Genomic DNA, 56,373 nt, shown 5'->3' on the forward strand with positions numbered 1-56,373 from the left:
ACCCCGGCAGGAGCCGTCGACGCCCGCGTCACCGCCTCCAACCGCGCACGATCACCATCACGAAGCCGCAGAGCCCGGGCCACATACATGACACCGATTCTCCCCGAACCCAGACGTAAACTAATCAACGACACGCGACACTAACGTGGGCACCGTAGGTATCGACTGAACGGGGTAAATAGACATGAATGCGGACGCGATCGTTCGCTGGGGTGTGGCCGGCACAGGGTCGATCGCCGACCGGGCACTGAGAGACCTCACCCTCGTGCCTAACGCAGTACTCTCTGCCGTCGGCTCAAGATCCCTCGAGCGAGCAGAAAGGTTCGCCGCGACGCACACCGCGTTGGCCGGCCGCCGGAAAGGCGCCATCGCGCACGGCTCTTATCGAGACTTGATCAATGATTCCACCGTGGATGTGGTCTATGTGACCACGCCGCACCCTCAGCACCGGGCCCTTGCCTTGGCGGCGCTGGCCGCGGGCAAGGCGGTCCTGGTTGAGAAATCTTTCACAGTTACTCCGGCGGCAACCCGTGAGGTTGTCGCGGCAGCACGCATGGCCGGCTGCTTCGCTATGGAGGCGATGTGGACGCGATTCTGCCCGGCCGTTGTGCGGCTACGCCAGTTAGTAGCGGACGGAGCGATCGGTGAAGTCTGCACCGTGACCGCGGATCTCGGGCCGCGTCACCCTGTGGATCCCAGAAGCCAGTCGTACGACCCCGCGCTCGGCGATGGATTGTTGTTCCATCTCGGCGTCTATCCGATGTCGTTCGCCCAAATGCTCCTGGGTATCCCAGAGCGCGTTGTCGCACATGGTGTCCTGCACGACAGCGGGATCGATGTGGAGGAATCGGTGCTGCTGCGCTACGCAGACGGCCGCTCGGCGCTGTTGTTCGCCTCTCTGCGCAGCCCGGCACCAGGTGAGGCCCGAGTGTTAGGTACAAGAGGCTGGATCCAAGTGCCTCCCCGCTTCCATTATCCAACCCGGATGGTGCTCCATCGGGACGGGCGCGACGCAGAGGTCATCAACGCTCCGCTCAGTGGAGCCGGTTATGCCCACGAGTTGATGGAGGTCAGCCAGTGCGTTGCCAGTGGCAACACCGAGAGCGACATCATGCCGCTGGCTGACACGATTGCCGTTCAAGACATCATGGCCATGGTTGCCGAGCAGCTTGGTATGCAGGTGATCGAAGGGCCCGCTGAACTGGAGTGAACCCTGATGTCTATGAACAGTTGGTCTGCGGCCGCTGTGCTGCGCTGGAAGATGGTGCGCATATGGCCGCGCTCTGTGGAACGATTAACGCGATTGGGCTGCCCGTTCATCTGCGCTCGCCAACGGCGGGCTCGACCAACCGGTCGACCGCCCGGTGCATGAGGACTCGGATCACCGCGAGGCAGTTCCAGAAGTCCGAACGCGTCGGTGACTGGCGGGTGGCCGATGAAGGCGCACGTGGGTGTTCGGACCGAGACATTCTTCGGACGAGTGGCGTTCGTACAAGCGATTCGCCAGTAGGGCAGGCCGACGATCACACAAACCGATGTCGAACCGTGGCAACCCACTCATCTTCATGCAGGTTTCGGTGGGGATCTCATCAGGCGCCAGTACGGGTTCCAAAGACGTTCCCTGTGCGACGGTTTGGGGAGTGATCGGCCAGGTCGTTGCGTAGTCTGGCTCGGCCGCGGTGGATCCGGCTCTGGACGGTGCCGACCTTGATGTTCAGGATTGTGGCAATCTGCAGATAGGGCAGACCTTCGACATCGCGGAGAACGACCGGGTCACGCAGGCGTGGCGGGAGCCCGTTGAGCGCTGTCAGCAAGTCGTCGCCGAGCCTGCGATTATCGAAGGTGTCAGCGGGGGACCGGTCGGAGCAGGCCACCGTGTCGTGAGCATCGTCGGGCAACGCTTCGAGTCTGACGCGGTGCGCGGAGTTGAACCTGTCGCGAAAGAGGTTGGTGGTGATACGGCACAGCCAGCCCTCGAAGTTGCCGGGCGTGTACGTGTACAGATAGCGGAAGGCCCTGAGGAACACGTCTTGAGCCAGATCCTCGGCGTCGTGAGGATTTCCCGTCAACCGATAGGCGAGACGTCGCACCCTTGTAGAATGTGCTCGGTAGATGTCTTCCATTCGGGTCGGCAGGACTTCGTCGTGCATCATTGCGCCTCATCACCGTGGGCGCGAGGCACGCTGACCTGTTCGATCGGCATCTGCCCGCCCCCGGGCTCGTAGATATTGGCTACTGATTCATCGTCGGTGTGCAATCTGCCCCTGCGACGGGACGGGGGCTGCCTTCGTTTGCTGCTGGGAGCGTCATAGGAGTCCTTTGTGGAGCCAGGTGAGGAGCCTGTGAAACGTTGCTCGGCCGCGCAGCGGGATTTGCTGCCGTCGTGCCGTCGTTGACACTCGGAGCGGCCGGACATCAGTGATCATGCTGGTGTTTACGCGCGATCAGACGGTGGATCGTCTTGCCGGAACTACTGTTGAGCAGCTCTTCCTCTAGCAGCAGGTCCGCTCCGTTCAGGGCGGCAAAGACGATCTCGGGGTCGACCACGGCGTACAGGCGGCCGGCATCGTCACGCTGGTCTGAACCTTCAGTCACTCGCCAGGTGAGGTAGAGCGTACCGCCGGGCTGCAGGATTTCCACCAGGCGTCGCACCGAGTTCGCGACGGCCGACGGCTCGAGATGCATGATCACGGTCTCGCAGAGCACATTGTTGAAGGTGCCGTCGGCAACACCTTTCAATTCGGGCAGCGCTGCACACCTGAAGGTGACGTCCGGATGCCTGCGTTTCGCCTCAGCGAGCAATCCCTGGGACGGCTCGAGACCAATCGTGGGGAAGCCGTCCGCGTTCAGCCAGGCAGCGTCCCGACCGCTACCGCAGCCGACGTCAGCGGTCAGACCAGGCGTGAAGTAGCGTCGGACCAGAGACTGCAAATCGGTACCAGCAGGCTGACTGTCCCAATCGTCAGCAAAAGCCTCAGCGGCACTGTCATAGGCCTGCAAGGTCTTGGCATCCATTGTTTCTCCTTCCGGGAACTCCTCGGACTGACTCCGCCGGACTGTCTTCATGGCCAGCTTCTTGGATGAAGATTCTCACCGCATCCCCCGTGCGGCAGCAGACCTTGTCGGCGCCGTGTCAGCCTAGGTTTGATCGGAAGACCGCCGCATCCGTCGAACGACCGGTGTCTCCGGAGTGGTCGATCAGCGATCGACCCCACCGGAGATTGGGTCGATGCTGGCGAGTACGACGACGAAATCGGCGACCTGGCCACCGATAGTCATGGCGGGCACGGCTTGGCAGTTGCTGAAGGACGGGTCGCGGAAGTGCACCCGGTACGGCTTGGTGCCGCCGTCGGAGACGACGTGCGCGCCGAGCTCGCCGCGCGGCGACTCGATCGCCACGTAGGCCTGGCCGGCCGGGACCCGGAAGCCCTCGGTGACCAGCTTGAAGTGATGGATCAGCGCTTCCATCGACTCGCCCATGATGTGCTTGATGTGGTCGAGGGAGTTGCCCATCCCGTCGGCGCCGACGGCCAGCTGGCTCGGCCAGCCGATCTTCTTGTCGGCCACCATCACCGGATCGCCGTCCATCTTGGCCAGCTGGTCGGCGCACTGCTCGACGATCTTCAGCGACTCGTGCATCTCGTTGAGCCGGACCCGATGCCGGCCGTAGGCGTCGGCGGTGTCCCAGGTCTGGACCTCGAAGTCGTACTTCTCGTAGCCGCAGTACGGTTGGGTCTTGCGCAGGTCGAGGCCGTAGCCGGTGGCCCTCAGGATCGGGCCGGAGACACCGAGGGCCATGCACCCGACGAGGTCCAGGTAGCCGACAATTGGCAGGCCGGTCGCGAATCCGCGAAGCGAGGAGCCTCGAGTCAATCTGGTCAGTCCTGCGCTTCCGGCGCCGAATGCGAGGCCGGTCAAGCAAGGCCGGGTGGTTTGTCGGGGGGTTCTGTGAAGGACAGTTGGGCGAGTTCGACCCGGGAGCGGATCGAGAGCTTTCGGAAGACCTTTTGCAGGTGGTACGCGACTGTGCGGGGGCTCAGGAAGAGTTGTGCGCCGATCTCCCGGTTGCTTGCTCCTTCGCGAGCTAATCGGATCACCTGGAGTTCCTGCGGCGTGAGGTCCGCGAGTGGCGCTGGTTGCGTGGTGCGGCTGGTGTCTCCGGCTGCGCGGAGTTCGTTGCCGGCCCGCTCGCTCCACGGTGACGCGCCGAGCTGATCGAACGTGTCGGCGGCCGCACGCAACGGGACCCGGGCCTCGGTACGGCGTCGTTGCCGTCGCAGCCATTCGCCGTACAGGAGCTGCGTCCGGGCCCGGTCGAACGGCCTGGGCTGGCCCGCGCGGCTCGCTTCGTCGTGCAGGTCCAGCGCTGCCCGGTACAAGTCGCCCGCAGTCTTCTCGTCGTTCGCAACAAGCGCACGGCAGCGCAAGTCGACCGCACGTGCGGCCGGCCTGCCGCTGTCGGTCGCCCAGGCGGACAGCTTGGCGAGACGGTCGCGCACCTCGTCAGGACGACCGGTCCGGGCGGCCGCCTCGATCAGGTCGGGCGTCTGCAGGACTGACACCAGCGGGTGCTCCGACGTGCCGGCATCGCGGAAGGTTGGTTGCTCCAGCGCTGAATCGGGATGTCCGATGCCGAGATCGAGCAGACACAGGGCCCAGCGGCCGATCGCCACTACCGGCGTCACTCGATGTACTTCGGCATGGCCCAGCGCGCTCGTCGCCAGGCGGCGGCAGCTCTCCTCCTTGCCTGCCACGGCTTCGAGCCAGGCGAGCACAGCCTCGAAATGACAGGCTCGGTTTTGCTGTCCGAGCACTGTCGACAACTCCAGGCCCTCGGTCGCGTTCGCCAGGGCATACCGGTAGCGACCGGTCAGCATCTCCACCGTGGCCAGGATCTGCAGCGACAGCACCAGCAGACCAACTTGGCCACCTGTTCGGCAGGCCCGTACGGCGGTCTCGGCGGCGGCGAGTGCTGCGTCGTCGTCGGCCAGCGACAGGTCGGCCGCAGCCTGAAGCACCAGCTCCACCGGTGAACGGTTCTGGTCGGCAGCGCCCTCGTCGTACGCAGCCGGAAGGCCGAGTGGCTGCCCGTCGGTCAATACCTCGAGCCGATCCGACAGGTCGAGCACCACGCGCACCGCGGACCGATGCGGACTGTCCGGCGGAAGAACCAGGGCACGCAGTGCATGGATGGCCTGACGTGACCAGTCGCGGTCGTTGGCGAACCAGGCGTTCTTCACCGCGTCGAACAGCATCAGAGCGGCGAGCTCAGAGTCCGCGGTGGCGACCTTGTCGATCTCGGCCAGCAGCAGCTGGTGCGTGCTCACTGGTGAGCCGCGGTCGAACGCCATGCTCGCGCGGAGCCGGCGGTTGTGGGCCTGCACGACGAGGTCGGTGCTCATCCGGTCCGACTGCTCGACCAGCCGTTCGGCGCGGGCTGGATGGCCGGCCAGGTTCGCGGCCTGGGCCGCCGCGGACAGGCGGCGGGCCCGTTCGCTCGGCGCTGCGGTTAACCAGGCCGCCTTCTCGAAAGCGGTGGCTGCCGTGGCCGGACCTCCACGCTGCAGGGCTCGCTCACCGCAATGGTCCAGCGCTGCCGCGATACGGTCGTCCGGGCCGGTGGCGGAGGCCGCCAGGTGCCAGGCGCGCCGGTCGGCGTCGAGTTCCGGATCCAGCACCTGCGCCAGGCAGCGGTGGGCCTCGATCCGCTCGCTCAGGCTGGCTGAGCGATAGGCCGCCGCCCGCAGGAGTGGGTGGCGAAACACAATCCGCCGACCGCTGACGGAGTCCTCGGTCCGCACCAGTCCGGCTGCCTCTGCCGGGTGCAGGCAGGCCACGTCGAGCCCGCGAGCGCCGGCCGCTCGCAGCACCACCGCAAGGTCCGAGCTCTCCTCCGCCGCACTCAGGAGCAGGATGGCTCTGGTCGCCGCAGGTAGATTCTCGAGTTGGACCTGGTAGATCTTCTGCAGCCGCTCCGGCAGTGGCAGCGGGCCGGGGAGTGGCTCGACTCCGGCTCGTTGCGCGGCGGACAGGGCGGCCGGCAGCTCGATCAGCGCCAGTGGATTCGCCGATGTCTCGTCGATCACTCTCCGGACCACATCGCCGGTCAGATCGGGGTGGCTTTCGGTCAACAGCGCGGCCGCCGCGGCGGTGTCGAGACCCGTCAACCTGACCTCTGGCGCAGCCGGAAACTGGATCGGCTGCTCGTCCCGTGCGGCGAAGATTAGCCCGATCCTCTCGGCCACCAGCCGGCCGGCGACGAACCACAAGGTGTCGGCGGACGGTTTGTCCAGCCAATGAGCGTCGTCGACGAGGCAGAGTAGCGGGCGCTCGTCCGCGGCTTCGGACAACAGGGTCAGCGTGCCGAGACCTACCAGCATCCGATCCACCTGTTCCGACGGCATCAACCCGAAGGCGCTGCGCAGCGCCGCTGCCTGTGGGCCCGGCAGGTCGTCCATGCGATCGAGCAGCGGGCGGAGTAGCTGGTGCAGCGCGGCGAAAGGCAGCTCAGCCTCGCCCTGTACGCCGTACCCGCGAAGCACCTGTACGGCGTCGCCGGCGCAGGATGCGGCGTGGTCGAGCAGAACGGACTTGCCGGCGCCGGCCTCACCGCGAATCACCAGAAGGCCGGGGTTTCCGTCCGTGAGGTTCCCGACCAAATGCTCGATCCGTTGTCGCTCCGGCTGCCTGCCGTACAGCATGTTCACAACCTACTGCGCCTGGTCGGGATCGCACACAACCGGTCACCTGACGGATGAGACACTGCCGTCAGCGGTCCTACCGTCTGGTCATGGAATCCAGCTGCGGGCGGCGGCACGTCCTCGTGACCGGGGCGTCGACGGGTATCGGGCGTGCCACGGCCCTTCGACTGGCAGGCGACGGCTTCCATGTGTTCGCGACGGTGCGCCGGATCGCGGATGGCAAGGCCCTGGTTCTCGCGGCCGGACGAGGCTGTCTCGATGCCTTGACGATGGACGTGCTCGATCGCGACCTGATCCAGGATGCCGCGCGCACCGTCCGGCGTCATACCGGCGGCCGCGGACTCGATGCCCTGGTCAACAATGCCGGCGTCGGCATGTTCCAGCCCCTGGAACTCGTCGACCTCGAGACCTTCCGCCGGCAGCTCGACGTGAACGTGACCGGTCAGCTCGCCGTCAGCCAGGCGTTCCTGCCGATGCTGCGGGTCGCGAGCGGCCGGATCGTGATGATCGGCTCGATCGGGGACCGGATCACCGTGCCGTTCGCCGGCCCGACCGCGGCAGCGAAGCGAGCGCTGCTGTCGCTGACCGAGGCGCTGCGACTGGAGCTTGCACCGTGGGGAATCAAGGTGATCCTGATCGAGCCCGCCAGCATCCATACCGAGGCTGTCGGCAAACTCGAGAAGGAGTCGACCAAGGCTTTGGACGACTTCGGGCCGGAGGGCCATGCGCTGTACGGCGAGACCTTCAGGCACGTAATCGAGCGCGGCCTCGCCCAAGAGCGGAAGGGCAGCCCACCCGACGTCGTCGCGGCCGCGGTGGCTCGCGCGATCAGGGCTCCGCGGCCGCGTGCCCGCTACCTGGTCGGCAAGGACTCGCGCCGGCTCGCCCTGATCGCCAAGCTCCCGCCGGTTGCGCTCGACCTACTCCGCCGCCGGTTGTTCGGCCTGCCCGAGCCGGGATCGATGACAGCGCAGAACGGAGTGTTGCCCAGCGATGGAACGCGATCGTACGGCGTCCGGCCGAGATGAGAATGCCTGCGAAGGGATGAGCGATGATTGACCGAGGCAACTATCCGATCGACCCCTGGTGGCTGCGCGAGACCGGTCTGCCGTTGGACACGCTCGCCCATTCGGAGTCCCTGTTCGCCTTGTCCAACGGTCACATCGGGCTGCGCGGCAATCTCGACGAGGGTGAGCCGTTCGGGATACCCGGCACCTACTTGAACTCCTTCTACGAACGCAGGCCGCTGCCGTACGCCGAGAGCGGATACGGCTATCCGGAGTCGGGGCAGACTCTCGTCGATGTCACCAACGGCAAGCTCATCCGGCTGCTGGTCGACGACTGGCCCCTCGACATCCGCTATGGCGAGTTGCACGGACACGAGCGGTCGCTGGATTTCCGCTCCGGCATTCTGGAGCGCGACGCCGAGTGGACCTCTCCGGGTGGCAAACGCATCCACATCAGGTCCCGCAGACTGGTTTCCCTGACCCAGCGGGCTGTCGCCGCGATCGAGTACGTCGTCGAGCCGGTGGACCAGCCCGCACGCTTCGTCGTGCAGTCGGAGTTGGTCGCGAACGAGCCCCAGCCTCCGCTGTCGGCAGATCCCCGCGTCGCGACCGCGCTCGATCGGCCGTTGCAAGCGGTGTCGCGCGACAGTGACGACGAAGGCGTCACGCTGATCCATCGCACCAGGTCGAGCGGGCAGTTGATGGCTGCCGGAATGACCCATCGCATCGAAACCCCCGGACGCGCGGACATCGACGTCGACGTACGGGAAGACTGGGCCCGGACCACGGTCATCTGCGAGCTCCGGCCAGGGGAGTCGCTGCGCCTGGTAAAGCTGCTGGCCTACGGTTGGTCGAGTCTGCGGTCCGAGACCGCCGTCGCGGATCAGGTGGGTGCCGCTCTCGCCGCCGCGCGAGCCTCGGGATGGGACGGGCTGGTCGACCAGCAGCGTGCCTACCTGGACGACTTCTGGGATGCGGCCGACGTCGAAGTCCATGGGCACGCGGAGCTCCAGCAGGCTGTCCGGTTCGCGCTCTTCCACGTTCTGCAGTCGGGCGCCCGGGCCGAGCGGCGGGCGATCCCGTCCAAGGGCCTGACCGGCAACGGGTACGACGGCCACACCTTCTGGGACACCGAGGGCTTCGTGCTGCCCGTACTCACCTTGACGATGCCCGGTGCGGCGGCCGACGCCTTGCGCTGGCGGCACTCGACGCTGGATCTGGCCAAGGAGCGGGCCGAGGTCCTCGGTTTGCGTGGGGCCGCCTTTCCGTGGCGGACGATCCGTGGCCAGGAATGCTCCGGGTACTGGCCCGCCGGTACCGCCGCGTTCCACATCAATGCCGACATCGCGGAGGCCGTGAACCGCTACTACCTCGCGACCGGAGACGACCAGTTCATCGAGGAGGTGGGACTGGAGTTGCTGGTCGAAACGGCTCGCCTGTGGAGATCGCTGGGACACCATGACCGCGACGGCCGATGGCACCTGCCCGGGATGACCGGGCCGGACGAGTACAGCGCAGTTGCCGATGACAACGTCTTCACGAACCTGATGGCCGCCCGGAACCTGCGGGTCGCGGCGGAGACGGCCGCGCGTCATCCCGCCAAGGCCCGCGCACTGGGCGTGGATCCGGAGGAGGAGGCCGCCTGGCGGGATGCCGCCGGCGCGGTGCACATCCCGTACGACGACGAGCTCGGTGTGCACCCACAGTCCGAAGGATTCACGGCGTACGCCGAGTGGGACTTCGAAGGCAGCCGGGACAAGTATCCGCTCCTGCTGCATGCGCCGTACTTCGACCTGTACCGCAAACAGGTCCTCAAACAAGCCGATCTGCTGCTCGGGATGTACTGGTGTACTGCGGAGTTCAGCCCGGAGCAGAAGGCCCGGAACTTCGACTACTACGAACGGCTGACGGTGCGCGATTCCTCGTTGTCGGCGAGCATCCAGGCGGTGGTCGCGGCCGAAGTGGGCCAGCTGGACCTGGCCTACGACTACGCCTATGAAGCGGCCCTGATCGACCTCCTCGACTTACAGGACAACACCGGCAGCGGGTTGCATATCGCGTCCCTGGGTGGTGCCTGGACGGCGTTGGTCGCCGGGTTCGGCGGTCTGCGGGAACGGGAAGGTGTCCTGTGTTTCGACCCCGCGCTTCCAGACGGCTTGGCAGGACTCACTTTCTCCGTTCGCTGGCGCGGAGTCCGGCTGCGGGTCGAAGTGGATCAGTCTGAAGTCACCTACGCCGTGCACGACGGTCCGGATGCCAGCGTGATCCTGATGCATGCCGGTGAGCAGGTGACGGTGACCGCGGGCTCACCAGTCGTCCGGCCAGTGAAAGAACGCCCGCCGTTGTTGCCCCGGCCGGCTCAGCCGCCTGGCCGGGAGCCGTTGTCCGCGCTGGGAGACCGGTCACGTGACGGATTCGAGCCATCCTCGTCCCGACGTAGCTTCGGCATGGACGCAGACCCTCGGTGGAAGGTGTAACGGATGAAGTTCGGAGTCGAAGCTCCTACGTGTACCGCGGGGATGATGTACCCGACGCCGTTCGTGACCGCACAGGACGTGATCCGGGTGGCGGTCGAGGCCGAGCAGATGGGCTACTACGACGTCGGCGGGAACGACCACCTGAGCACGATGCAGTTCATCAGGGACGCCTGGCCGGAGCCGCCCAACTTCTTCGAACCCCTGGTCACCCTGTCCAACATCGCTGCCCGTACGTCGGTGATCCGGCTCACCACCGGCATCCTGGTACTGCCGATGCGCGACCCGGTGCTCCTGGCCAAGCAGGTCGCGACACTGGACCAGTTGAGCGACGGCCGGGTGACCCTCGGCGTCGCGGTCGGCGGCTACCGCGACGAGTTCGAAGGCGTGGCGCCGGATCTCGCCGACGCGTCCCGAGCGCGGCTGGCGGCCGAAGGTATCGAATCGCTCCGGGTGCTGTGGGAGGAGCGGTACTCCAGTTATCGGGGGAAGTACCGACGCTTCGACAACGTCGAGTCGTATCCGAAGCCGGTTCAGTCGCCGCTGCCGATCTACTCCGGCGGCAACGTGGAGGGGTCGTTCCGGCGGGCCGGGGAGTTGTGTGACGGTTGGTTGCCGGCCAAGATCGGTCCGGATCGGATCCGGTCCGGACGGGCGAAGGTCGACGCGTACGCCCGGGCGGCCGGTCGTGACCCGTCGACGATCGCGACCGCTCTGCAGTCGGTGGTCTGTCTGGGCGACACCAAGGAGCAGGTCCGCGAGCGGTTCGAGCGGTCGGCGTTCGACCTGTTCCGCAAGTCCCTGCAGACGACGATGACGAAGGGTGTCGACCTGGACGCCTACTTCGACGCGAACCTGATCGGTACGCCGGACGAGGTGTGCGCGAAGGTCCAGGCGTACCAGGAAGCCGGGCTCGATCATTTCTGCGCCAGTCTGTTCGTCGGCAACACCGTCGACGAGTTGATCGAGCAGATGCGGCTCTTCGCCCGCCACGTGATGCCGGCCTTCCCGTCGGCCGAGGGCACGGCGGCATGACCGGCGTCCAGGTCGGTATGGCGGCCGCTCTGGAACAGTTCTCGCCGCGGGACTCCGTCCGGTCGGCGGCCTTGGCCGAGCGGCACGGATTCTCCGGGCAGATGGCCGCGGATCACTTCCAGCCGTGGGTCCCGCAGCAGGGCCAGGCGTCGTTCGTCTGGAGTGTGCTTGCCTCGCTCGCCGAGAACACCACCGGCGATCTCGGACCGGGTGTCACCTGCCCGTCGTTCCGGCTGCACCCGGCCTTGGTGGCGCAGGCGGCGGCGACGCTCGAGGCGACCTATCCCGGTCGCACCTGGCTCGGGATCGGGTCGGGAGAGGCGCTGAACGAGCACGTGATCGGCGGCTACTGGCCGGAGGCGCCGGAGCGGGTACGGCGGATGTTCGAGGCGCTGGAGATCATCCGCAAACTCTTCAGCGGCAAGGATGTCACGCACGCCGGGGAGTTCTTCAAGCTGCACACGACCCGGTTGTGGACGCTTCCTGACGTACCACCACCGGTGTATGTGGCGGCGGCCGGTCCGTACACCTCGCGCAAGTGTGGTGAGCTGGCTGACGGTTTGATCACTCCCGCGGCTTCGCTCGAGAAGCTGGCCGGAATCCTCGAGCAGTTCGGTGTCGGCGCCCGGAAGGCGGGCAAGGACCCGGACACGATGCCGAAGCTGCTGCAGGTCCATCTGTCCTGGGCCGAGTCCGACGAGGAGGCGTGGTCGAACGCAATCGCCCATTGGCCGAACGGTGGCATGAGGTTTCCGAAGGCCGACGTTCGATCGCCGTACGATTTCGCGCAGATGGCGCAGCTGGTCCGGGCCGAGGACTTCCACGGCCGGATGGTGGTGTCGTCCGATCCGGATCTCCACCGCGCATCGCTACAGCGGTATGTCGACGCCGGGTTCAACCGGATCTACGTGCACAACGTGGGTCGCAACCAGGAGCAGTGGCTCGAGGTCTTCGGCCGTGAGGTGCTCCCCAAGCTGGAGGTGTGAGATGTTCCTGGTGTTGCTGCAGTATCAGGACATCCAGGCCGTCGATCGCTTGCTGACCGAGCACTACGAGAACCCAGCCGGCCTCTTCGCGCGGGGGCTGGTGCGGATCGCCGGCCGGCTGGAGCCGCGGACCGGCGGACTGATGATCGTCGACGGCGACCGCAAAGCCGTCGAGGACGCGGTTGCCTCCGATCCGTTCCTCAAGAGTGGTGCAGCGACGGCAACCATCACCGAGTTCCACGCCACCTGGCCACCCTCGGAATGATCTGCGGGGACGGAAAGGAGTGACGAGGCGTGGGCCGCATCCATGAGCTGACGAGGATCGTGCCGGCTGCCGCCGGTAAACCGGCCCGAGCCGAGGCCGCCGCCAGTCAGCAGGCGTCGCGTGACATCGCACTGGACCCGTCGTCGTGGTCGGCGGAGTTGGCGAAGGCGACGATTCGCCGCTACAACGAGCTGGCTCCGGTGTGGGACGGTGAACGTGGCGGCTACCGGCTGATCCCGCTCACGGATGCGTTGCGGCGAGGCGGTCCCGTGCCTCACGGTCTGTGCCTCGAAGTCGGCTGCGGTACCGGTCTGCTCACCGGCCTGCTCGACCGAGTGTGGCCCGAGGTCGTCAGTCTGGACCTGACGTGGGAGATGGTGCGTCGCTCCCCGGCGGCGAGGCGAGTCGTGGGCGACGCGTCCCGGTTGCCGGTGCGAGACGGTTGCGCGCGGGCCGTCGTACTGGCCGATGTTCCGCTGTTCGCGGACGAGGTGGTGCGCGCCCTCGCGCCGGATGGCGTGGTCGTTTGGTCGAACGCGCTGGGCGTGGACGCTCCGCACCACGTACCGATCCCGACGGTGCTCGGTGTGCTGGAAGAGGCCTCGCACGGCGTTTGGACTGCTGTCACCTCGGAAGCAGGCTGGGGCCTCTGGGCAGTGCTGCGCCCCAACCTCACTCATTGATTGTTGTCAGGGGCAATTACGCGACGAGTCGTCGCAAGGGCCGCTGCGGAGACGACACAGGTCACGGCGGAACCGAGAACGACTGGCTGATACCCGATGGTGGTGACGAGGGCGGCCGCAATCAGGGGCGCTGTGGCGCGGCCGATGGTCGTGGGAGTGGCGAGGATGCCTGCGATGGTGGCGTATCCCTGGTCACCGTAGCGGTCGAGCAGGATGGCCGGCGTGGCGACCGAGGCGACTCCGAAGCCCAGGCCGAACAGGATCAGGCTGATCGCGGCGCCGATGATGGTCCGGCCGATGAAAGGCAGTACGCCGATGGCGCCGCCCTGCAGAGTCATGACGGCGGCCGTGATGGCAGTGATGGGGAGCCTTCGCTTGGCCACGGTAGTGACGATCCGGCCGGTGACCGACAGTACGCCGAGGAGTCCGGTGAGGCTCGCGGCCGCGGTCGGCGAATGGCCCAACTGGATCAGGTAGGTGACCAGGTGAACGGCGATGACTGCCAGGGCAGCGTTGTGCAGGACGAACGCGACGGCGATCAACCAGAATCCCGCATCGCGGAGGACACGGGCCGGTGACCGGCTGTCTTGACGTCGGATGGCCGGCGCTGCCGGACTCGTCCCGCGGAGGACGATTCCGTGCAAAGGCACGGTGAGCGCGACCACCGTCGCCAGGATGATCAACCCAATGCGCCATCCGAGCGAATGGATGAGCTGACCGGCGAGCGGGACGAAGATCGAGTTCGCGAACCCGGCCACCAGGGTGACGCTCAGCAGCGCGTTGCTGCGCCGCGCCGGGGGAGTGATCGCGATGATGACGGCAAAGGCCGGCTGGTACAGCACCATTGCCGACGCGACGCCGATGAGCACGAAGACGGCGTACAACTGTGCGGCCGAATGGACCTGCGACCAGGCGATCACCGCCACGGTCCCGAGGACCGATCCGCTCGTCATGACTCCGCGGCCGCCGTGCAGGTCGAGCCAGCGCCCGACAGGTATCGCCATCGCCGCACTGACCAGGACGGATGTGCTGAGTGCGCCGGTCGCGGTCGTAGTACTGAGGTGCAGATCGCGGCACATCGGCGCGAGCAGCGCGCTGAACGCGTAGTACAGAACGCCGTATCCGATGGTCGTGGTCACAGCCAGGGCCGTGATCACGGCCCCGGCGCGGGGTCGTTCACCGAGTCGCACGAAACACCACGCTAGGCGGCCGCGACCCGCGTCTCATCCGTCGATCGACCGGTCCTGCGCAAGCAGTTGAGGCGGGATCCGGAGGTGGTCGGTCAGCGATCGACGCCGCCGGAGATTGGGTCGATGCTGGCGAGTACGACGACGAAATCGGCGACCTGGCCACCGATAGTCATGGCGGGCACGGCTTGGCAGTTGCTGAAGGACGGGTCGCGGAAGTGCACCCGGTACGGCTTGGTGCCGCCGTCGGAGACGACGTGCGCGCCGAGCTCGCCGCGCGGCGACTCGATCGCCACGTAGGCCTGGCCGGCCGGGACCCGGAAGCCCTCGGTGACCAGCTTGAAGTGATGGATCAGCGCTTCCATCGACTCGCCCATGATGTGCTTGATGTGGTCGAGGGAGTTGCCCATCCCGTCGGCGCCGACGGCCAGCTGGCTCGGCCAGCCGATCTTCTTGTCGGCCACCATCACCGGATCGCCGTCCATCTTGGCCAGCTGGTCGGCGCACTGCTCGACGATCTTCAGCGACTCGTGCATCTCGTTGAGCCGGACCCGATGCCGGCCGTAGGCGTCGGCGGTGTCCCAGGTCTGGACCTCGAAGTCGTACTTCTCGTAGCCGCAGTACGGTTGGGTCTTGCGCAGGTCGAGGCCGTAGCCGGTGGCCCTCAGGATCGGGCCGGAGACACCGAGGGCCATGCACCCGACGAGGTCCAGGTAGCCGACGTTCTGCAGCCGGGCCTTGAAGATCGGGTTGGCGTTGCACAGCTCGGCGTACTCCTTGAGGTGCTTGTTCATCCAGGTGATGTACTCGCGGATCTTGTCCAGCGCACCCGGCGGCAGGTCCTGGGCGACACCGCCCGGCCGGATGAACGCGTGGTTCATCCGCAGGCCGGTGATCAGCTCGAACAGGTCCAGCGTCATCTCCCGCTCGCGCATGCTGATCGTCATCACGGTGATCGCACCGAGATCCATCGCACCGGAGCCGATGGCGACCAGGTGGCTCGAGATCCGGTTGAGCTCCATCAGGAGCACCCGCATCACGTTGGCCTTCTCCGGGATCTGGTCCTCGATCCCGAGCAGCCGCTCGACCGCGAGGCTGTAGGCCGCCTCGTTGTAGAACGGCGACAGGTAGTCCATCCGGGTGCAGAACGTGACGCCCTGCACCCAGGAGCGGAACTCCATGTTCTTCTCGATCCCCGTGTGCAGGAACCCGATCGTCTGCCGGACGTCCGTGATGGTTTCGCCGTCCAACGTCAACGTGAAGCGCATCGGCCCGTGCGTGGACGGATGCTGCGGGCCCATGTTCACGACGAGCTGGTCGGTGTCGAGGTCGGCCAGGACATTCGCCCAGTCGGCTGAATCGGTGATGAAGGTGTCCACATGTTTCGCCACAGCTCAGAAGCTAGGTGGCAGGACAGCTCGGCGAATCCGTCAGTCGACCAGGTCGTCGCCAGACAGCAGATGATTCTCCTCATCGGACAGGTGGTCCTCGAGCAGCGCGGACAGCTCGGTGAGGGACTGGCGCAGGTCGCCGGTCGCCTGGCCGTCCCGCTGCAGGGCGGCGGCCGCTTGGCGGATCCGGCCGAGCTGAAAGGCAATCAGCCCGTGGTGGCCGCTCAATCGCTCGACCACCGGACGGAACTCCTGGCCGGCCGCCAAAACCTGGTACAGCTGGCTCCGCTTGAACGCCTGCTGTGCGAGCAGGGTGTCGCAGTACGCGGCACAGAAGGCGCGCAGGTCGTCGGTCTGGCGGCGGTTGGTCGGTGGAGAGTCGGCTAGCACGCGCAGCCTGGCCAGCTCGTCCCGCAGAGACTCGTTGACGGATCGCAGCGTTGCTGCCGACATGCCGGAAGAGATTGCGATCACCTCGCTTGGGGCGACGGATGGTTCGAGGCTATGGCCGGGGTCCGGGTGCGGGCATCCGTCGAGTGACCGTACTGGCTATGGGTTCTGGGCGAGCAGCAGCGTGAGCTGGGCGCGGTTGGCCACGCCGAGCTTCGGGTAGGCCTTGTAGAGGTGGTAAGCCACCGTCCGGGGACTGAGGAACAGCCGGGCGCCGATAGCCGGGTTGCTCAGTCCCTGCGCGGCAAGCCGTGCCACCTGCAACTCCTGCGGAGTCAGTCGCCGCAGTGGGTCGATCCGCGGCGCAGGAACCGACTCCGCCTCCCCGGCTGCCCGAAGCTCGGTACGAGCGCGACCGGCCCATGGCCTGGCGTCGAGCAGGTCGAACAGTTCCAATGCGGCCCGTAGGTGTCCCCGGGCATCCGAGCGCCGGCGCTGCCGACGTAACCACTCGCCGAACAACAAGCGGGTTCGCGCATGTTCGAACGGATGCGCACCGCCCTGATGGAGTGCCACAGCCTCCGAGAACGAGCGCTCGACCTCGTGGTCGGAACCGACCAACGCGCGGCAACGCATCATCACCGCCAGCGGCCACGGCTCTCCGGTCGCGACCGCCCAGGCGGCGAACTCGTCGCAGGCGATCTGAGCGCACCCGCGTTCGCCCAGCGCGACCGCGACCTCGACCAGGATCGGGAGATTGGGCAACGTCATCAGGTTGCTGGACTGGATCTGCCCCTCCAAGCGGCCGTACGCCGACTCGTACCGGCCGAGGCCGAGCTCGAGCAGGCCGAGCAGGCTCGGGCTCCACAGGTCGACCGGGTCGGGGCTCTCCCGCTTGATGGTCTCGACGTACTCGTTGCAGGGGTGCGCCTGGCCTTCGACCGCGGCGACGTACGCGAGGATCGCGGTCAGCGGTCCGATGCTGTGCCGCTGGCCGGTGTCCCTGGCGATGCGCAGACCTTCGGTGGCGTTGGCGACCGCGTCGCGGTGGTGTCCGGTGAGCAGTTGCGATTTGGCCAGGAAGAGCAACGCATCGGGCAGTACGCCGATGGCGCCCCGGGTGCGGCAGTCGTGCTCCAGAGCCAGTGCCACCTGATGTCCGGTCTCGATGTCGCCGGTCAGCAGGTAGAGCCCGACCCTGGCGCGTTCGCGGAGCCCGAGGCCCTGTGGTTGCTCGTGCACCATCGCCAGCAGATCGTGCAGCAGCGGAACACCGGACTCAGGTCGTCCCTCCGCGATGTCGGCGACGCCGCGGAGGGCCTTCGCGACCGGGAGCACCTTGGCGCGCTCGGTCAGATTCATCGATTCGATCAGCCGGGTGGCCGCTTCCATTGCGCTGAGGTCGCAGGCCAGCCAGGCGGCCGACATGGCGCTGAAGAGCAACCGGGCCGCAGCGTCGGGAGCATCGGCCCCGACGTCCTGAGCGGCCGCCAGGAGGAGGTCGCACGCCAACCGGTGCCGGCCGCGCATCTGGGCGAGACTGGCTTGGACGTGGGCCAGTTTGGCCAGCTGGACCGGATCACTGACGAGTGCGGCCGCCCGGTCGGCGAGTAGCGTTGCGCGGTCCGCGAGCCCGCCGTCGGCAGCGGCGGTAGCGGCGGCGGTGAGCCGTCGTCCGCGCGCGGACCGTTCGGGACTGAGCTGAGCGGCTCGCTCATACGCCGCGGCGACGGCGATGCGGCCGCCACGCTGCGCTGCCCGCTTGGCCGCCTCTTCCAGCTCCTGGGCGACGCACTCGTCCGGCTCGGTCGCCGCGGCGGCCAGGTGCCAAGCCCGCCGGTCCGCAGCCTCCGGCCCGGCCAGCGCCAGGGCCAGACTGCGATGTACGGCGACCCGCCGCGCCGTCGTCGCCGACCGGTAGACCGCGGCCCGGCAGAGCGGATGCCGGAACCGTACAGCCTGGCCCTGGATCGAGAGCAGCCCGGCCTGCTCGGCCGGCTCGATGTCCTGCAAGGTCGCTCCGAACCCCTCGGCCGCAGCCAGAACGACGGCGAGCTCGCCGGTGTCCTCGGCCGCCGCGACGAGGACGAAGTACTGCGTCTTGGCCGGAAGCGCGGAGAATCGGTCGGCGAACGACTGCTGGACCCGGCTGATGCTCGTACCGGCGCCGACCGGCAGGCCATGGGCCGGTAGCTCCCCGGCGCGCTGGTCCGGTGACAGGAGTTGCGGTAGCTCGATCAGCGCCAGCGGGTGACCGGCGGCTTCGTCAACGACCCACTCCTTGGCCCGAGGTGCCAGGTCGGCCGCGGTGTCCGAGACCAGCGCGAGGGACTCCTCACGATCCAGACCGGCCAGCCTGACCTCGGGCAGGTCGGCCGCGATGTCGTCGGCGAGGTCGTCCCGGCCGGCCAGCAGGATGGCGATGCCTTCGGCCTCGACCCGGCGAGCGGCAAACAGCAATGCCTCGATGGACGCACGATCGACCCAGTGAGCGTCATCGACCAGGCACAGCACCGGCACGTCGTCAGCGAGTTCGGCAAGCAGGGAGAGGACGGCTTGGCCAACCAGGAACCGGTCATCAGTCGGTGCCGACCGCTGCCCCAGCGCCGCGCGGAGCGCCTCGGCCTGCACCAACGGCACCGAGTCGAGACGATCGAGGTCCCGGTGGAGCACCAGGTGGAGGTAGGCGAACGGAAGTTCCGCTTCGGATTCGATGCCGGTACCGCGCAGGACTCTCATGCCCGTGGCGGACCGGGCTGCATACTCGAGCAAGCTGGTCTTGCCGATGCCGGCGTCACCGCGAACGATCAGTACGCCGCTGCGCCCGCGGTGCGCCCTGCGCAGCAGCTGGTCGATTTCAGCTCGCTCGCTGGTTCGCCCGTAAAGCATCGACAGCAACCTAGGTCAGCTCGAATCGGCCACACATCCGTCGAATGACTGGTCGGCAAGCTCGATACCGCAGCAGTGGCGGCGAACCGCGTCAACTGGCTAGTCGACAGATGCGGGTGGTCGGGCGCGCTGCCTACCGTCTCCAGCGATACGGACAACTGCGCTATGCACTGGAGAGATCATGAGAGTTCTCGTGCTCGGTGGTACCCGGTTCATCGGTCGCGCGATCGTGGACGCTCTGCTGCCGCGGCACGAGGTGACGGTTCTGAATCGGGGACACCAGCCGCTGTGGGACGAGCGGATCGTGCAGCTCCTTGCCGATCGGGGTGAGCTGGGTGAGCTGGCGTCGGCGCTGACTGAACCGTTCGACTGCGTGGTCGACGTGTCCGGCACCGAGCCGGCGTACGTCCGGAACGTGTTGTACGTGCTCGACAAGACGCCGTACGTGTTCGTCAGCTCGGCGGCCGTCTACGAGCGGGCGAAGATGCGACCGCCCTTCGGGGAAGATGATCCGGGCGGCGGCGACCCCATTTGGGGTGGGTACGGCGAGGCGAAGGCGGCGTGCGAGCAGACGCTGCGGCACACCCTCGGGGACGAGGTGACGATCCTGCGCCCGCCGTACGTGTACGGGCCTCGCAACAACGAGCAGCGCGAGCAGTTCCTCTGGGCCCGGATCCTGGACCGGCAGCCGGTCTTCGTGCCCGGTGATGGCAGTACGACGATCCAGTTCTGCCATGTCGACGCCCTGAGTCGCGCTGTCGTGGCTGTGTGCGATGGCGAATTGATGGCGGGGACCTACAACGTGGGCGAATCGCGCACCTACACCTTCAGCGACTATCTGCGGCTCCTCGGCACGGTCGCCGGGGTCGAGCCGGTGCTGTGCGAGGTGACCAACAAGTCGGTTCCGGCGCGGAGCTATTTCCCGTTCCGTCCGGCCGACCTGACGTTGCAGGTCGGCAAGCTGGCCGCGACGGGCGTCGTCCCCGACATCCCGCTGGCCGACGGCCTCGCCGAGACCTTCGCCTGGTTCGACGAGAACGGCGGCTTCGAGTACACCCCCACTCCCCAGGAGCACTTGTGGCGCCATCGTCGGACCGGCATATGAGTCCGCTGCGTAAAGAGCGCACAGAACTGTCCAGCCGGCGATGGCGACGGGCTGCGACCCGGACGCTGTCTACATGGCTGGCGGAGGGCTACGCGCGGCCGCGACGCCGTTTGGACGGGTGGCTGCCGATGCGGGTGGGCCAGCCACTGGACGTGGTTGTCGTCGTGCCGGATGCCGTCCACGTCTGGCTGCTGCCTCGCAGGCCGAGTGTGCTCGACGACTACTGCGTCCGCGGGATCGCCGACCAGGTCAGCGTGGTCGTCCCGGAGGGTCGGCTGGCCGAGGCGAGAGCCGGCCTGCCTGAGACGTTCGGCGTTGCCACCGTCGGCACGGTGGCAGGAGATCCTGTCCTGCTCGAGATCCGCAGGCCAAGTCCCCTGCCGGTGACGAACGTCGCCGCCCTCGGCGAGTTACTCACGCGCGACGAGCTGGCGGATGTGCTCGCCGGTCAGGGGAGGAGGGTCTCGCCGTTCTCGGTGCGGTCCGCACTGCTTGCGGAGATGCTGGAGCTCCTGTCACCCGAGGAGGCCCGACGCTGCATCCTGCACGCGCTGGTCTCGGGGTGAGGGGTCCTAGCGCGAGCTCGCGCGCTTGCGCTGTCGCGAGGTCTTGCGGTCGCTGTCGCCCCACAGCTGGGCGCCGCTCGCCTCCAGGTCGGAGAGCATCGCCAAGCCCTCCTTGGCCCAGGCGATCTCGAACTTCGCCTTGGCGACCTCGCCGCGGAAGGCGAAGCGACGGAACGCCTGGATCGCCTCGTGCTCGCGCTTCGGCCGGCCGGAGAACCGCTTCCGCATCAGGGGCACCTGCCGGGACTCGACGTTGCGCACCATCTGCTCCCAGTCGCGTAACGCCCTGGTGAAGTGGCTCAAGTGCTCCTGCAGTTGGAGTCGCGCGGCGTCGTACGACGCGAACTCGAAGTGCGCCGCCCGCAGGCGGTACGGGTCCCGCTCCGGCGGGTGGACGACCGGCTCCAGCGACCATCGGCGCAGCTCGGCAAGGCCGGCCTCGTTCACGGCGTAGAGCCGCTTCTCGGCGCGCTCGCCCCGCGGGACCACCTCGACGTCAAGCAGTCCGTCACCCTCCATCCGGCGCAGCTCAGGGTAGATCTGGCTGTGCGGCGCGCTCCAGACATAGGCGACGCTGCCGTCGAAGTACTTCACTAGGTCGTAGCCGGTCATCGGCTCCGCCGTGAGAACGGCCAGCAGTGCGTGCCGCAACGACAATCGACACACCTCCTCGATGCGGTTGCCAGCATATACGTATCTCGATAGGTATGTGTCATTTGGGACCAGTCAGTTGACGGATACGAGCCGCCACCGCAGCCGGTCGGGACGGAGATCGATCCTGACTGCCGGGCTTGGTCGATCGACGGATGCGGTCTGGGGCGGTGGCTGACCAGAATCCAGGGCATGACCCATTGCCGGCTGACCACACCCGATGATCGGCCGTCGTCAGGCGATCGGCAGCCGGTGGATGGGACCGTCCTGCGCGCCGAGCCGGCGACCGGAGCCGCCCTGGGAGCCGGCGATGATCTCGGCCACGATGCTGATCGCCGTCTCCTGCGGAGTCCGGGCGCCCAGGTCGAGGCCGATCGGGCTGGAGAGGCGGGCCAGTTCGGCCTCGGTCACTCCTGCTTCCCGCAGTCGCTGCGTGCGGTCCGAGTGGGTCCGCCGCGATCCCATCGCGCCGAGGTAGCCGACCTCGGGCAGCCGCAGCGCCACCTCCAGCAACGGTACGTCGAACTTCGGATCGTGGGTCAGGACGGCGATCGCCGTACGCCCGTCGATGCGGCCGGCCACAGCCTCGCCGGTCAGGTAGCGATGCGGCCAGTCCACCACCACGTCATCTGCGAACGGGAAGCGCCGCGCGGTCGCGAACAAGGCTCGGGCGTCGCAGACCGTCACCCGGTAACCGAGGAAGCTACCGACCTGGGTCAGCGCCGCGGCGAAGTCGATCGCCCCGAAGACGATCAGGCGTGGCGGAGGTGCGGCCGTCGACACGAAGACCCGCAGGCCGTGCCCGGTTCGCTGACCTTGCGGTCCGTACGACAGCACACAGGTGCGTCCGGCCGCGAGCACACCCCGCACGTCTGCGGTCAGTACGGCGTCCAGCTGGGCCGACCCGAGACTGCCTGCCGCACTCTCCGGTCGCACCACCAGCCGTCGCCCGACCAGCTCGGGATCGGCGCACTCGATCACGGTCGCCACCGCGACCGGCCGGCCGGATTCGATGTCCTCGGCAATGGATCCGAGTTCGGGGAAGGTCTTGCGGCTCACCGCCTCGACGAAGATCTCCAGCGTGCCGCCGCAGGTCAGCCCGACCGCGAAGGCGTCATCGTCGCTGACGCCGTACCGCTCGATCGTGGGCCGACCCGAACTGGCGACCTCGCAGGCCGCCTCGTAGACCGCGCCTTCCACGCAGCCGCCGGACACGCTGCCGACCACCTCGCCATCGGGACCGACCAGCAGGCTGGCACCCGGTGGTCGCGGGGCCGAACGGTAGGCGGCCACCACTGTGGCCATGCCCACGGTCCGATCCTCCCGCCACCATTGCGCGAGGTCCTGGACGACTTCCTGCATGCTCACGGCCCGGTGCTCAGCGTCGACGGTCGGCTTGCCGCGAGAACAGCCGACGGACAAGGCCGAGCAGGGCGGCACCCAGCGTTCGCATCGTCGACCGGCCTGCCAGGGCGAGAACGTTGATCGCCTCGGGCTCCTGGGCGGCCTGTCGCTGCGGCGGCGCGGGCTTGGCAGCGGCGACCGGCTGCTCCTCCATCTGTGTGGCGAGGGCGCTGGCGAACTGGCCGATGATGCGGTTCCCGACATCCGTCATCACGCTACGCCCCAGTTGCGCCGGGCGGCCGGTGATGTCCAGGTCGGTGGTCAGGTCGACCCTGGTGTGGTCGTCTTCTGCTGCCAGCCGCATGGTGACGACGGCATCGGCGGTGCCGTTACCGCGGGAGTCCTTGCCCCGGCCCGCGATCACCGCGGTCCTCGTCGCCTCGTCTCGGGAGCGGAACTCGGCTCGTCCCTTGTACGTCAGGTTCACCGGACCGACCTTGACCTTCACCCTGCCGGTGAAGGTGTCTCCATCGACCGAGTCCAGTGCGGCCCCTGGCATGCAGGGGGCGACGCGTTCGACGTCGAGAAGGACTGCCCAGGCCTCGTCGACCGGCACCGGCACGGTGAAGGTGTTCTCGATCTGCATCGTCGATCTCCCCTCAGAGACTCCGCCGCTCGAGCGATTCGAGGTAGCGGTAGACCAGCAGCACGTTCAGCGTGTGCAGGGATTGCATCAGAGCGGGGAACCGCTCCGCTCCGGGGATCTCCGGCGCCAGGGTCAGCGGGTTGCGCAGTTCGTGCGGGTTGGCCAGCATCTCGTCGAGGTCCATGCCCTGCTGACGCTTGGCGTCCACGACGGCAGCCATTTCCTCCAGGTAGGAGAGCATCCAGCTGATCGACGGTTCGGCGTCGCTGAGCGGGCCGTGGCCGGGGACGAACCGCTCCAGTTCGAGTGTGGCCTTCATCGCGCGGATCGACCGGGTGTAGCCGATCGGGTCACCGTTCAGCAGCATCGGCGGCATCCCGGCGTGCCGGAGAAAGTTGCCGGCCCAGGCAACCTTGGCGTCCGGGACGTGCACGACGGTGTCGCCGGAACCGTTGCCGATACCGAAGTGCCACAGGTGTACGACGCGGCCGCCGAGGTCGATCTCGCAGAAGCGGTCGAAGACGATGTCCGGCTCGCGCCAGCTGACGACCTCCTCCATCCCGGGGTCGCCGTACATGCTCTCCGACCGGTATCGCTTCTCCGCTTCGAGATCGGTCATCGAGGCCTTGTTCAGCCGAGAGGAGACGATCGCGATGTCGTCGGGGAACGCGACGTTGCCGAAGGTGTGGTCGCCGTGGAACGTGGTGTTGGCCAGGTAGTGCACGGGTACGTCGGTGACCTTCCGGACGACCTCCTGCAGGTACCGGCCGACACCCGGGGTGATGCCGGCGTCGACCACCAGTGCGGCCTTCGTCCCGATGATCAGCCCGTTGTTGTCCTTGGGCAGCCGGTTCGCCATCAGGCCGTAGACACCTTTGCCGAGCTCGGTCGGGATCAGCTCCAGGCCGACCGGGCTGAGGTTCGGCGCCAGGAATCCCGGCTGCCGCTCGCTGATCTCCTGAATGACGGGAACGGGCCAGCAGTACACCACGGTCTCCTCTCGGCGGCGCAGCCCGAGGGGGTCGGCTCGGGGAGCGCGTCTCAATATGTATCGAGATACCTAAATAGATACCTTTCTGCAGAAGTGCCCGTCAAGACCTTGCCTGCCGCGACGTGGTCGACGCATGATGCGGATATGTATCAATGTAGGTATCGACTGTCATGAATGACGCGACGGACGAGCGCTGGGTACACGCGATCGCGCTGGGCGGCACGATTGCGATGACCGAGGTGGCCGGCGGCGGGGTCGCCCCGACCCTCGGCGCGGCGGAGTTGACCGGCGCGCTGCCGGTCGGGCTGACCGGTGTCCGGCTTGACGCGAGCACCTTTCGCGAGATGCCGGGAGCACACCTGGAGCTGGCCGATCTGGTCCTGCTGCGTGACCGGATCGATGAGCTGTTCGCCGCCGGTGTCGACGGTGTGGTGATCACCCAGGGGACCGACACGATCGAGGAGACGGCGTTCGCGCTCGAGCTGTTGAGCGACGCCGAGCAGCCGATCGTGGTCACCGGGGCGATGCGCCACCCTGGCCGGCCGGGCGCTGACGGGCCGGCGAACCTGCTGGCCGCCATCCAGGTCGCGGGCGCGGAGGAGAGCCGGGCAGTGGGTGTGCTGGTGCTGATGGACGAGGTGGTGCACGCGGCGCGGTTCGTGCGGAAGGCGCACACGTTCCGGCCGTCGGCCTTCGTCTCGACGGGAGTCGGGCCGATCGGCTGGGTGACCGAAGAGCGGGTCAGAGTGCCGGTCCGGCCGGCGAGCCGGCTGCACCTCGACGTCGCCGCAACCGACCCGGTGCCGCCGGTCGCCCTGCTGACTGCCGTCGTCGGTGATGACGGCCGGTTCGCCACTGCCGTTGCCGAGCTCGGGTACGCAGGAGCGGTGATGGCCGGGTTCGGCGCCGGGCATGTCTCCTTGCGCCAGGCGGAGTACCTGGGGGACCTGGCCAAGGAGATGCCCGTCGTACTGGCGTCTCGCACCGGGGCAGGCGAGACCGCACGGGCTACCTACGGATTCCCCGGGTCGGAGCGTGACCTGCTCGGTCGCGGACTGATCGGGGCGGGCTCGCTGGATCCGTTCAAGGCGCGAGTCCTGCTGTCCTACGCGCTCGCGCTGGGCTGGCCGGTGGACCGCATCGCCGCCGCCTTCGAGCGACTGTCCCGGTGAGCAACCCGAGCAAACAGATGCTAATGGCAACGAAATGGAGGATGGCCGGATGGAAACCGAGGTCGGCAACAAGCGCTGGCACGAGCCGGGCGAGCAGGTTGAGGTCGCCGTCTGGCTGAACGGCGAGCAGGTCGTCCTGGCGACTGAACCACGGAAGACGCTGGCGGACACTATCCGCGCCGCCGGATACACCGGCACCCACCTGGGCTGCGAGCACGGGGTCTGCGGCTCCTGCACGGTGCTGGTGGACGGCAGGCCGGTGCGGTCCTGCCTGATGCTGGCGGTCCAGGCAGAGGGTCGCCGGGTGGAGACGGTGGAAGGTCTCGCGCTCGGCGAGCAACTCCACCCGATCCAGCGCGCGTTCCATGAAGGCGGGGCGCTGCAGTGCGGGTTCTGCACGCCCGGATTCCTGATGCTCGCCACCGGCGTACTCCGCGAGGACCCGCATGCCGGCGCGGACAAAGTCTGCGAGCGGCTGACGGCCAACGTCTGCAGGTGCACTGGCGGCGTGCCGATCACGCAAGCCGTGCTGGCGGCGCAGCGCGAGATGTATGGAGCGGGCGAATGAAGCCGCCACCGTTCGCCTACGCCCGCCCCGCCGAGCTCGACGAGGCGCTCGAGCTGCTCGATGACGCCGGCGAGGACGCCAAGCTGATCGCGGGTGGGCAGAGCCTGATGCCGCTCCTCGCCTACCGCCTCGCCCGGCCGAGCCACCTGGTGGACATCGGCCGGATCGAGGGGTTGGACACCGTGGAGCAGGTGAACGGCGGCCTCGCCGTCGGCGCTCTGGTGAGGCACGCGCAGCTCGAGCGGCGGGTCGATCTGCCGGCGCCGTGGCACGCGCTGACCGAGGCGGCCGGGCTGATCGGTCATTACCCGATCCGGGTTCAGGGCACCTTCGGCGGCAGCATGGCTCATGCCGACCCGGCCGCGGAGTTGCCGGTGGTGGCGACCGCGCTGGGTGCGGACTTCGTCGTCCGGTCCAGATCGGGCAACCGGACGATCCCGGTCGAGGAGTTCTTCGCCGGACCGTTCATGACCGTGGTGGAGCCCGACGAGGTGCTCGTCCGGGTCGACTTCCGGCCGGCGCCGGCCGGGCGGCGCAGCGTGTTCGAGGAGTTCAGCATTCGCCACGGCGACTTCGCCACCGCCGCTGTGGCCGTCGCCCTGGTGCTGGACGAAGACGGTTGTGCGCGCGACGTCCGGATCGCCCTGGGTGCGGTCGGTCCGTTGCCGGCCCGTGCCGCCGAGGCGGAGGCCGCGCTGGAGGGCTCGCCGCTGCGCGACTCGGATCTCGCCGCCGCCGGGCGGCTCGCGGCCGAGACCTGTGAGCCGTACGGCGAGGCACGCAACAGTGCGGACTTCAGGCACGAGCTGGTCGACGTCCTGGTCCGCCGGGCGCTGCGACGGGTGAAGGAGACGGCATGACCCTCGACGGCAAGCCCCGGATGATCGGGCAGTCGGTGGAGCGGCGCGGCAACCACGCCCTGCTCACCGGCGCGGCGACGTACGCCGCGGATCTGCACTGCGAGGGCGAGGTGTACGCGCGAGTGGTGCGCAGCCAGACTGCGCACGGAACGATTGTCGGCATCGACACCAGTGAGGCGCTCGAGGCGCCCGGCGTGCTGGCGGTGATCACAGCCGACGACCTGCCGGACGTGAAGATCCCGATCCGGCTGCCGCTGTTCGAGTCGCCGGAGGCGAATCAGTTGCTGCAGCCGCCGCTCGCCCGGGGCACCGTCCGGTACGTCGGTGAGCCGGTAGCTGTGGTGGTCGCGGAGGATCCGTATCTCGCCGAAGACGCAGCCGAGCTGGTGGACGTCGACATCGACGACCTCGACCCGGTGGTGACGGTGGAGGATGCGCTGGCCGAGGGCGCGCCGTTGCTGGATCCCGAGTACGGGCGGAACACGGTCAGCACGATCTCACTGCGGTACGGCGATGTCGCGGAGGCGTTCGACCAGGCCGACGTGGTTGTCCGCGAGCGAATCCGCGTGCATCGGTCGACCGCCATCCCGCTCGAAACCCGCGGACTCGTCGCCGAACCACACGCGGAGTCAGGCGGGCTGACGCTGTGGGGTGCGGCGAAGGTGAAGCACTTCACCCGGCAGGCACTCGGGCAGATGCTGGGCATCGACGTGAGCAGGCTGCGGATGGTGGAAGTCAACGTCGGCGGCGGATTCGGCGTCCGGGGTGAGCCCTATCCGGAGGACTTCCTGGTCGCGTTCCTGGCGCTGCGGCTGGGCCGGCCGGTGAAGTGGGTGGAGGACCGCGCGGAGCACTTCGTCGCGACGAACCATGCTCGCGAGCAGGAGCACGAGTTGGAGATCGCGGCCACCTCGGACGGTCATCTGCTGGCCTTCCGGGACCGCGGCCACTGCGACCACGGGGCGTACGTCCGGTCGCAGGGGATCCTGCCCGAGCTGCTGCCGCCGCTGCACCTGCCCGGCCCCTATCAGTGGGAGGCCTTCGAGCTGGAGTCGACCGGCGTACTGACCAACCGCACGCCGGTCGGTACCTACCGCGGGCCGGGCATGACCGAGGCGACCTACGCGCGCGAGCGGTTGCTCGACCGGCTCGCGGCCGAAGTCGATCTCGACCCGGCCGAGCTGCGCCGCCGGAACATGATCCCCGCCGAGTCGCTTCCCTTCCACTTCCAGCTGAGTGAGGATTCCACCCCGGTCGCGCCGATCAAGTACGAGAGCGGTGACTTCCCGGGCGGCCTGGAGCTGCTGCTGGAGCAGGCCGGCTACGAGGAGCTGCGGGACGAGCAGGTCCGGCGGCATGCGGACGGTGAAGCAGTCGGTATCGGCCTGGCGACGTACGTCGAAGTCGGCAGCATCGGGCCGTTCGAGGACGCGGTGATCACCACGTCGGCGGACACGGCCACCGTTCACGTCGGCGTCAGCTCGCTCGGACAGGGAGTCGAGACGGTCCTGGCCCAGATCGCGGCCGATGTGCTCGCCGTCCCGATCGATGCCGTGGCCGTCGACTTCCACGACACAGACGCGGTGCCGATGGGATTCGGTGCCTTCGCGAGCCGCTCGACCGTGCTGGCCGGCAACGCGACCGCGCTGGCCGCGCAGAAGCTGCTCGAGCAGGCAGGGGAGGAGCTCGGTGCCGCGGTTGACGCATTGCGGATCCAGGGCGGCACGGTCACGGCGGCGAACGGCCGTTCGATCCCGCTGGGCAAGCTGGGGCCGGCCAAGGCGCGGTTCGACAAGCCGGTACCCAGCTACTCGTTCGGTGCGGCGCTGTCGATGGTCTCGGTGGATCGCGAGACCGGCCGAGTGAAGGTCCTCAAACACGTCGTCCTGCACGACGTCGGGCGGGCCGTGAATCCGGCGCTCCTCCGCGGCCAGCTGGCCGGTGCCGCGTCCCAAGGCATCGGTGGTGCGCTGTTCGAGGAGCTGATGTTCGACGAGCAGGGGCAGCCGCTGTCCACCTCGTTCGCGGACTACCTGCTGCCTACCGCGGGGGAGCTGCCCGAGATCGAGGTGATCGTCGTCGAAGAACCCGTGGACAGCAACCCGCTCGGGGTCAAGGGAGGTGGTGAGTCCGGCATGGTCGGAACACCGGCCGCGATTGCCAACGCGGTCGCGGATGCTCTTGGCGTCGGTACGAGTGCCCTGCCGGACACACCGCTGACGCCTGACCGGATCCGGGCGTTTCTCCGCGAAGTCGAGGCGAAACCTTCGGCGTGAAGAGCGATGCTGCGGGCTCGGCCGTCGGCGTGGTGCTGATCGGATCGTCGGTTGGTGCTGTCCTGGCGCACGGCGCCGGCGGCCACGGCCCGCTGCAGCTGCTGCCGCCGCTGGTGCTGCTGCTGATCGGGGTGCTGGTATCGCCGGCCTCGCTGATCGCAGAGCTGCTGGGGCCTCGGTACAGCGTCGCCGTTTGCTTGTTGGTGGCAACGGCCGGACAGCTCACGGGAACCACCTGGCCGGCTGCCGAGGCGGTCTGCGCGTTCGTGGTCGGAATCGCGGTGGCGCTGGTCCAGCCGCTGGCGTTGCTGGCCGTTCGTCAGTGGTGCGGGCGACGATGCATCCTCGCAGGCGGGTTGGGCGTCGCCGGATTCGCCGCCGGTGCGCTGAGTTCGTGGCCGATCGGTGTGTTCTGCGGTCTGGCTGCCCTGTGGTGGATCGGCCTGAGTCTGAGCGGGGCGAGGTGGCGGCGGTCGGGGGAGAGGGTTCCACCGCTGCCGTTCAGACGACCGGAGGTGTGGCTGATGGCGATCGTGTTCGGATCGACCGCACAGTTCCTCGTCAGCTCCTCCGGTTGGGTAGCCGCCTCGGTCTGCGTGCTGCTGCCGCGGGTGCTGTCGCTGCCGATCGGACTGGCGCAGACCAACCGGGAGGTGGTGCCGTTCGCGAGCCTGATGTTCGGTCTCGGCCATCTGGCGAACGGTCTGTCGCGTCAGCTGCTGCCGACGCCGGCTGTCCGCTTCAGCGGTGCCGGTGCAGACCTGGCGCTGCTGGCCGCGGCGGCGGCCCTGCTGCTCGCCTCATGGGGCCTGCTGAACCGATGGCCGTAGCTTCACTAGGTCGCAAAATATGTATAGTGATACCTATTCAACACACTATTGCATCGCCGGGAGTGCACATGGCTGCTGGAGCAACCGTCACCGAGGTGACCACGACCTTCCTCTCGATCCCGCTGGAGCGTCCGCTGGTCACGGCGGCGTTCCCGATCCCGGCGATCGACACCGCCCTGGTCCGGGTCCGGACCGCCGACGGTCACCAGGGAACCGCCTGGAGCTTCGCCTTCGGCCGCGGCCGGGTGGCGTCGGTCGTCCGGTTGATCGAGGACCTGGCCGAGCTGGTGGTGGGCCAAGATGCCGCCTGCCCCACCGCGTTGTGGCAGCAGATGAGCAAGGCAGTGGGGTTCATCGGTCAGCGGGGCGTGGCCTCGCTGGCGATGTCGGCGCTGGACACGGCCTGCTGGGACATCGCGGGTCAGGCGGCCGGCGTCCCGACGTACAAACTGCTCGGCGGCAACCGCGACCGCATCGAGACGTATGCCAGCCAGGGACTTTGGCTGGACCGATCTCGGGACGACCTGGCCGCCGAGGCGGCCGACCTGGTCGCCGGGGGCTTCCGGGCGGTCAAGATGCGCGCCGGCCTGGCGGACGAGGACGAGGACGTCGCCAGGGTCGCGACGGTGCGCGAGGCGATCGGCCCGGACATCGAGCTCATGGTCGACGCCAACCAGGCCTGGGACCTGAAGAAGACGCTGCGGATGGCGGCGCGGTTCGAGGAGTACGACCTGTTCTGGCTCGAGGAGCCGATGCCGCACACGCAGATCGACGACTACGAGGCGGTCACCGCGGCGATGCCGATGCCGATGTGCACCGGTGAGTCGCAGTACCTCAAGGACGAGATGCTGACGCTGGCCCGGCGGCGCGCGACCGACTACGTGATGCCCGACCTGATGCGGATGGGTGGCGTCACCGAGTGGCTCAAGGTCGCGCACACCTGCGAGTCGTTCGGCCTGCCGGTCACGCCGCACCTGTTCATGGAGCACTCCGCGCATCTGGCCGGCGGCTGCTCGAACGTGGTCTGGCAGGAGTTCCAGCCGTGGTGGCAGCCGATCATGGCGACCCCGGTCAAGGTGGAGGACGGGCAGATCGTCCTCGGCGACGAGCCGGGATTCGGGATCAGCCTCGACGAAGCTGCCGTCGACCGGTACACGATCTGAGTCCTGATGACTGACGCCGACCTGATAGTTGCCGGCGGCACCGTTGTGACCGGTTCCGGGCGCCGCCGCGCCGACGTCGCGGTCAAGGACGGCCGGATCGTGGCGATCGGCGGGCTGGAGCCGTCGGCCGGTACCGAGATGGTTGATGCCACGGGGCTGCTGGTGCTGCCCGGCGGAGTCGACTCCCACGTGCACTTGATGGACCCCGGCAGCACGGACCGCGAGGACTTCCCCAGCGGAACCCGTGCCGCGGCAGCCGCGGGGGTGACGACGATCATCGAGCACTCTCATGGTCGCCCGGTTCGCACGCCCGAAGACCTCCGGACGAAGGCCGGCTACCTGCGCGGCCGCTCCAACGTGGACTTCGCGCTCGTGGCGCACGCCTGGCCCGGATACGAGGTCGCACCGCTCTGGGCAGCGGGCGTCGCCTTCTTCAAGGTCTTCACCTGTACGACGCATGGCGTGCCCGGTCATGACGCGGCGGCACTCCAGCGCCACCTGCAGGCGACCACGGACGTCGGTGCGGTCAGCCTGATCCACTGTGAGGACGAGTCCATGACCGAGGCGGCGGAGCTGGCGTTGCGTACCGAGGAACGCCTCGACGGCGGGCTGATTCCGCAGTGGCGCAGCCGCGAGGCGGAGGAGATCGCGGCCATGACAACGGCGATGCTGGTGCGGCAGACCGGCGCGCGTGCGTGCGTCGCTCACGTCAGCAACCCGGGAGTCGCCGACTACCTCGCGGGGGAGCGAGCCCGAGGGGCCCGGCTGATGGCCGAGACCTGCCCGCAGTATCTGTTACTGCGCGAGCATGAGGTCCTCGACCATGGCGCATTCCACAAGTTCACGCCGCCCGTCCGCGCCCGTCACGCTGCCGACGAAGCGGACATGTGGCGAGCCCTGCGCGACGGCCGGCTGACCCACGTGTCGTCCGACCACGCGCCCTCGACGGCCGGGCAGAAGATGTCCGGAGACATCTGGGACACTCATTTCGGGCTGCCCGGCATCGACAGCACCCTGGCGTTGCTCCTGGACGCCGCGGCGCGGGAGTTGCTCGCCTACGAGGACATCGCCCGTCTCTACAGTGAGACTCCCGCGCGGTTCTACGGCTTATGGCCGCGGAAAGGAGCCGTGGCGCCCGGGTTCGATGCCGACATCGCTCTGGTCGACCCGGCCGCGCACTGGACGTTGCGCAGTACCGACGTGCTGTCGAAGGCCGGATGGACGCCGTACGACGGCCGCCGGATCACGGGGCGAGTCGTGCGAACTCTGCTTCGGGGGAAGCTGGTTGGCGAGAACGGCCTGCCGCTCGACGAACGGACGGGATGCTTCCTCGCTGGGGCCGGCAGCACACGCGGGGCTCGGACTTGGTAGGCAGGACGCCACGAGACTAGGTGTGAAGTGACTTCTGAGACTCTTCCGAGTCGGCCGCTCGAACTGCACCTTGCACTGTGCGCAGTGATCGAGACGATCCCGGATCCGCTTCCATCCTGGCTTGGGCCTCGCTGGTGGTGGCATGGGCCGTTGGATGTTGAAGGGTTGGCCCTCGGATCGGCGCTGGCCATGGCGACCGCTTTGAGCGCCGAGTCTCGATGTCGGGGCAACGGCCATCGCCTGTCGACCACCTCGGCGCTGCTGAACGCCTCGTTCAACTCGATCGGCCATCTTCGGGTAGCGGGAGAGACTTCCGAGAGCTGGGCGCCGATGTCTGGATTCCGGCCCACGAGGGATGGCTGGGTGCGGCTGCATGCGAACTACCCGCATCACGCGAGCAGGTTGCTCGCGGCGCTGGAGGTCGACACCGCGGCACAGGCAGAACCCGCTCTCCTCGAGAGAAGCGCAGTGGAGATCGAGGAAAAGGTGATGGCTGCCGGCGGAGTCGCGACTGCTGTGCGCACGCCAGGGGAGTGGGCTGCCTCGGCCATGGGCGTCGCGGCCAGGTCGCACCCCTGGATCGAGTTCACAACGGAGGCTGTGAGTCGCCACCGAGTGGAACGCAAGACCCAGCAGAGCACTGGCGAGGGCTGTCCGCTCGCAGGTGTCAGGGTCCTTGACTTCACACGGGTGATCGCGGGGCCTGGTGCGACCCGGCTCCTGGGCGCTTTGGGGGCCGACGTGTTGCGCGTCGATCCGCCGCAGCTTCCCGAGTTGACGGAGCACCACATCGACACGGGGTTCTCGAAACGCAGCGCCGTGGCGGATCTGAGGGATCATCGGCACCTCGCGCGTGTGCGGGAGTTGCTCGCCGGCGCGGACGTAGTGGTCCTGGGGTACCGCTCCACTGCGTTTGCCCGTTTCGGCCTCGACCCGGTGAATCTGCGCGCTGATCATCCCCATCTCGCGGTCGTGTCGGTAAGCGCCTGGGGTCGGACCGGGCCGTGGGCAGACGAACGTGGCTTCGACAGCATCGTGCAGGCAGCAAGCGGAATCGCCCACCTGTACGGCAACGATCGCGACGGCAGGTGGCGTCCGGGCGCACTGCCGGTCCAAGCACTCGATCACGCCACAGGTCTTGGCATGGCGGCTGCCGCCTTGGCCTTGCTCGCGGCGCGCCGGCACGGTGTATCCGGCAGTGCCCACCTCTCCTTGGCCACCACCGCTGCGATGCTGATGGGGTTCCCTGCTCCGGATCCGTCCTCGGGACCAGTCGAGCTCGCGGTACCTCACCAGCAGGCTGTGAGCGACTACGGGCAGCTCGACTTTGTGCCACCTCCTCTGATGCTCGAGGGCAGGCAGCTCGAGTACATGCACCCGCCCGTGCGCTATGGCTCGTCGCAGCTGCGGTGGTTGTGAGCGGCCTGTGCTCGAGCGGACTGATCAGGCCGACGCCGGGACGACGGCTGGTGGTCGAGCTGCGAGCGTCTTGAGGGCGAGGCGCTGCCGGAGCGCGCCGAGCGCACACAGTGCGCCCCCACCGACGAGCCAGGCACCCAGGACGATCAAGGACCGGCCGGCTGCGGCACCGTCGAAGAAGGCCACGGACCTGATCGCTGTGCCTGTGGCGCCGGGCGGGAGGAACTGGCCGAGGGCGCCCAGACCGGTCGGCAGCATCTCGGGCGCGGACGACAGACCGGACAGCGGGTTGCCGACCAGGAGCATGAGAGCGGCTCCGAGTGCGAAGGGCCGGAAACCCCCGATCCAGTCCAGGCCGAGCAGGGTGATCGAGATCGAACCGATCCCGAGGGCGACGACGGCCGCGTTCGCCCAGAAGGTGCCGGTCAGCGCACCGAGCCAGTACTGGTCGATCGCCGTCAGCGCCAGGCCGCCGAGGATCGAGAACGCCAGCCCGCCGGCCAACCGCTTGGAACGGGAGCGCACCAAACGGGACAGACCCGTACTGCCGGCGATGCCGCCGAGCAGCAGCGGGATGGCGCCGGCCGCGAGTCCGTTGCCGCGAGGATCGTCGGCCGGCGCCGGTACGACGTCGGTCATCCGCGGCGGAGCCGCTGACCGTCCGCCCAGCCGCTGGCCAAGTTGTGCGAGCAGTTGGGCGATGGCTGGGCTGGCGGCGCTGGCCGTCAGGATCTCCGTCCCGTCCGGACCCGTCAGGATCGCTCCGTAGGCGTCGCGGTTGTCGATTGCGGCGACCGCCGACTGGCGGTCGCTGACGACCTTCGGCTCGAACGCGCCGGGCGCGTCCAGTTCGAGGGAGTTCAGGATCAGCCCGGTGGACTCCGGCGAGCCGGCGACGACGATCGGCACATTCCTCGGCTGGGACCGTACCGCCGGCCAGGCGAAGGCGATCAGTACGACGCTCAAGATCGCGACCAGCAGTGCTGCCACTGCAGCGATCGGGGGTGGGGCCGGAGGTGCGGCGTGGTGGCCGTGGACAGTCATGGCAAAGCCTCCTTAGTGCGGGTCGATGGTGGCCGCCGAGCGCTCACAGGCGGTCGGCGGTAGGGGAGGCGAGAATGGCGTGGAGCCCGCGCTGCAAGGTGCGGGCGGTGAAACCGTCAAGCATTACCCGCTGGAGGAAGAACCCAGGCAGGAGGGCCAGCATGGTTCCGCCGATCGTCTCTGCCGAGGTGCCGGCTGCCAATCGCCCCTCGCGACGGTACGCGCGCACCAGTCGGGTGAAGGCGTCGCGGATCGACGACAGCTGGGCGTGCACCCGGGCCGCGAGCTCGGGTGACCTGGCCGCCTCGCCCCAAACCTGCAGGGCGAGTCGGGTCACGTCCATCTTCTCGTCGTGCTCCTGCAGCGCGCTGAAGATCTCGCCGATCACCTGGTCCAGTGGTGGCAGCGGGGCCTGGTGCATCACCGCGTCGATCGTGCCCGCGACGACCGAGAGGTTGTCCTGGGCAATGGCGATCACGAGGTCTTCCTTCTTCGGGTAGTACCGGTACACCGCTCCGGCCGACAGGCCCGCCTGCCGCTGCACGTCCCGCATGGACGTGGCGTGGAAACCCTCACGCACAAAGCAGATACGGGCCGCGGCGAGGATCTCCTGCCGCCGTTGTTCGAGGTACTCCTCGGATACTCGTGGCATGCCAAAATAATATCGGACGGACGTCCGATTTTTTATCCGCAGGACGGTGTTGAGGTGAAGACTGGTCACTTGACGGATACGGCGGATGCAGTGCCCAACTCGCGCCCGTACTCAGCTGCTCGCGTGTTCGGCCAGGGATCTGAGCGTGTCGACCATGGCGTTCGGGTCGTCGGCAGCGTAGATCGCCGTTCCGGCGACGAAGACGTCGGCACCGGCATCCGCGCACCGCTCGATGGTGTCGGCTGAGACGCCGCCGTCGATCTCGATCCAGAGGTCGAGGCCGTGCTTGTCGAGGAGTTCGCGGGTGCGGCGGATCTTGGGCACGCAGACGTCGAGGAACTTCTGGCCGCCGAAGCCGGGCTCGATAGTCATGATCAGGATCATGTCGAGCTCGGACAGGAGATCCTCGTACGGCTCGATCGGGGTGGCGGGCTTGAGGGCTATCGCCGCCCGGGCGCCCTTGGCGCGGATCTCGCGGGCTGTCCGGATCGGTGCCTTGCAGGCCTCGATCTGGAAGGTGACGCTGGAGGCGCCGGCCTCGACGTACCCGGGTGCCCAGCGGTCCGGGTCCTCGATCATCAGGTGGCAGTCGAGCGGGGTGTCGGTCGCGTTGGCCAGCGACTTCACCACGGGCGGGCCGAGGGTGAGGTTCGGGACGAAGTGGTTGTCCATCACGTCGACATGCAGCCAGTCGGCGTTCGACACAGCAGCCGCTTCGTCCGCGAGCCGAGCGAAGTCGGCAGCCAGGATGCTCGGCGCGATCTGAATCCCCGTGGATGACATCAGCAGCCCGATGGGACTGGTCGGCCGGCGAACCTGTCAGCTGTCCAAGCCAAGATGTCCGTCATTGTCCCGTCGTCGATACCGAGTACTCCGGGGTAGGTGTCGTGCTCCAATCCTGGATAGGTCCGGTAATCGATCGCTGCGTGCCGACGACAGAGCGAGGCGGCCAATCGGTCGGTGTCGGTCTGCGGAATCACTGTGTCCGCTTCCCCCTGGAGTAACAACACCGGTCCCGCCACCGGACGTGAGCCGATGGAGTTCTCCTCGAGATACCGGTTGAATCGAGCGTCATCGGAGTATGCGGGCTGCACAAGCGCCGTACCCGTCAGATCTGCGTTGGCGGCCAGAACCGCGCCAAGACAGCCGACCTCGGTGATCGACAACCGATCCATGGCGGCCTGAGTCAACAGGCGGCCGACCTTGATGCGTGGATCACTCCAGTGCGCACCGACCGCGAGCAGCGGCGCGAAGCCACCGAGCCCCGGCGTCTGAACCACGTGATCGGCCACTGATCTCAGGTCTGCAGCAGGAGCCGTCACCACCGCACCCAGATAGCCGGGTGTGGGTGCCCAGACCTGCCGCTCCGCCACGCCCAACGCGGCGCCACCCCCTTGTGAGTGACCCCAGACGACCCAACGTCTCGACAGTGCCGGCAGAGCGGCTCGCGCAGCCAGGACCGAATCCATCACATCGTTGCTAGCAGCAACTTTGTTTCCGAGCTCGTGCTGTCCGTCCTCGCCGAGTCCGGCGTAGTCCGGAGCGACAACGACGTATCCCTGCTGCAGGAAGCGGACCATCTGGTTGCCGTGGTAGAGATCGCGCATCAGCGAGGGAGCGCAGGCTCTGCCGGTCCCGCTGGTCCCGTGGGCGTCGACCACAACCGGCCAGCCGTCCTTGGGTCGGGGGCGCCCTGACGGCACCAGCACAACCCCGGAGGCGGCCACATCGCGGCCGTCCGAGCGGCGCGTGTGATACAGGATGCGAGTCGCCGGCACAGGGACTCCGCCAACGACGAAGTCGGTCGTGAACTGGTCGCGGATCAGCGCGCCGGCGGGTGCCCACGGCAACGGGACAGGGGGATCGTAGAAGCCGGTCCGCGGCAGGGCGTTCTGTCGCTGCAACTCCAGTTGGCACCGGACATCGCAGTACCCGCTGTCAGCAGATGCTCCAACACTCTGGATGACCATCGCGGTACTCACGACGACCAGCGCGGCGACGAACTTGTGCATCTTCCTCATGAACCCGCCCTTCAGCGTCAGGCGAGCCATCTCTGGCTCGTCCACCGAACCGCGAAATGACGGTAGCGAGGACGGCGGATCGCCGAATCCGCCGAATGACTAGGTCCGCACTCGGCGTCGCCCGTCGTCGGGCCAGGTTTGCCTGAGCCGGTCGATCAGATCGGTGAACAGTGCGAAGGCGCGGTCGACGCGGTCGCGGTCGTTCGTCGCGATTAGGTCCAGTTGCAGGCCGCGTGCCTGGGCTACGACCATCGAGGCCACGAGAGGCGCCTGATCCCGAGGACACCCGTCAGCCACGGCCACGCCTTCCATCAGCGCCAGGGAGTCTCGCACGACCTGCTGCAGGAAACGCTCGTAGCGTGCCGGCTCCCGCACGGCCTGGGCGAAGACCTCGAACAGCAGGCGGTAGATGGGAAGGCATCGCGTGGTTGTCGTCGTCCGCCACCAGGAGGGGAGGCCGGCCAGATCGGTGGCCGAGCCGGCTTCCTGGGCCAACCGCCGGCGCAGCACTTCGATCACCTCGGTCACCAGATTCTCCTTTGAGCCGAAATGGTGCAGCAGCGTGCCGTGGCTCACTCCCACCACGGCGGCCAGCGGGCGCATCGCCAGGCCGGTGAATCCGTGCGTCAGGACGTAGTCGGCCACCGCGTCGAGGAGTTCCGGCCGCCGGTGCTGGTAACGAGTGCGCCGACCGTCGACGTGCTCATCGAGATCTTCGGCTTCCATTCGCGTGACGGTACGCCTTTACGAGATAGTCTGACCATCTGGTCGAGCTACTTTAGGGTGACCGACGTGGCTTCCGAGGTCCTCCGACTGCACCACGTCGGGCATGTCGTCCGCGACATGGCTGTCGCGCTCGCGTTCTACCGGCGGCTGGGTTTCGCCGTACCGTCACCCAGCTACCCGGCGATGCCCAGCAGGCGAGGGGGCAAACCAGAGCCCTTCGGGGCGGCGAACACGCATGCCGACTTTCCGCGCGATTTCCTCGACCGCCACCGTCGTCCAGCCCGGCGGCCGCGTGCCGGCTGACGCGCGGCTTGTTCCGCTGCAGACCGCGCCCGACGTGCTGTCGACCCTGTTGGACCGGATCAACGCCACCAGCGCCAACCTGGCGGCCTGTCTGGACCGATTCGAGGGTCTGCACATCCTGATGTTCTCGTCGGCCGACATCGACGTCACCGCCGCGCGGCTGGCCACAGCCGGGGTGGGGCACGGCGGGGTGAACACAGTTCGCCGCCCGGCGGGTGCCGACATCGAGACCGTCCGCTACCTGGAGATCGACGGAGACCAACCGGGTGCGGTGGCCGAGGGCAGGATCGGCGTCGTTGCGGAACTGGACCGGCAGATCCAGGCCGCCCGGCTGGCCGACCACCCCAACGGTGCCATCGGTCTTGTGGATGCGACGCTCTGCGCCGCCGACTCCGAGCTGAACGCCATCCAGGCCCGGTACGAGCACTACCTCGGCAAGCCACCCCGCACGGACGGCCCGGCCAAAGTCTTTGACCTCGACGGGACCACGCTGACCCTCGTGCCCGACTCAAGCCTCGACACACTGCTACCCGGCGAGCACGCCTCTGAGCTGCCCGCTCTCGTCGCCTGCACGGTCAGTGTCCGAGACCTGGCCACGACCCAGAATGTGCTGCAAGACAACGCGATTCCGGTACGACGGGCGGCGTCCGGCGATGTCTTCGTGCCGGCCGAGGCCGGCCTCGGTGCCACCATCGCCTTCCGTCAAGCCGACTGACTGCGACCGTTCGCCCTAGTTCTACGTGCGTTGCTGGGCATCAGCCAGGCCAGCTGAGACCGCATCCCCTCGGTGTCCCTGTCCATCCGAGACTGCCACCGTGTCTCGGTCGAGTCCGCGGACGGCAGGCTGCGGCTCGGTATGACGACCTCGTGGGACTGCCTGCCTTGATAGACAGGACTGATGGCTTCGGCAGGTGGCGTAGGTGGGGCGGGTCGGCGAAACTGATCCACCGCCCCACTCGGCGAAGCCGCGCTGCATGGAGATGTCTTATGCGATGGCGACGCCAACTCCAGCCGCCGAGCAGTGTTTCAGGGCTCGAGCGGTGACCACATTGAGTCCCATCGTTCATGGACCGTGGGGTCTGGACGGTAGGACACGACCGATGACAGCGGGATGTGCATGATGACGCCGCTGGTCATCGCCACCTGGGTCCACGGCTGGTCTGTGCCAACGGGATAGTGACGGTGCGGCACGAACTGGATCACGGCGTCGGAGCGCACGATGTCGGCTGACTCGTGTGGCTCCCAAGTCAGCCAGCCGGATTTTGCGATGTGGGAGATCTGCACGAGTGCCTCGTAGCTGCGTTCGGGATCCGAGTCATCAGCCACCCAGGTTCCTGGGTCCGCGATGGAGATCTGACGTGCTAGTCGCACGACTTCGCTGATGGGATCCAGCCCCGTCATCGGAGCGGGGGCATCCACCACGTCCGGCTTCCGAGACATCGCCAGAAGTTCGTCGGAGTCGAGCAGATGGAAGAGGTCGTGTACGCGTGGGGTGGTCGCGTCGGTCTCGACATAGGGATGGACGACGCGGTCGGTGTTGAACGGAGTGAACCAGCCCTCGACCGGCGGAAGCCACATGCCGAATGAGCGTTGCATGGCAGGGTCGTCCTCGACGCCGTCCATATCCTCGCTGAACAACAACTCGAAGTCTGCGTCGTCCAGTATCAGGTCTTCTAGGCTCTCGTCGTAATCGAGGCCGGCGTCGTCCATGAGGGTGTAGGCGTTCTTGCAGATCGCGTTGACGATGATCTCTTCGGCTATGCACGCCGGTCGCTCGCTCTTGGGGTTGGCCAGATCATGGCTGACCTTGACCGCGGATACAAGGACGTTGGTGAAGAACTGCTGGTCGTACGAGGCACGGAACCGAGGCGGAAACCAGCTCCACACGAACGTGTCCGCACAGCTCTCGGGATCGAGATAGCCGTCACGATCCGCCTCGGCCGGGCCGATCGTCCCTATGTCTTCAATGCACTCATCGATGATGAGGGTCGATGCGAGCATGACGGCGCCCAGTAGACGCCGCTCGTCCAGTAGCTCAGCCTCGCTCGGAGGGGTGTCACCCCAGTCCCCGCGATCCTCGGGCGATCCCAGGTAAGCCAGCATCGGGTTGCGTACGCGATCAGCCAGATCGTCGAAGAGTTCGATTATCCCAGCATCCGTCACCTGACCAGGCTGCCACATGAATCCACCTTCCTGGCATGAGGCGTCGGCAGCACTGCGCTGCACCAGGCCGCAGGTCATCGGAGCAAGTCGGGGTCTTCGAAGGCTTGTTCAAGGGCTTCGGCGGCGGCTGGATTGGCGGCCCGGCGGCCCAGGTAGACGTCCTGCGTGATGGAGACCTTGGCCTGGCCGAGCTGGTCGGCGATTTGGCGGGCCGTGTGGCCAGCTTCGTCGAGGGCGGTCGCGGTGGTTTTGCGGAGCGCGTGTGATCGGATCCAGGCGAGTTTGTCGGACTCGGCCGGTTGGGCGGCTGCCTCGATCTCGGCTTGGAGGTCTGGGAAGTTCTCGAGTTTGATGCTGTAGGTCTTGATGAGGTCGGCGACGAGTTGCTGGTCGACCTTGATGCGGCCGGTTTCGATGAGCTCGATCCTGGTTTGGGGCCAGCCAAGAGCTTCGGCGACCTGTTTGCGGGTCTTGCCTGTCTTGCGGCGAAGGGTCCGCAGGGAGCGGCCGAGGTCGCGGCGGGCGGTGCTGCCGACGGGGGATAGGGCGGTACGGAGGGAGCGCCGCGTGTTGGAGGGGTCGCGGAAGCCACCGAGAGCGTCAGCGAAGACGGGTTCGTCGAGGCGGATGCCGGCGGCGTACCTGGTGCGAAGTGCCGCGATGCCCCAGTTGGGGAGACTGAGGACGCGCTCGCCTGCTCTGGATTTGGTGGTCTTGCGGAGGAGGCCCTCGCCGGGGATGCGGGCGATGGTGTGGGTGATCTCGACGCGCCCGGCTTCGAGGTTGACCTGGTGCCAGAGGACGGCGAGGGCTTCGCCAATGCGGACGCCGGTGCCGAGCATGAAGGTGACCAGGTCGGGGAGGTCGGCCTGGACGGCGCGGTCGTCGGAGGCCAGGCTTCTGCGGAGGAGGGTGACTTCCTCGGCGGTGAGGGCTCGGGGTGGATTCTTCGGCTTGGCTTCGATGGCGTCCACTTCGCGGACCGGGTTGACGGAGGTGGCGCCGTAGCGGACGGCGAGCTTCATGGCGCCGGAGATGACGGCGCGGCAGGTCTTGGCTGTCGCCGCGCCGGACATGGTTTTGATCTTGGCGAGGACGGTGTCGAGGCGTGGGGTGGTGGCTTCGCCGATGCGGAGTTCGCCGAGGGCCGGGCGGATGTGGTTCTTGAGTGCGCGGCGGTAGGTGTCGAGGGAGGTGGGGGAGCGTGTGCCGTCAGAGACCAGGCCCTCGAATCGCTTCTCCCAGAGGTCGAGGAGGTGGTTGATCTTGTGCATCGAGGTCAGCTCGCCGGACTGGTTGGTCTTCGCGCGGTCCTGGAGCTTGGTGAGGAGGGCGCGCTCGGCCGCGGTCTTGGTCTTCTCGTATGCGGAGACCGGACGCAGTCGGCCGTCGTGATCGCGGAATCTGGCTTGCGACTTGTGCTTGACGGCCTTGCCCTTATCGTCGGTTTGCACGACCCAGGTCGAGATCGCGCCCCAGGTTCCGATGGGCAGTGGTGCTCTCGGCATATCAGGCCTCCAACCGGTGTGACGGCTGGCTGCTCAACGCCTGGCGGCTGGGAGAATCCGAGAAGTCGGCAACGCTGCGAACCGTTGTGATGTGACGCACAGTCACGAGCAAATGGGCGCCGAACGGCCCCCTTGGGTCCCCGGCGGGCAGAGGTCGGGCGAGCGCCGGCGGATCAGTTCGGTGCGGCGATCTGGGAAAGTGGTGCGTAAGTGGTGCGCACCGGACATGACGAAACCCAGGCCACCGTCGTGACCTGGGCTTTTGTGCGCCGCCAGGGACTCGAACCCCGAACCCGCTGATTAAGAGTCAGCTGCTCTGCCAATTGAGCTAGCGGCGCTTGTCGTGCTTTGGAACGATGAGGATCGTAGCAGGGCGGCGGGGGAGATGCGAAATCGGTTAGCGGGTGAGGATGGTCATGGCGGCGTTGTGGCCGCCGAGGCCGGAGACGGCGCCGCCTCGGCGGGCGCCGGAGCCGCAGAGGAGGAGGTTGGCGACGTCGGTTTCGGTGCCCCAGCGGCCGGTGTCGGCGTCGTCGGTGGCCCAGGGCCACTGCAGGTCGCCGTGGAAGATGTGGCCGCCCGGCATGCCGACGGATTCCTCGATGTCGTACGGCGTCTTGGCCTCGATGCACAGGTTGCCGTCGACGTCGCGGGCGATGCAGTCCTCGAGCGGCTCGGCCAGGTAGGAGTCCAGGCCGGCCAGCACCCGGCGAGCCGCCTCGGCCCGCGCCACATCGTTGTCGGAGGCAAACAATCGGGCCGGGAAGTGGACCCCGAACACGGTCAGCGTGTGGTGGCCGGAGGCAACCAGCTCCGGCGAGAGGATCGACGGGTCCGTCAGCGAGTGGCAGTACACCTCGGACGGAGGCGTCGACGGCAGCGCCCCCGAAGCAGCTGTTTGATAGGCGGACTCCAACTGGCTGTAGTCCTCGTCGATGTGGAACGTCCCGGCGAACGCCCGAGCCGGATCGTCGCCCGACTTCAGCGCAGGCAGCCGCGACAGCAGCAGATTGATCTTCAGCTGCGACCCCTCAGGCTTCACAGCGGAGTCACGACCACGCAGCGCATCCAGGGTGGCCGGAGCGACGTTCGACAGCACGTAGGAGCAGTCGACCGACCGCTCCCCGTCGCCACCCAGCCACGTGACCGACCCGCGTACGCCGTCCGCCTCGACGGACGTCACCGACGCGTTGGTGACCAGCGACGCACCGGCCCGCCGGGCAGCGGCGGCCAGAGCGTCCGTCACCGCACCCATGCCGCCGACCGGCACCCGCCACTCGCCGGTGCCGTTGCCGATCAGGTGGTAGAGGAAGCACCGGTTCTGGATGAGCGACTCGTCGTGCAGCCCGGCGAACGTCCCGATCACCGAGTCCGTCGCCACCACGCCACGCACGGTGTCGTCAGCAAATCGTCGTTCCACGGACTCACCGAACGGCCGCTCGATCAGCTCGTCCCACAGCGCGGCGTCGACCCGGGAGCGCATTTCGGCGGCCGACTGGAGCGGCTCAAGGAGAGTCGGCGCGACGGCGGCGGCCAATGAGCCCACTGAGCCGTAGAACGACGTCCACGCGTCGTACTCGGCGTCGCTCCCGGTCAGGGCGGCGAACGAGGCCCGGGTCGCGGGGCCTTCCGGTCGTTCGACGAGGAGGCCGAGGTCGCGGCCGGAGCGGCGTACCGGGGTGTACGACGCGACCGAGCGGGACCTGAGATCGAGACCGAGGCCCAGGTCGGCGACGACCTTGTCGGGCAGCAGGCTGACCAGGTACGAGTACCGCGACAGCTTGGCGTCGACGCCGGGGAACACTTGCTGGCTGACCGCGGCGCCGCCGGTGTGCGGCTGCTGCTCGAGGACCAGTGTGGTCAGGCCGGCCTGAGCCAGGTAGGTGGCGGCGACGAGGCCGTTGTGCCCACCGCCGACGATCACGACGTCGTAGAAGTCCATCATCCGACCGGCCAATCGAGCTTGTGGTACGCGGCGTCCCAGAACATCCATTCGTAGCGGCAGGTTGTGGCGAAGTGCTGATGACATCGTTCCCGCTCGGAGGCACTGACGTCCAGACCATCCGTCACAGCCAGCACCGACTCGACGACGGCATCGAACTCGTCCGAGCCGTACGTCTCGATCCACTGCCGGTAGAGCGGGTCCGGCGACGACCGCTTCAGCAGTTCGCGGCCGACGTCGCGGTAGATCCAGTAGCAGGGCAGTACGGCGGCCACGGCCTCGGCGTACGTGCCCGTTGCGCAGACCGCGGTCAGATAGGACATGTACGCCGTTGTCGTCGGTCCGGACCCCGCCGCGTCGACATCGGCCGTGGAGATGCCCAGCGAGCCGAGCAGCGAGGTGTGTAGCGAGCGTTCGACCGCGATCGCGTTGGCGGCGTGCAAGGCGAACATGCTGACCGCGTCCTCGTCGACCGCTCGGCCGGCGACCAGGCTGAGTGCGCGCGAGTAGGCGCGCAGGTAGTGACTGTCCTGGACGATGAAGTAACGGAACGCGTCGTGGTCCAGGGTCCCGTCGATCAGCCCGGTGATGAACGGATGCCGGACGATCTCGTCGTACATGGAAGCGCCACCGCGGTCCCACAGCTCGCCGGAAAACGTCATCCCAACTCCCTCGCCGTCGACTGTCACCGACCTTATCCACAGCACGCGATCCGGACACGAGACGTAGGTCACTCGGCCGCTCTACCCTGAGCCATGACGATCCAGGGGGAGCGAGTCGAGGCGCCGCCGGATACGCCGTTGCTGCGGCGGATCCGGGCGTCGGTGATCGGGGACGACCAGGTGATGCCTGGCCCGTACGGTCTGCGCCGGGTCACGTACGCGGATTACACCGCCTCCGGGCGCGCACTCACGTTCCTGGAGGACTTCATCCGCGAGGAAGTCCTGCCGCGGTACGCCAACACCCACACAGAGTCGAGCGGCACCGGCCTGCAGACCACTCGCCTGCGTGAGGACGCCCGCCGGATCATCCTGCACAGCGTCGGCGGCGACGACGAGACCGCCCTGATCTTCTGCGGCTCGGGCGCGACCGGCGCGATCGACAAGCTGATCGGCATCCTCGGCCTGCGCATCCCGGCCGAGCTGGACGACACCTACCACCTGACCGACCAGATCCCGCGGGACCAGCGACCGGTCGTGTTCATCGGGCCGTACGAGCACCACTCCAACGAGCTCCCGTGGCGTGAGTCGATCGCCGACGTCGTCGTGATCAGCCAGGACCACGACGGCCACATCGACATCCCGCAGCTCGAGCAGAGACTGATCGAGTACGCCGCCCGCCCGCTCAAGATCGGGTCGTTCTCCGCGGCCAGCAACGTCACCGGCATAGTCAGCAACACGCAGCGGGTCTCGGCCCTGCTCCATCAGTACGGCGCTTTGTCGTTCTGGGACTGTGCCGCCGCGGCGCCGTACGTCGAGATCGGCATGTACGCCGGCCGCGACGTCGACCCACTGTCTTACAAGGACGCGATCTTCCTCAGCCCGCACAAGCTGATCGGCGGTCCAGGCACTCCCGGCGTACTGGTCGCCCGGCGCGAACTGCTCCACAACCGCGTCCCCGACGTACCCGGTGGCGGGACGGTGCGGTACGTGAACCAGTTGGAGCATCGATACATCGACGATCCGGTGCACCGGGAGGAGGGCGGCACGCCGGCGATCATCGGGTCGATCCGGGCCGGCCTCGCGTTCCAGCTGAAGCAGGCGGTCGGCATCGACGTGATCCGCGCCCACGAGGACTCGTACCTGCGTCGCGCGGTCGAGGCCTGGAAGAGCGAGCCGAAGATCCAGATCCTCGGCAACCTGGACGCGGAGCGGTTGTCGATCGTCTCGTTCGTGGTGAAGGCACCCTCCGGGCGGTTCCTGCACCACAACTTCGTGGTCGCGCTGCTGAACGACCTGTTCGGGATCCAGTCGCGCGGAGGGTGTTCGTGCGCGGGCCCGTACGGCCACACCCTGCTCGGGATCGACCTGGTGCAGTCGCACGAGTTCGAAGAAGAGGTCATGCACGGCTGCGAGGGGATCAAGCCGGGCTGGGTCCGGGTGAACTTCAACTACTTCATCTCGGAGGCGGTCTTCACCTACGTCGTCGAGGCGGTGAAGCTGGTCGCACGGGACGGCTGGCGGCTGCTCGGTGACTACCGCTTCGATCCCACGAACGGGTTGTGGCGGCACCATCGCGGCGCGGTCGAGCCGCCGCTGCGGTTGTCGGAGGTCGGGTACGACGCCGACGGGACACTGCGCTACCCGCGCCACGACCACACCGCGCCGGAGTCGGCTCTGCAGGACTACCTCGCCGAGGCGCGGGATCTGCTGTCCACCTGCCAGGAGGAGAGCATCCAGCATGAGGGCACGGTGAACTCCGAGTTCGACCACCTGAGGTGGTTCGATCTCCCGTCGAGGTGTTTGAGCCCCTGACTGACTTGGTGGTGAAGACCTGGGACGCGTTCGCCGGGCTCGCCGCGGCCGGCTAGTTCGCGGCCTCCAGGATTGCGGCGATCTCGTCGTACCCGCGGCTGCGCGCATGCTGGAGTGGAGTCACGCCGTCACCGTCGGGCAGCGACGGGTCGGCGCCCGCGGCGAGGAGGATGCGGACGATCTCCTGCCACGGCCCGGTGCCCTTGCCGAGGATCACGGCCTCCAGCAGTGCGGTCCAGCCAAGGTCGTTGACGTGGTTCACGTCGATCCCTGTCTGTACGACGCGGCGGACGTAGTCGACGTGACCGCGTTCGCTCGCCGGGATCACCGAGATGCCGCCGAAGCGGTTGCGGAGCTTGAGGTCCGGGTTCGCCGGGAGGAGGGCCTCGAGCATCGCCACGCTGCCGGTGACGCCGGTGACGAGCCACGCCGAGTCGCGGCGGTCGTCCTGCGCGTCAGGGTCCGCGCCGAGGCCGACCAGGAGGCGGGCGACGTCGACGCGATCGTTCAGGGAGGCCAGCAGGAGAGCGGTACGCCGGTGGTCGTCGCGCGACTCCAGCGGCGCTCCCGCTGCCAGCGCGGCGGCGGCCTTGTTCGCGTCGCCTGCCGTGGCTGCGGCGAGCAGGGCGGAGGCTGCGGAGGTCGGGCGCTCGGTAGTGAGTACAGCGGTCACGGCGGTCTGACCGAGCTTCTGCGCTCCTTGCACTGGCGTGGTTCCGTCGCGCTCGGCTGGGCGGTCGCGGTCAGCTCCGGCGGCGATGAGCAGGCGGACGGTGTCGACGTACTGCGGGGTGCCCTTGCCAAGGAGGACTGCCTCGTGGAGGGCGGTCCAGCCGAGGCGGTTGACGTGGTCGACGGCCACACCGGCGCGAAGCAGGCGGGCGACCACGGGTGCGTGACCGCGTTCGGCGGCGCGGATCAGCGCCGTACCGTGGTAGCTGTCGAGGCTGCGGACGTCGGCGCCGTGCTGGAGGGTCAGGTCGAGCAGGTCGAGGTAGCCCTCGCTGGCGGCGATCAGGAAGGCGCTCTGCACGGTGTCGTCGACCGCGTTGACGTCGGCGCCGGCGGTGATCAGTCGACGGGCTCCGGCGACGTCGTTCTTCCAGGCGGCGGCGATGAGTCGGGTGTCGAGAGTGTCGTCGGTCGGCACGGGAGAGGTCCTCGGGGTGAGCTGAGCGGTCGGGGTGAGCTGACCAGGGGTCTGCTGAGCGGTCGGAGTAGGGGCTGAGGCGGCCGTGCAGCCGGTGGCCGCCGTCACCAGGATGACGGCAGCCACGGCGATCGGGCGACGGCGGGTCATCGGCGCGGCGGGGTCATGGCGACCACCTGGTACGGCGGGAGCCCGACCGGCTCGTCGAACTTGCTGTCGACCAGTAGCAGCCGGCCCTGCGCGAGCTTCGCGGTCGTGAACACCCGGTCCGGGTCGGTTGCGGTCGCGCTCACCAGTTGCGCCGTACGACCATCCTGAGACACCCGGAGCGTGGTCAGCACCTTGGAGAAGTTCCGCACGACCCAGAGCGTGCGACTGTCCTGGACGAGACCGTCGGCGTTGACCAGGTCCGCCGTACCGCTGTCGATTGTCGACACGCGGCCGGTCCGCAGGTCGAACCGCCACAGTTTCCCAACGTTGCCCTGGGCCACGACCAGCGCACGACGGTCCGGCGACAGCACGATGCCGCCGAGGTTGAACCCGCTCTGGGTCGGGATGGTCGCGGTCGCGTCCACCCAGGTCCGGATCGTCCAGCGACCGTGCTTCTCGGCGACGCGGAACACCTGCGGCGCATTGGAGTTGGTCACGTACGCCGCTCCGTCCGGCCCGATCACCAGGTCGTTCAGGAACGCGCTCGGTACGCCGGTGTGGAGCGCGGTCAGCAGTTTGCCGTCGCGGTCGTACACCCACAGGTCCGGTGCACCCGGGTGGTCGATGCCGTTCGGACCGCCGGCGACATACACGCGGCCGTGCGAGTCCACAGTGACGCCGCGTGCGGTCCAGCGGCCGTCAATGCCGTCGCCGCGCAACCACTCGGTCGCCGCGGCGGACCGGAGCGACCCGCTGTGGATCTCGCCGCCGGTCGTCTCCGACACGTAGAACCGCTGCCTGCGGACGTCGTACCCGATGCCCTCGTACTTGGACCCGCCGCTCGCCACCGGGTCGCCGGGCAGCTCGTACGTGCTGGTCCGGGCGGACGCCAGCGGCGCGCCGACGCCGAGCAGGACGGCGGAGAGCGCGAGAGTCGCGGAGAGGGAACGGACGGACATGAGTACCTCGCATCAAGTGTCGTGGACTGTGCATCCAGCCTGGTCGACGGAAGACGCGGGTACGACGGGCGTTCGGGGACGATCGAGTAGCCGGTCGGATGATTCTGAAGCGGGCTGACCGGGCCTACCATCGGCTGGACCATGACCAATCCAGGGACCACTTCACGCGCACCGGCCTGGACTGCCGGGATTCTGGGCCACGCCAGCGGGCTGGTGACGGCGCTGCACACGGCGTTCGTCGTGCTGGTGGTGGCGTCCGCAGTGCGGTACCTGTCCGGGCACGGGTTCGGGGATCAGGCGCCGTGGGTGCTTGGTGGGGCAGTGGTGCTGCTGGCTACCTATGCCGCGCATCGACTGCTGCCGAGCCGGCTGTGGCTGGCGTTGCTGGTGGCAGTCTGGTTCGGGCTGGTCCTGGTGGCGCCGTCGTTCGCGTGGTGCGCTGTGCCGCTGTCGTTCGTGGCGCTGCGGGTGCTGCCGTTCTGGCCGGCCTGTGCGGTGGTTGCTGGGATGGTGGCGACCACTGTGGTCACGTGGACGCGGATGACCGACCGGCTGGACCCGACGATCGTGCTGGGACCGGTGTGCGTCGCCGTACTCGCTGTTGGGGCGTATCGAGCGCTGGAGCGGGACGCGCTCGCGCGGCAGGCGCTGCTGGACGATCTGCATGCGGCGCAGGGCGATCTGGCTGATGCGCAGCACCGGGCCGGCGTACTGGCTGAGCGGGCGCGGCTGTCGCGGGAGATCCACGACAGCGTCGCTCAAGGGCTGTCCAGCATCAATCTGCTGCTGCAGGCCGCCGAACACGAGTGGCACGACCGGCCTGCCGCGGCCCGCGAGCACGCTGCCCAGGCGGCGGCGACTGCTCGCGACGGGCTGGATGAGGTACGCCGAGTGGTCCGGGACCTGGCACCCGCGGAGTTGGCGAGCGGTCCGGGGGAGCCTGCGCTGCCAGGTGCGTTGCGGCAGACCTGTGAGCGGCTCGCCGCGCACGCGAGTGTGGAGGTCCGCGTCCAGGTGCACGGGACTCCGGTGCCGCTCGGCGCGGAGATCGAGACCGCGTTGCTACGGACTGCGCGCGGTGCACTGGCTAATGTGCTGGAGCATGCAGCTGCGAGCACAGCCGTGGTGACGCTGACCTATCAGCCGGACGCCGTCGTACTGGACGTCCGCGACGACGGCCGCGGTCTGCCGGACCGCGCTGGCAGCACCGATCCGGACCGGGGGCGAGGCCTGGCTGGTATCCGCGATCGCCTGCGTGAGCTGGGCGGCACTCTGGTGCTGGAGAGCGAACCGGGTGAGGGTACGGCGCTCGCCGCGTCGGTCCCGTTGGTGCGCTCATGATCCGGGTCGCGCTTGTAGACGACCATCCGGTGGTTCGTGCGGGGATGCGAGCGCTGGTGGAGGGGCAGGAGGACCTGTCTGTGGTCGGCGAGGCGTCCGATGCGCACAGTGCCGAGCAGTTGGTCGCCGCTGTTCGGCCGGACGTCGTACTGATGGATCTCAACCTGGGCTCCGGCCCGGGTGGTGCTGAGGTCACCGCGCGGCTGCGGGCCCTGCCGGAACCACCACAGGTCCTGGTGCTCACGACGTACGACACCGAGGCCGACATCATGAGCGCGATCGACGCCGGCGCCTCCGGCTACCTCCTGAAGGACGCACCGCCCGACGACTTGTTCCGCGCCATCCGCGGCACTGCTCGCGGTGAGGTGATCCTGGCGCCCGCGATCGCTGCCCGGCTGGTGAAGCGATCCGGACCGACGCTGACCGAGCGCGAGGTCGAGATCCTCGGCCTTCTCGCGACCGGCCGATCGAACCGCGAGATGGCCCGCCAGTTGTTCGTCAGCGAGGCCACGGTCAAGTCCCACCTGTCGCACATCTACACCAAGCTCGAAGTCGACACCCGGGCCGCCGCCGTCGCCCGCGCCATCGAGCAACGCATCATCCGTCCCCCGTCCTGAGGAAATCCCATGGAGATCGAGAAGAGACTGGCCGAGCTGGGACTCACGCTGCCGGAGCCGATGGAGTTGCCCGGCGTCACGCTGCCCTTCCCTTGGGTCCGCCTGCACGGCGATCGCGCGTACGTCTCCGGTCACGGGCCACTCACGGCCGACGGGAAGCTGCCGGAACCGCTGGGCAAGGTCGGTGCGGAGGTGACGGAGGAGCAGGCGTACGACGCGGCCGCGCTGACCGCGTTGTCGATGCTGGCCTCGTTGCGCCGGGAGCTGGGTGACCTGGACCGGATCGTTGCCTGGGTGCGGGTCTTCGGGATGGTGAATGTCGCGCCGGGCTTCCATCGGATGCCGGCGGTGATCAACGGCTTCTCGGACGTGATCCTGCAGTTGTGGGGTGTGGAAGCGGGGCAGCACGCGCGCTCGGCGGTCGGCCAGGCCGCCCTTCCCTTCGACATCCCGGTCGAGATCGAGGCCGAGGTCGTCATCACCCCACGCTGAGCGGCCCGGCCGCTGTGCGGCCGGGCCTTTCGGCTATCTGGTGCCCTTGCGGGTGGTCGAGGGCTTGGCGCCCTTCGAGGGCTTGACGGCGGTGGGCGCCGGGAACTTCCAGCTCTTGCTCTGGGCCATGGTGGCGAGTTGGGCAGCGGTGAACAGGGGCTTCGCGCGCGTGTGCTCGATCCCCTTCTCGGCCGGCCCGTTGTAGCTCACGAGGCCGATGTAGCGGTCGTCGGGGTAGGACAGCTCGACGCGATTGAGGAGGACGCCGTACTCCTCGTTCCGGGCGTCGGAGTACTCCGGCTCGTCGGAGGAGGAGTACATGCTCGAGCCATCGGGGTTGATGCTGCAGCCTGGGCCGCCGCCCGAGCAGGGGTTCGCCGTACCGTCGGCGGCCAGCAGGACCTCGACGAGGGACGCGCCGTTGCCGTCGTCGACGAGGTACGACGCCGCGAGGAAGCCCTCCTTCGCGCTCCCGCGGACCGTCGGTTCGGACAGCGTGCGGCCCGGCGCAGCGATGAGGCGTTTGAGGGTCGCCAGAGCCTGCTGCGGTGTCCCTGCGGCCGGCTTGGCGAGCGGAGTCGGGGTCACGATCGGGACCGGCGTACCCGAGACGGAGGCCTCGGACGGCGTATCCAGCAGCTGGATCCCGCCCGCGACGAGTCCGGCTGTCGCCAGTACGGCGCCTGCTCCGGTCACGGAGAGCAGCGTCGTCCGCCGGCGGCGTAGCCGGAGTCCCTGCTGGACGCTCCGGTCGAGGAGGTCGGTGCTGACCGGCTCGAGGTTCTCGGTGGCCCGGTCCATCAGGCTGGGCAGCGTGTCGTTCAGGTTGTTCATCATGTTCCTCTGGGTCAGTGGGCGATCAGCTGTACGGCGTTGTCACCCAGCACCACGCGCAGGCGGTCCAATGCCCGGGCCGTCCGCGTAGTGATCGCGCTGGCGTTCTTTCCGAGATCGAGCGCGACCTGCTCAACGCTGCGATCTTCGAAGTACCGCAGCACCAGCACAGCCCGATCCAACGGCGCCAACTCGCTCAGCGCTTCCCGCAATGCCATCCGGAGCTCGACATCGCCCACCCGCTCAACCTGCTCAGGCAGCTCGGCAGTAGGCCGCTCCGACCAACTCCGTCGTCGCCGCTGCGAGATGAACGTCCGAGCCATAGCGGTCTGCGCATAAGCTCCCGGATTGTCGATCCGGGCCCACGTCTTGAGCATGTTCGCGAGCGTGTCCTGGACAAGATCCTCAGCATGATGCCGGTCGCCAGTCAGCAGCCAAGCCGTCCGGTACAACCGAGGTATCCCCGCCCGCGCAAACTCCTCGAAGTCTTCGGTAACCGCCATCCCCAGCCTCTCGTCGACGCCTTCACCCCAGAAGACGCACCAACCCCCCGACGAGATCACACCCCAAGCTCAGAAAACCAAGGAGAGCACCCAAACACAGAACGCCAGCACCCCCACCGCAAACGTCACAACCAGCACGACCCCATACCCAAACCACACGTTCCCCGAGCTCTTCACAACCCCATCCCATCAGCCCGGACACGACCAGACAAACCACCCCAGCCACGGCCCAAACCCAACAAGCAACCCCAGCCACGGCCCAAACCCAACAAGCAACCCCAGCCCCCGCGGAAACCAAACCGACAACCCCAGCCCCCGCAGATAGCCAACCGACAAACCCAAGCCACCGCGGAAAGCCAACCAACAACCCCCGCCGAGGTATGGGGGTGTGGGTGGCGAAGCCCCCACCCGCGGCAAGCGAAGCGCAGCCGCACAAATGCCGACGGCGACCCGGCCTGCGCTCTCCGCAGGCATGGGTCGCCGTCGACGTCGGGTGAGTGACGGGACTCGAACCCGCGACCACCTGGACCACAACCAGGTGCTCTACCAGCTGAGCTACACCCACCATTGCCGTCCGCGTGCGACGGCTGAGCAATCATAGCGACGATGTCCGGGGACATGAAATCGGGCCCGGACGGCCCTGTTCAGGAGGCGGGTTGGGAGTCTCCGACGGGGTCGCTGATGAGGCTGGCGGCGGCTCGGGCGGTGTCGGAGTCGGGTCCTGGCTGGGGCACGAACACGGTCCGGCGGTAGTACCGGAGTTCTTCGATGCTCTCGGTGATGTCGGCCAGCGCGCGGTGGTTGCCGGTCTTGGCGGGGGTGGCGTAGTACACCCGCGGATACCAGCGGCGGACGAGTTCCTTGATGGAGCTGACGTCGACGTTGCGGTAGTGGAGGTGGGCTTCGACCTTGGGCATGTCGCGGACGAGGAAGGTCCGGTCGGTGCCGACGGAGTTGCCGGCCAGCGCGGCTTTGCGGGGTTCTTTGACGTAGCCGGAGATGAAGTCGAGGACCTGCTGTTCGGCGTCGGCGAGCGGGATGCCGGTGGCGAGTTCGTCGAGCAGGCCGGAGGCGGTGTGCATGTCGCGGACGAAGTCGCCCATCTGCTCGAGTGCGCCTGGCGGTGGTGCGATCACCAGGTCGATGCCGTCACCGAGCACGTTGAGCTCGTAGTCGGTGACGAGTACGGCGACCTCGATCAGGGCGTCTGCCGCCAGGTCGAGGCCGGTCATCTCGCAGTCGATCCACACCAGCCGGTCGTTCATGGGCACCCACCTTACGGCGAGCCGCCGACACGTTTGCGCGCGGATGCTCGAACTCCCGGCGTGGCGTGGACCTGAAGTGTGGTCAGCGGGGTGCGTGACCGAGGTGGATGCTGCGGACGGAGAGGACGAACAGATCGGTACGACGGCCGAGGTACTGGTCGCCGTCGGGGTCCAGAAGCCGTTCCCAGGTGGCGAGATCCTCCGGGCCCAACCACTCACCGTCCTCTGGGCTCACGTGACCGTGACCGTGGCCGTGCCCATGCGTGGGTTCGGCGTCGAGGGTGAGGCGCTCGACCCGGTGCCTGAACTGAGTGACGAGGCGGTCGCGCTCGTCGTCGGACAGCGGCGCCGGCGTCTCCGTCAGGATGCTGCGCGTCGTGACGTCGCTGAGGCCGGCGCGGGTGAGCGCGTCGGTCCAGCCGTACGGCATCGGCACTGTGCCCGGCAGCGATTCACGCATCGCCTTGAACCAGCGGTCCTGCGCGTGATCGAGCCGCAACTCGAGTCCCGGCTCGCCTACACCGACGTCCCACGGCAGGCTGCGGGCCGGCAGACCGCTCTCCGCGAGGGCCAGCCGCCCGCCCGGTGCCAGAAGCGACGCCAGCGCGTCGACCGCCGCCTGCTGGTCGGCTGCGTGATGCACCGCGCCGGCCGCCCAGATCAGGTCCGCCGGTGCGTCGATTGCCTTGCGCAACGGCTCGGCCCCGTCATCCATCGAGGCCAGCTCGCACCGGACTGCGCCTGCCGTGTGCTCCCGCGCCTGCTCCAGTACGTCGGGGTCCGAGTCGATCGCCACGACAGTCGCATCGGCTGTCAGAGCTTCTGCCAGCGCCTTGGCCATCCCGCCGCCACCACAGCCAACGTCCACCGCCACCTTGTCGGTCTCGCGGACCAGACTGGTCGCCACCGTCCTGTTCCAGCCCGCTTCCCCCTCCGCCGACGTCCGCAACCGCCCAGCCTGCTCTGCCCAATCAATCTGCACCATGCCCTCAAGTCTCCGCCGACGACTGCTGCTTTCCCACATCCATTTGCCATTCCGGCAACTACCCGCGGGCCAGAGGTGATCTTCCCGGGCTGGACGGGAGCCTGCCCGGGGTGGCGGCAGGTTTGACCCGTGGTGGGGGAGATCGGGGTCGGCACGGTTGCGGCTTGCGTCTCCAGGGTGCTGTCCTGTTGGGGATTCTGGGGAGGTGAGACGGGTGGAGTCTGGGACGGTGGGGCGGCCGAGGTTGCTGGCGTTGCTGGATGAAGGAGTTCAGCGACGGCTGCTGACAGTGGTGGCGGACGCTGGGTTCGGGAAGTCGACGCTGTTGGGCTCATGGGCGGCGGGACGAGCCTGTGCCTGGCACACCGTGCGCGCCGAGGACGGCTCGCTGTCCGCCATGGTGTCCGGCCTCGTCGCTGCGCTCCGGCGGCAAGTGCCCGAACTTGACACCATCCCGGCCGAGCTGCAGAGCCCCCGCGGACCGGACGCCGACGCCGAGCAACAGACCAGAGCCCTCGCGTACGCCGCTCTGCTCGCCGATGCACTGGACGCGAACCTCAGCAACGACCTGGTGCTCGTCCTCGACGACCTGCACGAGCTGGACCCGGCAGCACCCGCCACGAAGCTGGTCGAGGGCCTGATCCGTACCGCCCCGCCGAACCTGCACGTGGTCGTTGCCTCCCGCACCCCGATGCCCTTCGGTATCGACCGGCTCCGCGGCCGCGGCCAGGTGCTGGAGATCGACGCCACCGCTCTCGCGTTCACAGTCGCCGAGACGCTCGCCGTACTGGAGAACGTCCTCGGCGACGGCGCTGAGGATCTCGCCGAGCCACTCCAGTCCGCGGTCCAGGGCTGGCCGGCCGCCGTACGTCTGGCAGTGGAAGCACTGCGGACCGTGCCCGCCGACCAGCGCGCCACTAGCCTGCGCCGGGCTTTGCGCTCAGACGGTCCGCTCTACGACTACCTGGCCGAGGAGGTCTTCGCGGCCGAGCCTCCAGCAGTACGACGCTTGGTCGCCGGCGTGGCTGTATTACCCCGGTTCGGTGCGGAGCTGTGCAAGGCGATCGGACTCACCGACAGCGCAGAAACGCTGCAGCAGCTCCGCACGCGCGGACTGCTCGTGTCCGCCGGCGAGGACGACGGCTACGAGCTCAATCCGCTGGTGAAGAACTTCGCCACCGACAGACTGGTCGTCGACGAACGCGAGCTGACTGAGCTCTCGCTGCAAGCCGGGCAGTGGTTCGAGTCCGTAGGGGAGCATCGCGACGCACTGG

At 68.0% G+C, this 56,373-nt stretch carries 50 protein-coding genes, 2 tRNA genes and 1 pseudogene (1 of these 53 only partly in view); 24 read left to right on the top strand and 29 right to left on the bottom strand.

The annotated features are described in order from the left end of the window. Positions 1–184 precede the first annotated feature (184 nt). Positions 185–1,210, top strand: coding sequence for a Gfo/Idh/MocA family protein (locus ACIBG5_RS41270; protein WP_396397543.1), 1,026 nt, complete (start codon positions 185–187; stop codon positions 1,208–1,210). Positions 1,211–1,589: 379 nt separating this feature from the next. On the opposite strand, the gene ACIBG5_RS41275 is transcribed toward ACIBG5_RS41270, so the two are convergent. The 4 genes and pseudogenes from ACIBG5_RS41275 to ACIBG5_RS41290 all read right to left on the bottom strand — a co-directional run bounded on the left by ACIBG5_RS41275 (position 1,590) and on the right by ACIBG5_RS41290 (position 6,701). Further along, positions 1,590–2,153, bottom strand: coding sequence for a sigma-70 family RNA polymerase sigma factor (locus ACIBG5_RS41275; RefSeq protein WP_396397544.1), 564 nt, complete (start codon positions 2,151–2,153; stop codon positions 1,590–1,592). A gap of 262 nt (positions 2,154–2,415) precedes the next feature. After that, a complete protein-coding gene (locus ACIBG5_RS41280; RefSeq protein ID WP_396397545.1) occupies positions 2,416–3,015 on the bottom strand; it encodes a class I SAM-dependent methyltransferase in 600 nt (199 codons plus the stop codon). A 183-nt stretch (positions 3,016–3,198) separates the two neighbouring features. Next, positions 3,199–3,825: pseudogene (locus ACIBG5_RS41285) on the bottom strand (NADH dehydrogenase subunit D); the annotation flags it as partial. A gap of 89 nt (positions 3,826–3,914) precedes the next feature. Further along, on the bottom strand, positions 3,915–6,701 hold the full coding sequence (locus ACIBG5_RS41290; protein WP_396397546.1) for an AAA family ATPase: 2,787 nt from the start codon (positions 6,699–6,701) through the stop codon (positions 3,915–3,917). Positions 6,702–6,790: 89 nt separating this feature from the next. On the opposite strand from ACIBG5_RS41290, the gene ACIBG5_RS41295 reads away from it, so the two are divergent. From ACIBG5_RS41295 to ACIBG5_RS41320, 6 genes are read left to right on the top strand one after another with little or no spacing between them, the layout of a single operon-like run. Next, positions 6,791–7,729 carry an SDR family NAD(P)-dependent oxidoreductase gene (locus ACIBG5_RS41295; RefSeq protein ID WP_396397548.1) on the top strand — a complete coding sequence of 313 codons (939 nt, stop codon included), beginning with the start codon at positions 6,791–6,793 and terminating at the stop codon, positions 7,727–7,729. Positions 7,730–7,752: 23 nt separating this feature from the next. Continuing rightward, on the top strand, positions 7,753–10,185 hold the full coding sequence (locus tag ACIBG5_RS41300) for a glycoside hydrolase family 65 protein (RefSeq protein ID WP_396397549.1): 2,433 nt from the start codon (positions 7,753–7,755) through the stop codon (positions 10,183–10,185). A gap of 3 nt (positions 10,186–10,188) precedes the next feature. Continuing rightward, positions 10,189–11,217, top strand: coding sequence for an LLM class flavin-dependent oxidoreductase (locus ACIBG5_RS41305; RefSeq protein ID WP_396397550.1), 1,029 nt, complete (start codon positions 10,189–10,191; stop codon positions 11,215–11,217). Beyond that, positions 11,214–12,203 (top strand): TIGR03557 family F420-dependent LLM class oxidoreductase, encoded by a 990-nt coding sequence (locus tag ACIBG5_RS41310; protein WP_396397552.1) that lies wholly within the window; start codon positions 11,214–11,216, stop codon positions 12,201–12,203. The genes ACIBG5_RS41305 and ACIBG5_RS41310 overlap by 4 nt, the downstream gene beginning before the upstream one ends. Before the next feature lies 1 nt (position 12,204). Further along, the gene (locus tag ACIBG5_RS41315; protein ID WP_396397554.1) at positions 12,205–12,468 is read left to right on the top strand and encodes a YciI family protein; all 264 of its coding nucleotides are present in this window, start codon (positions 12,205–12,207) and stop codon (positions 12,466–12,468) included. 29 nt (positions 12,469–12,497) lie between these two features. Continuing rightward, positions 12,498–13,151 (top strand): class I SAM-dependent methyltransferase, encoded by a 654-nt coding sequence (locus ACIBG5_RS41320; RefSeq protein ID WP_396397555.1) that lies wholly within the window; start codon positions 12,498–12,500, stop codon positions 13,149–13,151. Here ACIBG5_RS41320 and ACIBG5_RS41325 read toward each other — a convergent pair. From ACIBG5_RS41325 to ACIBG5_RS41340, 4 genes are all read right to left on the bottom strand, one after another. Next, positions 13,145–14,290, bottom strand: coding sequence for an MFS transporter (locus tag ACIBG5_RS41325; RefSeq protein WP_396397556.1), 1,146 nt, complete (start codon positions 14,288–14,290; stop codon positions 13,145–13,147). The two genes, ACIBG5_RS41320 and ACIBG5_RS41325, sit on opposite strands and share 7 nt — an antisense overlap. A 143-nt stretch (positions 14,291–14,433) precedes the next feature. Continuing rightward, positions 14,434–15,705, bottom strand: coding sequence for an NADH-quinone oxidoreductase subunit D (locus tag ACIBG5_RS41330; RefSeq protein ID WP_396397666.1), 1,272 nt, complete (start codon positions 15,703–15,705; stop codon positions 14,434–14,436). Between the two features lie 63 nt (positions 15,706–15,768). After that, a complete protein-coding gene (locus ACIBG5_RS41335) occupies positions 15,769–16,182 on the bottom strand; it encodes a hemerythrin domain-containing protein (RefSeq protein WP_396397557.1) in 414 nt (137 codons plus the stop codon). 96 nt (positions 16,183–16,278) lie between these two features. After that, positions 16,279–19,008 carry an ATP-binding protein gene (locus tag ACIBG5_RS41340; protein WP_396397558.1) on the bottom strand — a complete coding sequence of 910 codons (2,730 nt, stop codon included), beginning with the start codon at positions 19,006–19,008 and terminating at the stop codon, positions 16,279–16,281. Between the two features lie 181 nt (positions 19,009–19,189). On the opposite strand from ACIBG5_RS41340, the gene ACIBG5_RS41345 reads away from it, so the two are divergent. Together ACIBG5_RS41345 and ACIBG5_RS41350 are read left to right on the top strand one after the other, a co-directional pair. Beyond that, positions 19,190–20,113 (top strand): NAD-dependent epimerase/dehydratase family protein, encoded by a 924-nt coding sequence (locus ACIBG5_RS41345; protein WP_396397559.1) that lies wholly within the window; start codon positions 19,190–19,192, stop codon positions 20,111–20,113. Between the two features lie 128 nt (positions 20,114–20,241). Then, complete coding sequence (locus ACIBG5_RS41350) at positions 20,242–20,679, top strand: hypothetical protein (RefSeq protein WP_396397561.1); 438 nt, start codon at positions 20,242–20,244, stop codon at positions 20,677–20,679. Between the two features lie 6 nt (positions 20,680–20,685). On the opposite strand, the gene ACIBG5_RS41355 is transcribed toward ACIBG5_RS41350, so the two are convergent. The 4 genes from ACIBG5_RS41355 to ACIBG5_RS41370 all read right to left on the bottom strand — a co-directional run bounded on the left by ACIBG5_RS41355 (position 20,686) and on the right by ACIBG5_RS41370 (position 24,308). Beyond that, the gene (locus ACIBG5_RS41355; protein ID WP_396397563.1) at positions 20,686–21,336 is read right to left on the bottom strand and encodes a PadR family transcriptional regulator; all 651 of its coding nucleotides are present in this window, start codon (positions 21,334–21,336) and stop codon (positions 20,686–20,688) included. A gap of 228 nt (positions 21,337–21,564) precedes the next feature. After that, a complete protein-coding gene (locus ACIBG5_RS41360; protein WP_396397667.1) occupies positions 21,565–22,692 on the bottom strand; it encodes an XdhC family protein in 1,128 nt (375 codons plus the stop codon). Between the two features lie 16 nt (positions 22,693–22,708). Then, on the bottom strand, positions 22,709–23,320 hold the full coding sequence (locus ACIBG5_RS41365; protein WP_396397564.1) for an SRPBCC family protein: 612 nt from the start codon (positions 23,318–23,320) through the stop codon (positions 22,709–22,711). Between the two features lie 13 nt (positions 23,321–23,333). Continuing rightward, positions 23,334–24,308 carry an MBL fold metallo-hydrolase gene (locus ACIBG5_RS41370; RefSeq protein ID WP_396397565.1) on the bottom strand — a complete coding sequence of 325 codons (975 nt, stop codon included), beginning with the start codon at positions 24,306–24,308 and terminating at the stop codon, positions 23,334–23,336. 173 nt (positions 24,309–24,481) lie between these two features. Between ACIBG5_RS41370 and ACIBG5_RS41375 the strand changes: the two genes are divergently transcribed. From ACIBG5_RS41375 to ACIBG5_RS41410, 8 genes are all read left to right on the top strand, one after another. Beyond that, on the top strand, positions 24,482–25,483 hold the full coding sequence (locus ACIBG5_RS41375) for an asparaginase (RefSeq protein WP_396397566.1): 1,002 nt from the start codon (positions 24,482–24,484) through the stop codon (positions 25,481–25,483). A gap of 49 nt (positions 25,484–25,532) precedes the next feature. Then, complete coding sequence (locus ACIBG5_RS41380; RefSeq protein WP_396397567.1) at positions 25,533–26,051, top strand: (2Fe-2S)-binding protein; 519 nt, start codon at positions 25,533–25,535, stop codon at positions 26,049–26,051. Beyond that, positions 26,048–26,911: an FAD binding domain-containing protein gene (locus ACIBG5_RS41385; RefSeq protein ID WP_396397568.1), complete on the top strand. Its 864-nt coding sequence runs from the start codon at positions 26,048–26,050 to the stop codon at positions 26,909–26,911. Before ACIBG5_RS41380 ends, ACIBG5_RS41385 begins: the two co-directional genes overlap by 4 nt. Next, the gene (locus tag ACIBG5_RS41390; protein WP_396397569.1) at positions 26,908–29,187 is read left to right on the top strand and encodes a xanthine dehydrogenase family protein molybdopterin-binding subunit; all 2,280 of its coding nucleotides are present in this window, start codon (positions 26,908–26,910) and stop codon (positions 29,185–29,187) included. The genes ACIBG5_RS41385 and ACIBG5_RS41390 overlap by 4 nt, the downstream gene beginning before the upstream one ends. Beyond that, positions 29,184–30,017 (top strand): hypothetical protein, encoded by an 834-nt coding sequence (locus ACIBG5_RS41395; protein ID WP_396397570.1) that lies wholly within the window; start codon positions 29,184–29,186, stop codon positions 30,015–30,017. Before ACIBG5_RS41390 ends, ACIBG5_RS41395 begins: the two co-directional genes overlap by 4 nt. Before the next feature lie 68 nt (positions 30,018–30,085). Further along, the gene (locus ACIBG5_RS41400) at positions 30,086–31,180 is read left to right on the top strand and encodes a mandelate racemase/muconate lactonizing enzyme family protein (RefSeq protein ID WP_396397571.1); all 1,095 of its coding nucleotides are present in this window, start codon (positions 30,086–30,088) and stop codon (positions 31,178–31,180) included. Between the two features lie 6 nt (positions 31,181–31,186). Continuing rightward, complete coding sequence (locus ACIBG5_RS41405) at positions 31,187–32,551, top strand: dihydroorotase family protein (RefSeq protein WP_396397572.1); 1,365 nt, start codon at positions 31,187–31,189, stop codon at positions 32,549–32,551. Positions 32,552–32,635: 84 nt separating this feature from the next. Next, the gene (locus ACIBG5_RS41410; RefSeq protein ID WP_396397574.1) at positions 32,636–33,970 is read left to right on the top strand and encodes a CoA transferase; all 1,335 of its coding nucleotides are present in this window, start codon (positions 32,636–32,638) and stop codon (positions 33,968–33,970) included. 24 nt (positions 33,971–33,994) lie between these two features. Here ACIBG5_RS41410 and ACIBG5_RS41415 read toward each other — a convergent pair whose 3' ends face one another. From ACIBG5_RS41415 to ACIBG5_RS41435, 5 genes are all read right to left on the bottom strand, one after another. Next, positions 33,995–35,014, bottom strand: a complete 1,020-nt coding sequence (locus ACIBG5_RS41415) for a hypothetical protein (protein ID WP_396397575.1) — start codon at positions 35,012–35,014, stop codon at positions 33,995–33,997. Between the two features lie 43 nt (positions 35,015–35,057). Then, the gene (locus ACIBG5_RS41420; protein ID WP_396397576.1) at positions 35,058–35,666 is read right to left on the bottom strand and encodes a TetR/AcrR family transcriptional regulator; all 609 of its coding nucleotides are present in this window, start codon (positions 35,664–35,666) and stop codon (positions 35,058–35,060) included. A 111-nt stretch (positions 35,667–35,777) separates the two neighbouring features. Then, the gene (rpe, locus tag ACIBG5_RS41425) at positions 35,778–36,449 is read right to left on the bottom strand and encodes a ribulose-phosphate 3-epimerase (RefSeq protein WP_396397577.1); all 672 of its coding nucleotides are present in this window, start codon (positions 36,447–36,449) and stop codon (positions 35,778–35,780) included. Beyond that, a complete protein-coding gene (locus ACIBG5_RS41430; protein WP_396397578.1) occupies positions 36,449–37,717 on the bottom strand; it encodes a lipase family protein in 1,269 nt (422 codons plus the stop codon). Before ACIBG5_RS41430 ends, rpe begins: the two co-directional genes overlap by 1 nt. 69 nt (positions 37,718–37,786) lie before the next feature. Beyond that, positions 37,787–38,413 (bottom strand): TetR/AcrR family transcriptional regulator, encoded by a 627-nt coding sequence (locus ACIBG5_RS41435; RefSeq protein WP_396397580.1) that lies wholly within the window; start codon positions 38,411–38,413, stop codon positions 37,787–37,789. 66 nt (positions 38,414–38,479) lie between these two features. On the opposite strand from ACIBG5_RS41435, the gene ACIBG5_RS41440 reads away from it, so the two are divergent. Together ACIBG5_RS41440 and ACIBG5_RS41445 are read left to right on the top strand one after the other, a co-directional pair. Further along, the gene (locus ACIBG5_RS41440) at positions 38,480–38,716 is read left to right on the top strand and encodes a VOC family protein (RefSeq protein ID WP_396397581.1); all 237 of its coding nucleotides are present in this window, start codon (positions 38,480–38,482) and stop codon (positions 38,714–38,716) included. Continuing rightward, positions 38,649–39,431 (top strand): hypothetical protein, encoded by a 783-nt coding sequence (locus tag ACIBG5_RS41445; protein WP_396397583.1) that lies wholly within the window; start codon positions 38,649–38,651, stop codon positions 39,429–39,431. The genes ACIBG5_RS41440 and ACIBG5_RS41445 overlap by 68 nt, the downstream gene beginning before the upstream one ends. Positions 39,432–39,742: 311 nt before the next feature. On the opposite strand, the gene ACIBG5_RS41450 is transcribed toward ACIBG5_RS41445, so the two are convergent. The 5 genes from ACIBG5_RS41450 to tenA all read right to left on the bottom strand — a co-directional run bounded on the left by ACIBG5_RS41450 (position 39,743) and on the right by tenA (position 44,991). Next, complete coding sequence (locus ACIBG5_RS41450) at positions 39,743–40,897, bottom strand: hypothetical protein (RefSeq protein WP_396397584.1); 1,155 nt, start codon at positions 40,895–40,897, stop codon at positions 39,743–39,745. 56 nt (positions 40,898–40,953) lie between these two features. Beyond that, positions 40,954–42,387 carry a helix-turn-helix domain-containing protein gene (locus ACIBG5_RS41455; RefSeq protein ID WP_396397585.1) on the bottom strand — a complete coding sequence of 478 codons (1,434 nt, stop codon included), beginning with the start codon at positions 42,385–42,387 and terminating at the stop codon, positions 40,954–40,956. Between the two features lie 265 nt (positions 42,388–42,652). Next, positions 42,653–42,725 (bottom strand) — tRNA-Lys (locus tag ACIBG5_RS41460). A 59-nt stretch (positions 42,726–42,784) separates the two neighbouring features. Beyond that, complete coding sequence (locus ACIBG5_RS41465; RefSeq protein ID WP_396397586.1) at positions 42,785–44,332, bottom strand: phytoene desaturase family protein; 1,548 nt, start codon at positions 44,330–44,332, stop codon at positions 42,785–42,787. Continuing rightward, a complete protein-coding gene (gene tenA / locus ACIBG5_RS41470; RefSeq protein WP_396397587.1) occupies positions 44,329–44,991 on the bottom strand; it encodes a thiaminase II in 663 nt (220 codons plus the stop codon). The genes ACIBG5_RS41465 and tenA overlap by 4 nt, the downstream gene beginning before the upstream one ends. Before the next feature lie 93 nt (positions 44,992–45,084). On the opposite strand from tenA, the gene ACIBG5_RS41475 reads away from it, so the two are divergent. Continuing rightward, positions 45,085–46,803, top strand: coding sequence for an aminotransferase class V-fold PLP-dependent enzyme (locus ACIBG5_RS41475; RefSeq protein ID WP_396397588.1), 1,719 nt, complete (start codon positions 45,085–45,087; stop codon positions 46,801–46,803). 52 nt (positions 46,804–46,855) lie between these two features. Here ACIBG5_RS41475 and ACIBG5_RS41480 read toward each other — a convergent pair whose 3' ends face one another. Further along, on the bottom strand, positions 46,856–48,103 hold the full coding sequence (locus ACIBG5_RS41480) for an ankyrin repeat domain-containing protein (protein ID WP_396397589.1): 1,248 nt from the start codon (positions 48,101–48,103) through the stop codon (positions 46,856–46,858). After that, positions 48,100–49,062: an SMP-30/gluconolactonase/LRE family protein gene (locus ACIBG5_RS41485; RefSeq protein ID WP_396397590.1), complete on the bottom strand. Its 963-nt coding sequence runs from the start codon at positions 49,060–49,062 to the stop codon at positions 48,100–48,102. The genes ACIBG5_RS41480 and ACIBG5_RS41485 overlap by 4 nt, the downstream gene beginning before the upstream one ends. A gap of 141 nt (positions 49,063–49,203) precedes the next feature. Here ACIBG5_RS41485 and ACIBG5_RS41490 point away from each other — a divergent pair, with 141 nt between their 5' ends. The 3 genes from ACIBG5_RS41490 to ACIBG5_RS41500 are packed head-to-tail and all read left to right on the top strand — an operon-like array spanning position 49,204 to position 51,512. Then, positions 49,204–50,403: a sensor histidine kinase gene (locus ACIBG5_RS41490; RefSeq protein WP_396397591.1), complete on the top strand. Its 1,200-nt coding sequence runs from the start codon at positions 49,204–49,206 to the stop codon at positions 50,401–50,403. After that, positions 50,400–51,020 carry a response regulator transcription factor gene (locus ACIBG5_RS41495; RefSeq protein ID WP_360451807.1) on the top strand — a complete coding sequence of 207 codons (621 nt, stop codon included), beginning with the start codon at positions 50,400–50,402 and terminating at the stop codon, positions 51,018–51,020. The genes ACIBG5_RS41490 and ACIBG5_RS41495 overlap by 4 nt, the downstream gene beginning before the upstream one ends. A 9-nt stretch (positions 51,021–51,029) precedes the next feature. After that, positions 51,030–51,512 carry a RidA family protein gene (locus tag ACIBG5_RS41500; RefSeq protein WP_396397592.1) on the top strand — a complete coding sequence of 161 codons (483 nt, stop codon included), beginning with the start codon at positions 51,030–51,032 and terminating at the stop codon, positions 51,510–51,512. Between the two features lie 33 nt (positions 51,513–51,545). Here the strand turns inward: ACIBG5_RS41500 and ACIBG5_RS41505 are convergent, their stop codons facing one another. The 5 genes from ACIBG5_RS41505 to ACIBG5_RS41525 all read right to left on the bottom strand — a co-directional run bounded on the left by ACIBG5_RS41505 (position 51,546) and on the right by ACIBG5_RS41525 (position 55,099). Beyond that, entirely contained in the window at positions 51,546–52,349 is an 804-nt protein-coding gene (locus tag ACIBG5_RS41505) for a hypothetical protein (RefSeq protein WP_396397593.1), read from the bottom strand. Between the two features lie 11 nt (positions 52,350–52,360). Next, entirely contained in the window at positions 52,361–52,849 is a 489-nt protein-coding gene (locus tag ACIBG5_RS41510; protein ID WP_396397594.1) for a SigE family RNA polymerase sigma factor, read from the bottom strand. Between the two features lie 492 nt (positions 52,850–53,341). Beyond that, positions 53,342–53,414 (bottom strand) — tRNA-His (locus ACIBG5_RS41515). Between the two features lie 79 nt (positions 53,415–53,493). After that, positions 53,494–54,114, bottom strand: coding sequence for an oligoribonuclease (gene orn, locus ACIBG5_RS41520; protein WP_131364129.1), 621 nt, complete (start codon positions 54,112–54,114; stop codon positions 53,494–53,496). Between the two features lie 82 nt (positions 54,115–54,196). Beyond that, a complete protein-coding gene (locus ACIBG5_RS41525; RefSeq protein WP_396397595.1) occupies positions 54,197–55,099 on the bottom strand; it encodes a class I SAM-dependent methyltransferase in 903 nt (300 codons plus the stop codon). Between the two features lie 214 nt (positions 55,100–55,313). Here ACIBG5_RS41525 and ACIBG5_RS41530 point away from each other — a divergent pair, with 214 nt between their 5' ends. Further along, a protein-coding gene (locus ACIBG5_RS41530) for a tetratricopeptide repeat protein (RefSeq protein WP_396397596.1) crosses the window boundary here: on the top strand, positions 55,314–56,373 show its 5' portion. 2,138 nt of this gene lie beyond the right edge of the window; the window shows 1,060 of its 3,198 coding nt (coding positions 1–1,060); the start codon lies at positions 55,314–55,316; its stop codon lies beyond the right edge, outside the window.

Origin of the sequence: Kribbella sp. NPDC050241, assembly GCF_044459685.1 — a bacterium.
Taxonomy (GTDB): Bacteria; Actinomycetota; Actinomycetes; order Propionibacteriales; family Kribbellaceae; genus Kribbella.

Excerpts from the sequence above, each read along its gene's own strand:
- ACIBG5_RS41365 (WP_396397564.1), bottom strand. The coding sequence starts at position 23,320 with ATGCAGATCGAGAACACCTTCACCGTGCCGGTGCCGGTCGACGAGGCC.
- ACIBG5_RS41490 (WP_396397591.1), top strand. The coding sequence starts at position 49,204 with ATGACCAATCCAGGGACCACTTCACGCGCACCGGCCTGGACTGCCGGG.
- ACIBG5_RS41465 (WP_396397586.1), bottom strand. The coding sequence starts at position 44,332 with ATGATGGACTTCTACGACGTCGTGATCGTCGGCGGTGGGCACAACGGC.
- ACIBG5_RS41435 (WP_396397580.1), bottom strand. The coding sequence starts at position 38,413 with ATGGAAGCCGAAGATCTCGATGAGCACGTCGACGGTCGGCGCACTCGT.
- orn (WP_131364129.1), bottom strand. The coding sequence starts at position 54,114 with ATGAACGACCGGCTGGTGTGGATCGACTGCGAGATGACCGGCCTCGAC.
- ACIBG5_RS41505 (WP_396397593.1), bottom strand. The coding sequence starts at position 52,349 with ATGATGAACAACCTGAACGACACGCTGCCCAGCCTGATGGACCGGGCC.
- ACIBG5_RS41300 (WP_396397549.1), top strand. The coding sequence starts at position 7,753 with ATGATTGACCGAGGCAACTATCCGATCGACCCCTGGTGGCTGCGCGAG.
- ACIBG5_RS41350 (WP_396397561.1), top strand. The coding sequence starts at position 20,242 with ATGCGGGTGGGCCAGCCACTGGACGTGGTTGTCGTCGTGCCGGATGCC.
- ACIBG5_RS41495 (WP_360451807.1), top strand. The coding sequence starts at position 50,400 with ATGATCCGGGTCGCGCTTGTAGACGACCATCCGGTGGTTCGTGCGGGG.
- ACIBG5_RS41500 (WP_396397592.1), top strand. The coding sequence starts at position 51,030 with ATGGAGATCGAGAAGAGACTGGCCGAGCTGGGACTCACGCTGCCGGAG.
- ACIBG5_RS41430 (WP_396397578.1), bottom strand. The coding sequence starts at position 37,717 with ATGGCTCGCCTGACGCTGAAGGGCGGGTTCATGAGGAAGATGCACAAG.
- ACIBG5_RS41525 (WP_396397595.1), bottom strand. The coding sequence starts at position 55,099 with ATGGTGCAGATTGATTGGGCAGAGCAGGCTGGGCGGTTGCGGACGTCG.
- ACIBG5_RS41445 (WP_396397583.1), top strand. The coding sequence starts at position 38,649 with ATGCCGACTTTCCGCGCGATTTCCTCGACCGCCACCGTCGTCCAGCCC.
- ACIBG5_RS41455 (WP_396397585.1), bottom strand. The coding sequence starts at position 42,387 with ATGCCGAGAGCACCACTGCCCATCGGAACCTGGGGCGCGATCTCGACC.
- ACIBG5_RS41400 (WP_396397571.1), top strand. The coding sequence starts at position 30,086 with ATGGCTGCTGGAGCAACCGTCACCGAGGTGACCACGACCTTCCTCTCG.
- ACIBG5_RS41405 (WP_396397572.1), top strand. The coding sequence starts at position 31,187 with ATGACTGACGCCGACCTGATAGTTGCCGGCGGCACCGTTGTGACCGGT.
- ACIBG5_RS41385 (WP_396397568.1), top strand. The coding sequence starts at position 26,048 with ATGAAGCCGCCACCGTTCGCCTACGCCCGCCCCGCCGAGCTCGACGAG.
- ACIBG5_RS41480 (WP_396397589.1), bottom strand. The coding sequence starts at position 48,103 with ATGACCCGCCGTCGCCCGATCGCCGTGGCTGCCGTCATCCTGGTGACG.
- ACIBG5_RS41340 (WP_396397558.1), bottom strand. The coding sequence starts at position 19,008 with ATGCTTTACGGGCGAACCAGCGAGCGAGCTGAAATCGACCAGCTGCTG.
- ACIBG5_RS41270 (WP_396397543.1), top strand. The coding sequence starts at position 185 with ATGAATGCGGACGCGATCGTTCGCTGGGGTGTGGCCGGCACAGGGTCG.
- ACIBG5_RS41305 (WP_396397550.1), top strand. The coding sequence starts at position 10,189 with ATGAAGTTCGGAGTCGAAGCTCCTACGTGTACCGCGGGGATGATGTAC.
- rpe (WP_396397577.1), bottom strand. The coding sequence starts at position 36,449 with ATGTCATCCACGGGGATTCAGATCGCGCCGAGCATCCTGGCTGCCGAC.
- ACIBG5_RS41390 (WP_396397569.1), top strand. The coding sequence starts at position 26,908 with ATGACCCTCGACGGCAAGCCCCGGATGATCGGGCAGTCGGTGGAGCGG.
- ACIBG5_RS41275 (WP_396397544.1), bottom strand. The coding sequence starts at position 2,153 with ATGATGCACGACGAAGTCCTGCCGACCCGAATGGAAGACATCTACCGA.
- ACIBG5_RS41510 (WP_396397594.1), bottom strand. The coding sequence starts at position 52,849 with ATGGCGGTTACCGAAGACTTCGAGGAGTTTGCGCGGGCGGGGATACCT.
- ACIBG5_RS41360 (WP_396397667.1), bottom strand. The coding sequence starts at position 22,692 with ATGCAGGAAGTCGTCCAGGACCTCGCGCAATGGTGGCGGGAGGATCGG.
- ACIBG5_RS41310 (WP_396397552.1), top strand. The coding sequence starts at position 11,214 with ATGACCGGCGTCCAGGTCGGTATGGCGGCCGCTCTGGAACAGTTCTCG.
- ACIBG5_RS41485 (WP_396397590.1), bottom strand. The coding sequence starts at position 49,062 with ATGTCCGTCCGTTCCCTCTCCGCGACTCTCGCGCTCTCCGCCGTCCTG.
- ACIBG5_RS41315 (WP_396397554.1), top strand. The coding sequence starts at position 12,205 with ATGTTCCTGGTGTTGCTGCAGTATCAGGACATCCAGGCCGTCGATCGC.
- ACIBG5_RS41375 (WP_396397566.1), top strand. The coding sequence starts at position 24,482 with ATGAATGACGCGACGGACGAGCGCTGGGTACACGCGATCGCGCTGGGC.
- ACIBG5_RS41475 (WP_396397588.1), top strand. The coding sequence starts at position 45,085 with ATGACGATCCAGGGGGAGCGAGTCGAGGCGCCGCCGGATACGCCGTTG.
- ACIBG5_RS41295 (WP_396397548.1), top strand. The coding sequence starts at position 6,791 with ATGGAATCCAGCTGCGGGCGGCGGCACGTCCTCGTGACCGGGGCGTCG.
- ACIBG5_RS41335 (WP_396397557.1), bottom strand. The coding sequence starts at position 16,182 with ATGTCGGCAGCAACGCTGCGATCCGTCAACGAGTCTCTGCGGGACGAG.
- ACIBG5_RS41420 (WP_396397576.1), bottom strand. The coding sequence starts at position 35,666 with ATGCCACGAGTATCCGAGGAGTACCTCGAACAACGGCGGCAGGAGATC.
- ACIBG5_RS41280 (WP_396397545.1), bottom strand. The coding sequence starts at position 3,015 with ATGGATGCCAAGACCTTGCAGGCCTATGACAGTGCCGCTGAGGCTTTT.
- ACIBG5_RS41415 (WP_396397575.1), bottom strand. The coding sequence starts at position 35,014 with ATGACTGTCCACGGCCACCACGCCGCACCTCCGGCCCCACCCCCGATC.
- ACIBG5_RS41345 (WP_396397559.1), top strand. The coding sequence starts at position 19,190 with ATGAGAGTTCTCGTGCTCGGTGGTACCCGGTTCATCGGTCGCGCGATC.
- ACIBG5_RS41290 (WP_396397546.1), bottom strand. The coding sequence starts at position 6,701 with ATGCTGTACGGCAGGCAGCCGGAGCGACAACGGATCGAGCATTTGGTC.
- tenA (WP_396397587.1), bottom strand. The coding sequence starts at position 44,991 with ATGACGTTTTCCGGCGAGCTGTGGGACCGCGGTGGCGCTTCCATGTAC.
- ACIBG5_RS41450 (WP_396397584.1), bottom strand. The coding sequence starts at position 40,897 with ATGTGGCAGCCTGGTCAGGTGACGGATGCTGGGATAATCGAACTCTTC.
- ACIBG5_RS41380 (WP_396397567.1), top strand. The coding sequence starts at position 25,533 with ATGGAAACCGAGGTCGGCAACAAGCGCTGGCACGAGCCGGGCGAGCAG.